The following is a 49858-nucleotide window of genomic DNA, read 5'->3' as shown; positions in this document are numbered from 1 at the left end:
ACGCCCGGTTACATTCCGAACCCGGAAGCTAAGCCTCACAGCGCCGATGGTACTGCAGGGGGGACCCTGTGGGAGAGTAGGACGCCGCCGAACAATCTTTGGAGGACCCCTGGTCCCAGCGTTCAGCTGGGACCAGGGGTCCTTTTGTTTTTACAATGCTTGCGGTACCGAAGACAGGAGTCACCCATGTCCACCAACTCGCCCGAGGACCGACCGGAGCGCGACCAGCGGCGACGGGACACTGGTGACCGTAACGACCGTGGCGGCTTCCGTCGCGACAACGACCGCGGTGGCTACGGCCGGCGCGATGACAACCGCGGTGGTGGCCACGGCGACCGCGGTGACCGCGGCGGTTTCCGTCGTGATGACCGCCGTGATGACAACCGTGGTGGTGGCTACGGCCGTCGGGACGACCGTCGTGAGGGCGACCGTGGTTCCCGTCCGGCGTTCCAGCGCGACGACCGTGACCGTGGGCCGCGCCGGGACGACCGCGGTGACCGTGGCTTCCGCCGTGACGACCGTGGCGGCGACCGCCCCACCTACCGCCGTGACGACCGCCGTGATGACCGTGGTGACCGCGGCGGCTTCCGTCGTGATGACCGCCGTGATGACAACCGTGGTGGTGGCTACGGCCGTCGGGACGACCGTCGTGAGGGCGACCGTGGTTCCCGTCCGGCGTTCCAGCGCGACGACCGTGACCGTGGGCCGCGCCGGGACGACCGCGGTGACCGTGGCTTCCGCCGTGACGACCGTGGCGGCGACCGCCCCACCTACCGGCGTGACGACCGCCGTGATGACCGCGGCGGCGACCGTCCCACCTACCGGCGTGACGACCGGCGTGATGACCGTCCCACCTACCGCCGCGATGACCGGCGTGACGACCGGCGTGATGACCGTGGTGGCGACCGTCCCACCTACCGCCGTGACGACCGGCGTGACGACCGGCGTGATGACCGTGGTGGCGACCGTCCCACCTACCGCCGTGACGACCGGCGTGACGACCGGCGTGATGACCGTGGCGGTGACCGTCCCACCTACCGGCGTGATGACCGGCGTGATGACCGCCGTGACGACCGGCGTGATGACCGTGGCGGTGACCGTCCCACCTACCGGCGTGATGACCGGCGTGATGACCGCCGTGACGACCGGCGAGGCGACGACCGTGGTGGTTTCCGCCGGGAGGACAGCCGTGGTGACCGCGGTGGATTCCGTGGCCGTGACGACCGTGGTGAGCGCGGCGATCGTGGCGGTTTCCGCGGCCGTGACGACCGGGGCCGTGGCCCGCGCCGCGACGACCGCCGTGATGACCGTGGCGGGCGCCCGGGCGGTGGCTTCCGTGGCCGCGATGACCGGCGTGGCGGTGGCGGTTTCCGGGACGAGCGTGACCGGGACCGAGACCGCGAGCCGATCAAGCGGCTGCCGATCCCGGAGGACGTCACAGGCGACGAGATCGACAAGGACGTCCGGCAGGAGCTGCAGAGCCTGCCCAAGACGCTCGCCGAGGACGTCGCCAAGAACCTGGTGATGGTCGCCCGGCTCATCGACGAGGACCCCGAGGGCGCGTACGGCTACTCCAGGGTGGCCCTGCGCCTGGCGTCCCGTGTGGCCGCCGTGCGCGAGGCTGCCGGGTTCGCCGCGTACGCCAACCAGAAGTATTCGGAGGCCCTCGCCGAGTTCCGTGCCGCGCGGCGCATGACCGGCACCGTGGATCTGTGGCCGATGATGGCCGACTGCGAGCGCGGTCTCGGACGGCCGGAGAAGGCGCTGGACATGGCCGGCACCCCCGAGGTGCACAAGCTGGACAAGGCCGGGCAGGTCGAGATGCGGCTCGTCGCGGCCGGGGCCCGACGGGACATGGGGCAGCTGGACGCGGCCATTGTGACCCTGCAGAGCCCCGAGCTGGCTTCCCACTCGGTCCAGCCCTGGACCGCGCGCCTGCGCTACGCCTACGCCGACGCCCTGCTGGCCGTAGGCCGGGAGAACGAGGCGCGCGAGTGGTTCGCCAAGGCCGTCGAGGCGGACCGGGACGGCAGCACGGACGCCTCCGACCGGCTCGCCGAGCTGGACGGCGTGGAGTTCGTCGACGCCCTCGACGAGGACGATGACGTGGCCCAGGCCGAGGCCGATGTCGAGGCCGTGGCCGACGCCGAGGACAAGGGCACCGTCGACGCCGACGCCGAGGACAAGGGCACCGCCGACGCCGACGCCGACGCCGAGGTCGTGGCCGAGGACGATGCTGCCGTCGCGCACGAAGCCGAAGCCGAAGCCGAAGCCGAAGCCGATGACGATGACGAGGCCGAGGCCGAGGCTGAGTCGGAGAGTGCGGGCGAGCGCGAGAAGAGCGGCGACTCGGACGGTATCCCCGCGCAGGACGGCAAGGCCTGAGGCGAGCCGGTGACCGGATGACGGTGACCCCTGGCAGGTAGGTCAGTTCTGTCAGTTCCGTCAGATCCGGCATGCCTGCCGGATCCGACGGAACTGGAAAAGGCGAAGGGCGGGACCTGACGGTCCCGCCCTTTCGCATGTCCGGGGCCTTTCGCGCGCCCGGGCGCGGGCTCAGAACTCCAGCGCCCGCAGCACCAGCCCCGACGCCGGCTTCGGGCCGAACGACGTCGACTTGCGGGGCATCGTCACGCCCTGACGGGCCAGATCGCGGACGACGTCCTCGCGCACGGGGTGCATCAGGACGGCCGTGCCGCCGTCGCGCTCCGCCTTCGCGACCGTGGCGGCCGTGTCGTGGATGTAGGCGATGTGGGCGGGGGAGTCCTCGGGGACGTTCCAGACGTGTTCGAGGAGCGTGGCGTGCAGGACGGTGGCGTCCAGGGAGCGCCAGGCGGCCGGACGGTCCTCGGGGATCGTCCGGGCCAGCAGGTCCGGGTCGGGGCGGTCGATCAGGTGGAAGGCGCCGTCACCGGCCAGCAGGAAGGCGTTGCCCGTGCACGTTGCGTCCGCCAGCGCCTCCAGGGCCTTGGGCAGCGGCGCCGCCAGGTGCTGGACCCGGAACCGGCCCTCCAGGGCCGCCAGCGCCTGAGCGACCGGCAGGCCGTGCAGCAGGCGGTGGATGGCGCGGACGCGCAGGGGGTAGCGCGCGGTGTCGACCAGGAGGACCAGGCCGTGGTCCCAGGGGCTGGGAGAGGGGTGCTCGGTACGCAGCTCCCGGTAGGTGGCCCAGCGGTGGTGGCCGTCGGCGATGAGGGCCTGCTGGTGGGCCAGGTCGGACTGGATGAGGGCCACGTCCGCGGGATCGGTGACCGCCCAGAGGCTGTGGTGGAAGCCGTCCTCGGTGGTGGTGGCCAGCAGCGGGGGCTGCTCGGCCGTGCGTTCGACCACCTCGGCCGCCGCGCCGTTGCCGTGGTAGGTCAGCAGAAGGGGTTCGAGATTGGCGCGCGTGGCGCGCATCAGGGCCGCGCGGTCGGCCACCACCGGGGGCATGACGTCCTCGTGCGGCAGCACTACGCCGTCCGAGGGGTCTGACACGCGTAGAGCGCCGATGACGCCGCGCTGGAGCATGCCGTCGCCGTCCCGCTGCTCGTACACGTACAGGGCGGGTTCCGGGTCGGTGGTCAGGATGCCCTCGGCGAGCCAGCGGCGCAGTGTGTCCGCGGCCTGTTCGTTGCGGGCGCTGGGCGTGTCGGCCTGGGGAAGGATCAGCCGGACGATGTTGTGCGGATCGGCCGATTGGAGGTGGTGCAGGCCGTCTGGGCGTACGACGACGTCGTAGGGAGGGGAGGTGACGGCGGCGAGGCTGCCGACCCGGTCGGGGTCGTACCGGAGGCCTCGGAACGGTGTGAGTTCCAGGCCTCGGCGCTCCGTTGCTTCCGAGTGACCTGCAGTGTTCATCCCGGCATCGTACGTGTGTCAGTGGTGTGCGGGATGATCGGGGGAAACACGGTCGACCGAGGAGCGATGCGGAATGAGCCAGGGCGTCAGGACGAGGCCCGAGGGCAGTGGACAGCCCCTGAGCGAGGCGTACGACACGGCGCTGCTCGACCTGGACGGGGTGGTGTACGCGGGCGGGAACGCGATCGCGTACGCCGTCGACTCGCTGGCCCGCGCCCGTGCGGGTGGGATGCATCTGGCCTACGTCACCAACAACGCGCTGCGGACGCCGGACGCGGTGGCGCAGCATCTGACAGAGCTGGGGATACCGACGGGGGCGGACGACGTCATCACGTCGGCGCAGGCGGTCGCGCGGCTGATCAGCGAGCAGGTACCGGCCGGTGCGCGGGTGCTGGTGATCGGTGGTGAGGGGCTGCGGGTGGCGCTGCGCGAGCGGGGTCTGACCCCGGTGGATTCGGCGGACGACGATCCGGCGGCGGTGGTCCAGGGGTACGGCGGGCCCGATCTGACGTGGGGCCGATTCGCCGAGGCGTCGTACGCGGTGGCGCGTGGGGTGCCGTGGTTCGCCTCCAACACCGACCTGACGATTCCCAGCGGCCGGGGCATCGCTCCGGGCAACGGCGCGGCCGTGGAGGTCGTACGGATCGCGACGGGCGCCGAGCCGCAGGTGGCGGGCAAGCCGCTGCCGCCGATGCACCGGGAGACGATCCTGCGCACGGGCGCGGAGCGGCCCCTGGTGGTCGGGGACCGGCTCGACACGGACATCGAGGGCGCGTTCAACGGCCGGGTGGACTCGCTGCTGGTGCTCACCGGTGTCACGGACGGCCGCCAGCTGCTCGCCGCGCCGCCGCAGCACCGGCCGACCTACGTGGATGCCGATCTGCGGGGGATGCTCACCGGCCAGCCGGAGATCACCCAGGAGGGTGACGGGTTCCGCTGCGGGGGCTGGACGGCGGCGGCCGGGGCCGACCGGCTGGAGCTGGAGGGCGACGGCGAGGCCCTCGACGGGCTGCGGGCGCTGTGCGCGGCGGCCTGGACGGCGGCCGGGGACGGTGCCTGCGGGCTGGAGGGAGGGAAGGCGCTGGCGCGGCTCGGGCTCTGAGCACAGGCGCCCGGGCTCGACTGCTCGGCGGCCAAGGGCCCGACCGTTCGGCGGCCTCCGGATCGTGTCCTCGGTTGCCTCCGGCTCGACTGCTCGGCGGCCTCGGGCTCGACTTTCCGGATGCCTCCGGCTCGGGTTCTCGGCGGCCTCCGGATCGAGTTCTCGGTGGACCCTGGGCCTTCGGCGAGTGCGCAGGCCGCTGCCGCTGCCGCTACGCCTGCGCCGGCTTTCCCGACTTCTCGATGGCCTCCGGATCGAGTTCACATGCGAGGGTAGGCTAACCTAACCTCGTGTTGGTCGACAGTCCTCCGGAACAGCGCGCGGAGACCGCCCCCGCGCCCCCAACCCGCCGGGCGGTGCGGGCACTTGGGCTCCTCCTCTCCCTCGCGATCCTGGTGCTCGTCGCCGTGACGAGCATCGCGATCGGAGCCAAAGCCCTGTCGCCGGACCAGGTCTGGCACGGTCTCTTCCACGACACGGGCACGTACGCCGACGTCGTCGTCGACGAGCGGCTCTCGCGCACGCTCCTCGGTCTGCTGGCCGGCGCCGCGCTCGGCCTGTCCGGGGCGCTGCTGCAGGCGCTCACCCGCAATCCGCTGGCCGACCCCGGGCTGCTCGGCATCAACGCGGGCGCCTCCGCCGCCGTCGTCACGGCCATCACCTATCTCGGCGTCACCAGCCTCACCGGCTACGTGTGGTTCGCCTTCGCGGGTGCGGCGGCGGTCGGCGCGCTGGTCTGGTTCCTCGGCGGCAGCCGGGGCGCCACACCGGTGCGGCTGGCGCTCGCCGGTACGGCGATCAGTGCCGCGCTCTACGGCTATCTGCAGGCCGTGATGATCACGGACGACGCGGCGCTGGGCAGGATGCGCTTCTGGACGGTGGGTTCGCTGGCCTCGGCCACGGACTCGACCATCATGCAGGTGCTGCCGTTCCTCGTCGCCGGCACGGTCCTCGCGCTCGCGCTGGCTCGGCCGCTGAACGCCGTCGCGATGGGTGACGACACCGCCCGCGCCCTCGGAGCGAACCTCAACCGCACCCGCGCCCTCGCCATGCTGGCCGCCACCGTGCTGTGCGGTGCCGCGACCGCCGCCTGCGGTCCGATCGTCTTCGTCGGCCTGATGGTCCCGCACGTCGTGCGCTCCTTCACCGGCCCCGACCTGCGCTGGATCCTGCCGTACGCGACCGTTCTGTCGCCCGTGCTGCTGCTCGGCGCCGATGTCGTCGGGCGGGTCGTCGCCCGCCCCTCGGAGCTGCAGGTCGGCATCGTCACCGCGATCATCGGCGGCCCGGTCTTCGTCCATCTCGTACGACGGCGCAGGACGGCCCAGCTGTGACGACACACTCCCGAAGCCGTGCCGTACGCGCCCCTGGCGGGCTCTCGCTGCGCCTGGACGTGCGCGCGCTGATCGTCGTCGTCCTGCTGCTGGCCGCCGCGCTCGCCGCCGGCGTGGCACTGATCGGCACCGGCGACGCGAAGATCCCGGCCCTCGACGTCGTCGACACACTGGCCGGAAACGGCACCGCCTACCAGGACTTCATCGTCAACGAGCTGCGGCTGCCGCGCGTCCTGGTCGGCCTGCTGGTCGGTGCCTCGCTGGGCCTGGGCGGCGCGCTGTTCCAGGCGGTCTCGCGCAATCCGCTGGGCAGCCCGGACGTGCTGGGCCTCTCGCAGGGCTCGACGGCAGGCGCACTGGTCGTGATCGTGCTGATGTCCGGCGGCGCCGCCCAGGTCACGGTCGGCGCGCTGATCGGCGGGCTGGTGACCGGCCTGGCGATCTATCTCCTCGCCTGGAAGCAGGGCGTGCACGGATACCGGCTGGTCCTCGTCGGCATCGGCGTCTCCGCGATCGTCACGGCGGTCAACGGCTACCTGCTCACCAAGGCGGACCTGGTCGACGCGGCCCGCGCGGTGGTGTGGATGACCGGCTCCCTCAACGGCCGCGACTGGGACCAGGTCTGGCCGCTGCTGTGGCTGTGCGCCGTCCTCGTCCCGCTGGTCCTCGTCCACGCACGCGGCCTGAGGATGATGGAGATGGGCGACGACGTCGCCGGCGCCCTGGGGGTGCGTGTGCAGCGCGTACGGCTGCTGCTGATGGTCTGCGCCGTCCTGCTCACCTCGGCCGCCACCGCCGCCGCGGGACCGGTCGGCTTCGTGGCGCTGACGGCGCCGCAGCTCGCCCGGCGCCTGACCCGCTCGCCCGGGCCGAACCTCGTGCCGTCCCTCTGCATGGGCGCCACCCTGCTGGTCGCCGCCGACTGGGCATCGCAGCGCGTGTTCGGCGCCGACCAGCTGCCCGTGGGCGTGGTCACCGGCGTCCTGGGCGGCGGCTATCTGCTGTGGCTGCTGGTCACCGAGCGCAGGGCGGGCCGGATATGAGCGGCGCGGGCGAGCCGGCCGCGAGCGGCTCGGCGACAGCGATCAAGAACACCCGAAGGAGCACTGTGAACCGCCTGTCCGCCGAGAACGTCACCCTCGCCTACGACCAGCGCGTCATCGCCGAACAGCTGTCGGTGCAGATCCCGGACAACTCCTTCACGGTGATCGTCGGCCCGAACGCGTGCGGCAAGTCGACGCTCCTGCGGGCCCTGTCCCGGATGCTCAGGCCCAGCCAGGGCCGGGTGTTGCTCGACGGGCAGGTCATCCAGTCGATGCCCGCGAAGAAGGTCGCCCGCACGCTGGGCCTGCTGCCGCAGTCGTCCATCGCGCCGGACGGCATCACGGTCGCCGACCTGGTGGGCCGAGGCCGCTATCCGCACCAGGGCGTCCTGCGGCAGTGGTCCGCCGAGGACGAGCGCATCGTGCAGGAGTCCATGGCGCAGACGGGCGTCGCCGAACTCGCCGACCGGTACGTGGACGAGCTGTCCGGCGGCCAGCGTCAGCGCGTGTGGATCGCCATGGCGCTCGCCCAGCAGACCCCGCTGCTGCTCCTGGACGAGCCGACCACCTACCTGGACATCCAGCACCAGATCGACGTCCTCGACCTGTGCGCCGAACTGCACGAGACCCAGGGCCGCACCCTGGTCGCCGTCCTGCACGACCTCAACCACGCCGCGCGGTACGCCACCCATCTCATCGCCCTGCGCGGCGGCCGCGTGATCGCCGAGGGCGCTCCCGACGACATCGTGACGGCCGAGCTGGTCGAGGAGGTCTTCGGGCTGCGCTGCCAGGTCATCGACGACCCCGAGACGGGCACGCCGCTGGTGGTCCCGGCCGCCAGGAAGGCTCGTACCGCCGCCCGGGAGGGCGCCGCTACAGCAGCTTCCTGAGCCGGAACAGGTCCAGCAGGCTCGCCTCCAGCTTCACCCGGCCCGAGCCCCAGGCGGTGGCGAAGTTCAGGTCGCCGCCCACCAGGGCCACCAGGTCGTCCCCGGCCATGGCGAGTCTGATCCGGGCCTTGTCGCGCGGAGGTCCGGGGAGGGTCTCCTCCACCTCGATCCGGCCGCCGGTCAGCCGGCCGGCGAAGGTGACGTCCAGGTCGGTGATGTGACAGCTCACCGAGCGGTCCAGGGCGGCGGCCGCGCGGACGTCGCCCTCGACGCCCTGCATGTTGTCCGAGAGCTTTCCCAGTGCGGCGCGGCACTCCTCGATCGTGGCCATCGCGCACGACGGTACCCCAGCGGTTCGGGGTAGCGTCTGGGCATGAGCGAGTCCGTGTCCCAGGCCGTGATCGTCACAGCGGCCGAGCCCGAGTCCGACCCCGCCGCCCCGGCGCCCCTGAACGTGCCGCGCACGCCCACCGGCAACGCCGAGGTGGACGCCCAGTTGCAGCGGTTGGCCGACACCGACCACCTCGCCACCGACGGGCACGTCGAGGTGTACGAGGATGTACACGGGGGGCTGCGCGACGCGCTCACCGCGCTCGACGCCCGCCCGGGACCTCCGGTTCCCGGCCGTCACCCGGCCGCCGCCCCTCGATGAGACCCTTTGGGTCACATCCTTCGGAATGTCGTATCAGAGCAGGAGCTGAACCGAACGTGGCAGGAGTCGCACGCCGCCGTCTGGATGCGGAGCTGGTCCGCCGGAAGCTCGCGCGCTCGCGCGAGCACGCCAGCCAGCTGATCGCCGCAGGGCGGGTCACCGTCGGCAGGACCGTGGCGACCAAGCCTGCCACGCAGGTGGACACCGCCGCCGCCATCGTCGTCCAGGGCGACGACAGCGACCCGGACTACGTCTCCCGGGGCGGCCACAAGCTCGCCGGCGCGCTGGAGGTGTTCGTGCCGCAGGGGCTCGTCGTCGAGGGTCGCCGCGCCCTGGACGCCGGCGCGTCCACCGGCGGCTTCACCGACGTCCTGCTGCGCGCGGGCGCCGCGCACGTCGTCGCCGTGGACGTCGGATACGGCCAACTCGCCTGGTCCCTGCAGAGCGATGAACGCGTCACCGTCAAGGACCGTACGAACGTACGCGAGTTGACGCTTGAGGCGATCGATGGGGAACCTGTGGATCTTGTCGTGGGCGATCTGTCCTTCATTCCGCTCGGGCTGGTGCTGCCCGCCCTGAAGCGGTGCGTGAAGCCGGACGCCGACCTGGTGATGATGGTCAAGCCGCAGTTCGAAGTGGGGAAGGAAAGGCTGGGCAGCGGGGGTGTCGTACGGAGTCCGCAGCTGCGGGCGGAAGCCGTGCGCGGGGTGGCCGAGAAGGCCTGGGAGCTGGGGCTCGGGGTGCGTTCCGTCACCGCCAGTCCGCTGCCGGGTCCCTCGGGCAATGTCGAGTATTTTCTCTGGTTGCGGGCCGGTGCCCCCGAACTGGACCCGGCAGACGTCGACCGAGCAGTGGCGGAGGGGCCGCGTTGACACAGAACCGAGCGCGTACTGTTTTCCTGCTCGCCCACACCGGGCGTCCCGCGGCGATCCGCAGTGCGGAACTCGTGGTCAAGGGATTGCTGGGGCACGGCATCGGGGTGCGGGTGCTGGAGGAGGAGGCGCGCGACCTGCCGGTGCCCGACGAGGTGCAACTCGTCAAGGAAGCGACACCGCAGTGCCTGGACGGCTGCGAGCTGCTGATCGTGCTCGGCGGCGACGGCACCCTGCTGCGTGGCGCCGAGTTCGCGCGGGCCTCCGGGGTGCCGATGCTCGGCGTCAACCTCGGGCGCGTCGGATTCCTCGCGGAGGCTGAACGGGACGACCTCGATCGGGTGGTCGACCGCGTGGTGGCGCGGTCGTACGAGGTCGAGGAGCGGATGACCGTCGATGTCGTCGTGCACCGCAACGGGGACATCGTGCACACCGACTGGGCCCTGAACGAGGCGGCCGTGCAGAAGGCCGGCGCCGAGAAGATGCTAGAGGTCGTGCTGGAGATCGACGGGCGGCCGGTCACCGCCTTCGGGTGCGACGGGATCGTGCTGTCGACGCCGACCGGGTCCACGGCGTACGCGTTCTCGGCCGGCGGGCCCGTGGTGTGGCCCGAGGTGGAGGCCCTGCTGATGGTGCCGATCAGCGCGCATGCGCTGTTCGCCAAGCCGTTGGTGACCTCGCCGGACTCCGTGCTCGCCGTGGAGGTTCTGCCGCACATTCCGCCGGGGGTTCTCTGGTGCGACGGGCGGCGGACCATCGAGCTGCCGCCCGGGGCGCGGGTGGAGGTCCGGCGGGGAGCCGTGCCGGTGCGGCTGGCCCGGCTGCATCATTCCTCCTTCACCGACCGGCTCGTGGCGAAGTTCGCGCTGCCCACGCACGGGTGGCGGGGGGCGCACTAGCGCTTCGTGGTGGCTTGTCCGCTTTCGTCGGCGGGTGTCGGGGGGCTCACGGCTTCTCGCGCCCGCGCGGCGGCGCCCACCGTCGATGCGGCGCCGGGCCCGTCGGCGGACCACCCGCCGGAGTGACATGGGCGGGCCGTGTGCACTCGCCCGCCCGGACCTCGTATGGTCTGTTCCGTGTTGGAGGAGATGCGGATACGGTCGCTCGGGGTCATCGACGATGCCGTCGTCGAGCTGTCGCCGGGGTTCACCGCCGTCACCGGCGAGACGGGTGCCGGCAAGACCATGGTGGTCACCAGCCTGGGACTGCTGCTCGGCGGGCGGGCTGACCCGGCGCTCGTGCGGATCGGGGCCGAGAAGGCGGTCGTGGAGGGGCGCATCGCCGTCCCCCGCGACACCGCCGCACTGGTGCGCGCCGAGGAAGCGGGGGCCGAGCTGGACGACGGGGCCCTGCTGATCAGCCGTACCGTGTCCGCCGAGGGCCGCTCACGGGCGCACCTGGGCGGACGCAGCGTGCCCGTGGGGCTGCTGGCCGAGCTGGCCGACGACCTGGTGGCCGTGCACGGGCAGACCGACCAGCAGGGGCTGCTGAAGCTGTCCCGGCAGCGGCAGGCGCTCGACCGGTACGCCGGGGACGCGGTCGCCGTGCCGCTCGCCAAGTACACCGGGGCCTACCGTCGGCTGCGGGCCGTCTCCGCCGAGGTGGAGGAGATCACCACGCGCGCGCGTGAGCGCGCCCAGGAAGCGGACATGCTCCGCTACGGGCTCGACGAGATCGCCGCCGTGGAGCCGCGGGCCGGGGAGGACGCGGAGCTGGCCGAGGAGGCGGAGCGGCTCGGGCACGCCGAGGCGCTGTCGTCCGCCGCCACCGCCGCCCACGCGGCTCTCGCGGGCAATCCCGAGGACCCCGAGAGCATCGACGCCTCGACCCTCGTCGCGGGCGCCCACCGGGCCCTGGAGGCCGTCCGCTCGCACGATCCGGCCCTCTCCGCCCTCGCCGACCGGATCGGCGAGATCGGGATCCTGCTCGGTGACGTGGCCGGCGAGCTGGCCGGGTACGCCGACGACCTGGACGCCGATCCGCTGCGGCTGGCCGCCGTGGAGGAGCGCAGGGCCGCGCTCACCACCCTCACGCGCAAGTACGGCGACGACATCAACGCCGTGCTCGCCTGGGCCGAGCAGAGCGCCGCGCGCCTGACCGAGCTGGACGGCGACGACGACCGGATCGAGGAGCTGACCGCCGAGCGGGACGCGCTGAGCACCGAACTGGGCGCACTGGCACAGGCGTTGACGGACGCGCGGACGGAGGCCGCCGAGCGGTTCGCCGCCGCGGTCACCGCCGAGCTGGCCTCGCTCGCGATGCCCCACGCGCGTGTGTCCTTCGACCTCCGCCAGACCGAGGACCCGGAGGGCGTCGAGGTCGGCGGACGCACCGTCGCCTACGGGCCCTCCGGCGTCGACGAGGTCGAGCTGCTGCTCGCACCGCACCCGGGCGCCCCGCCGCGGCCCATCGCCAAGGGCGCCTCCGGCGGCGAGCTCTCCCGAGTGATGCTGGCCGTGGAGGTCGTGTTCGCGGGGACGGACCCGGTGCCGACGTACCTCTTCGACGAGGTCGACGCCGGTGTCGGCGGCAAGGCCGCGGTGGAGATCGGACGGCGCCTGGCGAAGCTCGCCAGGACCGCGCAGGTCGTGGTCGTCACCCACCTTCCGCAGGTCGCCGCCTTCGCCGACCGGCAGCTGCTGGTCGAGAAGACCAACGACGGCTCGGTCACCCGCTCCGGCGTGAAGGTCCTGGAGGGCGAGGAGCGGGTGCGCGAGCTGTCCCGGATGCTCGCCGGCCAGGAGGACTCGGAGACGGCGCGCGCACACGCGGAGGAACTGCTGGCGACGGCCAGGGCCGACCTCTAGGCCCTTCTGGGCCCGGCAAGCGCGGCACCCCGCTGGAGTTCCGGCTCGGGCCCCTGCCCCGGGGCGAGGTTCGGCGTGCCGGAGTCGAGTGGTTGCGTGCCGGGGGCGCGCAGGACGGCTTGCGCGCTGTCGGGTCGGCGGCGGGCGCGGTGCGCGGGGACCGGGGAGCGCCCGGGAGCGGCCGCCACGGGCGTCTGACCTCGGGGTACGGGTGCGCCGGCCGTTCGGCCACGTTGCCATGGTTTTCACCCTTGTGGGTGACGTGCTCCGGCGCACTGCTCCGGCCCGCCGCGCTGTGCGCCTCCGCGGATTTCCCGGAACGGCCGTACGTCCTGGCATGCTTGGCAGAGAACGCGAGGCGGACGGCGGGTCGAGCGCAGTCCGTGTGGGAGGCGCGCGCTACTTCCTTCCGCCCTCCTCCGCCCGCTGCCTTCTGTACGTTTCTCCGTGACAGCCCGCGCCGAATCAGGAGCCCCGGCCCCCGTGAGCCCCGTGAGCAGCAACGCACCGCACGGCCAGTCGCCGCTGCGCACCGTGCAGGTGCTGGGTGGGGGCAACGCCGGCAGCAGCGCGCACGTCCGCTCCCTGGCCGAGGGGCTCGTCGCCCGGGGTGTGCGCGTCACGGTGTGCGCCCCCGTCGAGGCCGACCGCGCCTACGACTTCAGCGGGGCCGGCGCCGACCACGTGCACGTCCCGCGCAGCAGCGACCCGGCCTCCGTGGCCGCGCTCCGGGCCGCCTGTGCGGACGCCGACCTGGTGCACGCCCATGGGCTGCACGCCTCCTTCCGCGCCGTGCTCGCGCTCAGCGGGCGCAGCACCCCGCTGGTGGTCACCTGGCACAACCGCGCCCGGGCTCAGGGCGCCCGGGCGCATCTGCTGCGGCTGCTGGAGCGGCGCGTGGTGCGGACGGCCGCCGTGGTCCTCGGCACCACCTCCGACCTGGTCGACCGGGCCCGTCGCACGGGGGCACGGGACGCCCGGCTCGCGGCCGTCACCCTGCCCGGCCGACAGCAGCCCTCGCCCGCTCTCGACGCCGCCCGCGCGGCGGGCCCCCCGTCCCACGACGACCCCGACGCCCGGCCGCACAAGCTCCGCGCCGAACTCGGCGCCACCGGACGCCCGTTGCTCCTGGCCGTCGGATCCCTCGACCGGCAGCGCGGCTACGACGTCCTGCTGGACGCGGCCCGCGCCTGGCGGGACCTCGACCCCGTCCCGCTCGTCGCCGTCGCGGGGGAGGGGCCGCTGCGGCCCGAGCTGCAGCGCCGGATCGAGGACGAGGAGCTGCCGGTACGGCTCATCGGGCGGCGCGAGGACGTACCCGAGCTGCTCGCGGCCGCCGACCTGGCGCTGCTGACCAGCAGCTGGGAGTCGCGTTCCGTCCTCGCCCAGGAAGCGCTGTACGCGCGCGTGCCGCTCGTCGCGACCGCCGTCGGCGGCATCCCCGACCTGGTCGGCGACGCGGCCGAACTCGTCCCGTACGGCGACGCGGACCGGCTCGCGGACACCGTCGTACGGCTGCTCGCGGACCCGGTGCGGCGCGATGAGCTGCGCGAGCGGGGCGTGCGGCAGACCGCGACCTGGCCGACCGAGGACGAGACGGTCGCCCAGGTCCTCAGCGTCTACGACGAGTTGACCCAGCCGACCCCCCTGGCCTGACGCCGGTCCGGGAGCGTCCAGGAGCCCGCACGCGGTGCCTCACGAACGGCGTCCGGCCGTGCGGGCGCCCCCGGATCGCCGGCCCCCCGGGACAACACACCTAGGGCGCGTGCCGTCGTGCCCGCAGGGCGAGGCTCAACGCCAGGACCGTCTGCGGGTCGTCGAGGTCGGTGCCCAGCAACTCTCCGATCCGGGCGAGCCGGTTGTACAGGGTCTGGCGGTTGAGGTGCAGCTCGCGGGCGGTCTCCGCCTTGCGGCCCGCGTGCGCCAGGTAGGTCTCCAGGGTCGGCAGCAGCGGTGGCTTGGAGCGGTGGTCGTGGTCGCGCAGCGGGCCGATCGCACGGTCCACGAAGGCCGCCAGGTCCGGGTGGTCGCGCAGCCGCCACAGCAGGAGGTCGATGTCCAGACGGCGGGCGTCGTACCAGGGGCGGTCCGTCAGGCCCTGGGCCGCCGTCGCCGTCTCCGCCGCGTGCCTGAGCCCGGCCGACGCGGCCGCCCAGCCGCCGGCCACCCCGACGACCACGACTGGCGGCGGAGCCCCCGGACGCTGCATCCCGGCCCGCTCGACACCCGCCCGCAGCGCCGCCGCCACCCGGTCCGCGACCGCCGAGCGCTCCGACTCCGAACGCAGCCCGAGCAGCACCGGGACCCGGCCCTCGACCGGCCTGACGCCCAGCAGCACCGGCACCCCGACCGAGGCCAGCTCCTCGGCCACCGCGCGCGCCAGCACCGCCCAGCTGCCGCCGGGGGACAGTGAGTCCCCGACACGCATCACCACGGGAAGCAGCGGGCTGTTGCCGGGCTTGAAACCGAGGACCCGGGCCTGGGCCGGAGCGTCGTCCGCCGTGATCCGGCCCTCGGCGAGATCGGTGAGGAAGTCGCCGCGGCCGCGCGCCGCCAGCTCCTCCTCCTGCCGGGCCTGCATCAGCACCACGGCCAGTATGCCCGCGGCCCGCTCGGCGGCGATCCGGTGCACCGGAGCCAGCGGCGAACACACCGGCAGCAGCACCAGGCGGCCCCGTACCGCCCCCGCCCCGGGACCGCCGCCGGGCACGTCGACCAGCACCGAACCGGCCGGCGGCGGCGCGTCCTTGTGCGGACCGCGCAGCCCCTCCCACACCTGCAGCGGATCCGCGCCCTCGGGGCCGGAGCCGGCTGCGTACAGGAGCCGGCCGTCCGCCGTCTCCAGGAACACCGGGTTGGCGCTGAAGTCGGCCAGGATGCCCAGCACCTGCGGGACCCCGCCACCGCCGAGCAGCGCCTCGGTACACCGCCGGTGCACCTCCTCGGCCCGCTGGAGCAACGCGTAGTGGCCGTTGACGATCTCGGTGTGGATCTCCTCGGTGACGGTCACGAACGGCACCTCGCGGTGCAGCTGGACCAGCGGCAGCCCCGCGCTGCGGGCCGTGTCCACCAGGGCCGCGGGCAGCCGGGCGAAGCGCGGGCCCAGCTCCACCACCAGGGCCGCGATGCCGCGCTCGGCGAGCGTGCGCACGAACGCCCGCTGCTCGGCCGGGCGGGTGCCGAGGCCGTAGCCGGTGGTGAGCAGCAGCTCGCCGCCCTTGAGCAGCGAGGCGATGTTGGGCACCTCGCCCGCGTGCACCCAGCGCACCGTGCGTCCCAGCCGGTCGGCGCCCGCCACGATCTCCGGGAGTCCGCTGCGCAGCCCCGGCAGCTCCAGCGCCCGCTGAACGGTGATCCCCGCGCCCTGAGTGGCGAATCTGCTCTCCGTACCGCTGTCCATGCAGCGGACGCTACCTGCGCAAACCCGCCGACGACAGCCTGTGCCTCCGGCTACACGGGCCGGATGTTGTGGTTGAAGCGGAACACGTTGTCGGGGTCGTGGGCCCGCTTCACCTTCTCCAGCCGCAGCAGGTTCCCCGCGCCCAGTCCCGCGCGCACCCGCTCGGCGCCCTCCTCGCCGATGAAGTTCAGGTACACATCGCCGGTGCTCCACGGCCGGACGTCGGCGCGGACGTCCCGCACCCAGGCGACGGCGCGCTCGTCGTCGGCCGGATCCTCCCAGGCGGCGAAGGGATGCACCGCCCAGGCCGCGTCCCGGTACGGCACCGGGTACGCGTGCGGACCGGCCGCGACCGCCCCGCCCTGCGGGAGGAGGAGATGCTGGGTGGAGGTCGGCACCGGCATGTCCGCGGCGCGGGCGCAGAAGACGTCCACCAGCTCGTCGGGCAGAGCGCCCAGGTACTCCGCCGACGAGTGGTTCCGCAGCCCCGGCGGCTGGTCCAACATGCGCTGGAGGTCGACGTAGGGCAGCGCACCGACCAGCTCCGCCTCGTGCGGCAGCGCCAGCAGCGGCCGGGCCAGCTTGCGCAGATCCTCCTCGCCGCCCGTGTACGTCACCAGCGCCGCGCACAGCAGCGTGCCCACCAGGTGTCCCGGTACGAACTCCAGGGGCGGCCCGGTCAGATACAGCACCGCTCCGCCCACCTCGTCGGGGCCGCCGGTGATGACCTCGCGGAAGGCGCGGACCGCGTCCGGTCCCCGCTGCGGGCGGTACAGCAGGAACGCGGCCGAGAACTCCGGCAGCTCGTGCAGCTCCAGGGTGAGCGCGGTGGCGACGCCGAAGTTGCCGCCGCCCCCGTGCAGGGCCCAGAACAGCTCGGGGTTCTCGTCGGCGTTCGCGTGCACCCGCCCGGCGTCGGCGGTCACCAGCTCCACGCCGATGAGGTTGTCGACGGCGAGGCCGAAGGCACGGTCCAGCCAGCCGGTGCCGCCGCCCAGCACGAAACCGCCGACGCCGGTGGTCGAGGCCCGGCCGCCGGTGGTCGCGAGTCCGTACGGCTGGGTGGCCCGGTCCAGCCGGCTCATCGTGGCCCCGCCCTCGACCCGGACCGCCTCGGCGGCCGGATCCACGGTCACCCGGTGCATCCGGCGCAGATCCACCACGAGTGCGCCGTCGCCCAGGGCCGTGCCGGCCACGCCGTGCCCGCCGCCGCGCACCGCGATGTGCAGGTCCAGCTCCCGACCGAAGCGCACCGCCCTGACCACGTCGGACGCGTCCGCGCACTGTGCGATCACGGCCGGGCGCTTGTCGATCATCCCGTTGAAGACGGCACGCGCCGCGTCGTAGCCCGGATCCCCCGGGGCGAACACGTCACCGGCCAGATCCTCGCGCAGGGCGGCGAGGGCCGCGCCCGCCTTGGAGAGGGGAGCCACGACCGCCCCCTTCCGGAACAGGGGCTGCTGTCCACACCCAGCCTAGGAGCGCACGGCCGACCGGGCACGGCGCGGGCGTTGCTACCTCTCTTCCCGCGACCCCCTTCGCGAGTGCCGCCGCAGCCTGGGCGACCTGCGTTCAGGGAGAGGCCCGCGGCGAGGCGGGCGGAGCGTCCGCCCGCTCCGTGGGGAACGACGGTCGACTCACGCGGGGCCGTCCACCCGGCCGGGGTCGTTGGGGTGGGATTCGAGCGCGGTGACGGTGATGGTGGTCATCCACGGGTGCAGCGGCAGCGTGCCGAGCACCTTCTCGTGCAGCTCCACCTCGTCCGCGGCCCGCCAGATCCCGATGCTGCGCAGCTCCCCGACCGGCCGCCACAGCCGCGCCAGGTTGCCGGTGGCGGCCAGCTCCTTCGCGCGGACCGCCTCGGCGGCCCGCCGCCGGCCGACCTCGTCCTGGCTGGTGCCGTCGGGGATCGTGGTGGTGATCTCGACCAGGAACTCTCGCATGGTCCCTCTCCACTCGGTGAGATGGCCGGTGCCCTCCGCGGCTCGAAGAGGGGGAGCCGGGTGCCGCCGGCCCGTTCCGACCTCAGTGTCCACCGGTCGCCGCAGGCCCGCCACGACGAGCTTTCTGTCTCCGGTTCCGATCCGGTAGGCCCGGGAAACGCCCGGGGAATCGGTACGGGAAGCGTCAGGGGGCGACGGCATCAGAGCCGGGACCCCCAGCCCGCCCCCCAGCCCGACCCCGTAGCCCCTTCAGCCGCCGTAGGCCCCCGAAGCCGTCAGCCGCAGTGCGGTGTCGATCAGCGGGACGTGGCTGAAGGCCTGCGGGAAGTTGCCGACCTGGCGCTGCAGGCGCGGGTCCCACTCCTCGGCGAGCAGGCCGAGGTCGTTGCGCAGCGCGAGGAGCTTCTCGAACAGCTTGCGGGCCTCGTCCACCCGGCCGATCATCGCCAGGTCGTCCGCCATCCAGAACGAGCAGGCCAGGAAGGCGCCCTCGTCTCCGGGCAGGCCGTCGACGCCCTCGTCCTGGCCCTCCGTCGGGTAGCGCAGGATGAACCCGTCCGAGGTGGACAGCTCGCGCTGGATCGCCTCGATGGTGCCGATCACCCGCTTGTCGTCCGGCGGCAGGAAGCCCATCTGCGGAATCAGCAGCAGCGAGGCGTCCAGCTCCTTGGAGCCGTAGGACTGGGTGAAGGTGTTGCGCTCCTGGTCGTAGCCCTTCTCGCAGACGTCCCGGTGGATGTCGTCGCGCAGCTCCTTCCAGCGCTCCAGCGGGCCGTCCGCGTCCCCGGACTCGATCAGCTTGATGGTGCGGTCCACCGCCACCCAGGCCATCACCTTCGAGTGCACGAAGTGCCGGCGCGGGCCGCGCACCTCCCAGATGCCCTCGTCCGGCTCCTGCCAGTGGTCCTCCAGATAGCGGATCAGCTTCAGCTGGAGGAGGGAGGCGTAGTCGTTGCGGGCCAGGCCCGTCATGTGCGCCAGGTGCAGGGCCTCGGTGACCTCGCCGTACACGTCCAGCTGGAGCTGGTGCGCCGCGCCGTTTCCGACCCGGACCGGGGCCGAGGCCTCGTAGCCGGGCAGCCAGTCCAGCTCGGCCTCGCCCAGCTCGCGCTCGCCGGCGATGCCGTACATGATCTGCAGGTTCTCCGGGTCGCCGGCGACCGCGCGCAGCAGCCACTCGCGCCAGGCACGGGCCTCCTCGCGGTAGCCGGTGCGCAGGAGGGAGGACAGGGTGATCGCCGCGTCCCGCAGCCAGGTGTAGCGGTAGTCCCAGTTGCGGACGCCGCCGATGTCCTCCGGGAGGGAGGTGGTGGGCGCGGCGACGATGCCGCCGGTCGGCGCGTACGTCAGCGCCTTGAGGGTGATCAGGGAGCGGACCACCGCCTCACGGTAGGGACCGTGGTACGTACAGTGCTCGACCCAGTCGCGCCAGAACTCCTCCGTCGCCTGCAGGGACTGCTCAGGCTCGGGCAGCGCGGGCGGCTCCTTGTGCGAGGGCTCCCAGGAGATGGTGAACGCCATCCGGTCACCCGGGGCGACCGTGAAGTCGGCGTACGTGGTCAGCGACTTTCCGTAGGTCTCGGCCTGCGTGTCGAACCACACGGAGTCGGGGCCCGCCACCGCCACGGTGCGTCCCTCGTGCTTGTGCACCCAGGGCACCACCCGGCCGTAGGAGAACCGCATCCTGAGCGCCGAGCGCATCGGCACCCGGCCGGTGACGCCCTCCACGATCCGGATCAGCTGCGGCGCGCCGTCACGCGGGGGCATGAAATCGGTCACTCGCACGGTGCCGCGCGGGGTGTCCCACTCCGACTCCAGGATCAGCGAGTCGCCGCGGTAGGTCCGCCGGGCGGCCCGGGGCGGCGGGGAGTCGGCCGCGTGTGCCGGGCCGAGCCGCCAGAAGCCGTGCTCCTCGGTGCCCAGCAGGCCGGCGAAGATGGCATGCGAGTCGAAGCGGGGCAGGCACAGCCAGTCCACTGTGCCGTCCCGGCAGACCAGTGCCGCGGTCTGCATGTCTCCGATGAGTGCGTAGTCTTCGATGCGCCCGGCCACGTGCAACTCCAGTCGAACGGCCACGTCACCCCCGCACAGGGGGGCTGTCGCTAGTGCGGTCAAGGGGTCGTTGTTGTGCGTCGTTGAGCGGTGAAGCAAAGCAGTCCGCCGAGCCCGGAGGCAAAACGACAGTCTTTGCTCAACGAACTGCCGCGCTCTCGTTGTTCCGGGTGATGCAGGCGGGGGTGTTGCCGTCGTTTCCGGCCCGGCTCGGCAGTGAGTGTCCGAGCAGGATACGACGCACGTAGATGATCTGCGTGCCGCTCCCGGCAACCCGTGTGGGCCGAACGAGTGACCGCTGGATGAAACCCGTGTGTCCGGTGCGCATCTGTGTCGCTGCATGTGACGGGCGTGAGGGACGTGCGAGGAGGTGTTCCGTGTCGGTGCGAGCGCGGAGCGTGGCCGGGAGCCATCCCGCCGAGGCGCTGTTACGCTGGTAGCCCGTGGACCGGTGGGCGACAAACCCCCGAACCGCAGCGACGACACCTCCCCGAAAGACCACCGAGTCCTTTGGGCGGGGAGCCGCAACGCATCACAGACAGCGACCACGGGAGCCCCCTCTTGGCCATGACGCCCAAATCCACGACGACCAAGCACATCTTCGTCACCGGGGGTGTCGCCTCCTCGCTCGGCAAGGGCCTCACCGCCTCCAGCCTGGGCATGCTGCTCAAGGCCCGCGGTCTGCGCGTCGTGATGCAGAAGCTCGACCCGTACCTGAACGTCGACCCGGGCACGATGAACCCCTTCCAGCACGGTGAGGTGTTCGTCACCAACGACGGCGCCGAGACCGACCTGGACATCGGCCACTACGAGCGCTTCCTCGACCGCGACCTGGACGGCTCCGCCAACGTCACCACCGGTCAGGTCTACTCGACGGTGATCGCCAAGGAGCGGCGCGGCGAGTACCTGGGCGACACGGTCCAGGTCATCCCGCACATCACCAACGAGATCAAGCACCGCATCCGGCGCATGGCCACCGACGAGGTGGACGTCGTCATCACGGAGGTCGGCGGCACCGTCGGCGACATCGAGTCGCTGCCGTTCCTGGAGACCGTCCGCCAGGTCCGCCACGAGGTCGGCCGGGACAACGTCTTCGTCGTCCACATCTCGCTCCTTCCGTACATCGGCCCGTCCGGTGAGCTGAAGACCAAGCCGACCCAGCACTCCGTCGCCGCGCTGCGCAACATCGGTATCCAGCCCGACGCGATCGTGCTGCGCTGCGACCGCGAGGTGCCGACCGCCATCAAGCGGAAGATCTCGCTGATGTGCGACGTCGACGAGGCCGCCGTCGTCGCCTGCCCCGACGCCCGCTCGATCTACGACATCCCGAAGGTCGTGCACACCGAGGGTCTGGACGCCTACGTCGTCCGCAAGCTCGACCTGCCCTTCCGGGACGTGGACTGGACGACCTGGGACGACCTGCTCGACCGCGTCCACAACCCCGACCACGAGATCACCCTCGCCCTGGTCGGCAAGTACATCGACCTGCCCGACGCCTACCTGTCGGTCACCGAGGCGCTGCGCGCGGGCGGCTTCGCCAACAAGGCCCGTGTGAAGATCAAGTGGGTCACCTCGGACGACTGCAAGACCCCGGCCGGCGCCAAGGCGCAGCTCGGCGACGTCGACGGCATCTGCATCCCGGGCGGCTTCGGCGACCGCGGTGTGCTCGGCAAGGTCGGCGCCATCCGCTTCGCCCGCGAGAACAAGATCCCGCTGCTCGGCCTCTGCCTGGGCCTGCAGTGCATCGTGGTCGAGGCCGCGCGCAACCTGGCCGACATCCCGGACGCCAACTCCACCGAGTTCGACCCGGCCACCGCCCACCCGGTCATCTCCACCATGGCCGAGCAGATGGACATCGTCGCCGGCGAGGGCGACATGGGCGGCACCATGCGGCTGGGCATGTACCCGGCGAAGCTCGCCGAGGGCTCCATCGTGCGCGAGGTCTACGACGGCAAGGAGTACGTCGAGGAGCGGCACCGTCACCGCTATGAGGTGAACAACGCCTACCGCGCGGAGCTGGAGAAGAAGGCGGGCATCCTCTTCTCGGGCACCTCGCCGGACGGCAAGCTCGTCGAGTACGTCGAGTACCCGCGCGACGCCCACCCCTACCTGGTCGCCACGCAGGCCCACCCCGAGCTGCGCTCGCGGCCGACCCGTCCGCACCCGCTGTTCGCCGGCCTGGTGAAGGCCTCCGTCGAGCGGAAGAATTCCAAGTAACGCACCAGTTGTACGGTGGCCGGGGTGCATACCTTCAGAAGGTGGGCACCCCGGTTTCATCCGGCCGGTCTTCTGGAAAGCGTGGGGAAGGGCAGGGCATGACGATCAAGGACACCCCCGAGGAGTGGGAGATCCGCTCGACGGAGACCCCCTTCGTGGGCAACAAGACCTCGGTGCGCACGGACGAGGTGGTCATGCCCGACGGCTCGGTGGTCCGCCGCGACTACCAGGTGCACCCCGGCTCGGTCGCCGTCCTCGCCCTGGACGAGGAGGACCGGGTCCTGCTCATCCGCCAGTACCGCCACCCGGTGCGGCACAAGCTGTGGGAGATCCCGGCCGGCCTGCTCGACGTGCCGGGCGAGAACCCGCTGCACGCCGCCCAGCGCGAGCTGTACGAGGAGGCGCACGCCAAGGCCGGGGACTGGCGGGTGCTGACCGATGTGTACACCACCCCCGGCGGGTGCGACGAGGCCGTGCGGATCTTCCTCGCCCGCGATCTCTCCGAGGCGGAGGGGGAGCGCTTCGTGACGGAGCACGAGGAGACCGACATGGAGTACGCGCGCGTGCCGGTCGACGAGCTGGTGCGCCGGGTGCTCGCCGGCGACGTGCACAACAACTGCCTCGCCGTGGGTGTCCTCTCCCTGGTCGCCGCGCGCGCCGGGGATGGCCTGGACGCCCTGCGCCCGGCCGACGCACCCTGGCCCGCGCGTCCGTTCACGTCCTGAACCCATCCGGGCCCACATTGGTGTGACGATCGCCTGATCCGATCGGGGGACGTGTCCGCCGCGCTCCTCCCGGAACGTCGCAGAGCGTCAACTAGGCTCTGAAACGCCCGTATGGGAAGGACCCGGTGGGCTTGCGCGTGCGGTGGGACGGGAGTGTGGCCCGTGACGGATCAGGCGGTGGACACGGACGACCTGCGGCTGTCGGCATCTTCAGCCGTGAAGGATGATTTCCTGGGCCGCGCACGGGAGTTGAAGGAACTGCGCGCCGACATCGAGCGCGCGGGCCTGGACACCCTCTCCGGCCGCAAGGCACCCCGCGCGCGCGTGCTCCTCGTCGCGGGCCGCCCCGGCTCCGGACGGAGCGCCCTCGCCGCGGAACTCGTACGGCAGATCGCGGACCGTTACCCCGACGGAGTACTGCGGACCCGGCTCAGCGAACCCGACGGCACCCCGGTACCGGTCGAGCGCGCCGCCCGCGAGCTGCTCGCCGCGCTGGAGGTGCAGGCACCGGCGGGGGCCGGCGAGGACGACCTGACCGCGTCGCTGCGCGCGCGTCTCGCCGAGCGGCGCGTCCTGCTCCTGCTGGACGACGCCGCCGGCGCCGAGCAGGTGGACGCGCTGCTGCCGGACGCCCCGGACTGCCTGGCGGTCGCCGTCTCGGGCGGCCCGCTCACCGGCATCGCCGACGTCCGTCCCTGCACCCTGGGGGGCCTGGACACCAAGTCGGCGGTGGAACTGCTCACCCGCTACACCGGCTCCGTGCGCATCACCGTGGACCCGCGCGCCGCCGAGAGCCTGGCCGAGGCCTGCCAGGGCCACCCGGCCGCGCTCACCCTGGCCGGCGGCTGGCTCGCCTCCCGGCCCCAGGCGGCCGTCTCCGACCTGGCCAAACGGATGCGTTCGGACACCGACGAGGGCGACGCCGGCCCCCTCGCCCGCGTCTTCCGGCTCGTCCACGACGAGCTGCCCGCCCCGGCCGCCCGGATACTGCGACTTCTCGCTCTCGCCCCGGCCGGCCTGATCGATCCGCACACCGCCTCGGCCCTGGCCGGCTGCTCGGTGAACGCCGCCCGCTCCGCCCTGGACGGCTTCGTCGATCTCGGCCTGCTGCGCGCCGTGGACTCCCCGCTGCCCGAGTACGACGTCCCCGGCTGTCTGCACCCGCTGCTGCGCTCCCGGGCCGAGAGCCACGAACGCCCCGGTGAGCTGCAGCTCGCCCGCGCCCGCATGCTGGAGCGGACCGTACGGCTGCTGCAGTCGTGCCGCGCGATCACCGAGACGGACAGCCCGCAGGCCCGGGAGAAGCTGCAGGAGACGCCGCCGGCGCTGCGCTTCCCGACGCCGCGCGCGGCCGCCGAGTGGCTGAGCGTGCGCAGACCCGCCCTGCTGGCCGCCGTCCGCCTGGCCGTGGCCGACGGGGAGCTGGACACCCTCGCCCGCCGGCTGATGTCCCAGCTGGTCAGGGCGATGGCGGCGCACTTCGGCACCCAGGCGGCCGCCTGTGACCTGTACGGCGTCCACGGCCTGGTCCTCGATGTCGCCGAACGCCGCGGGCTGCACCGGGAGAAGGCCGCGGCCCTGCTGAACCTGGGCGATCTGGACGCCCAGACCGGCCGCACCCAGGCCGCGCTCGCCCGCTACCGGGCCGCCCTGGACGCCGCACGCGAGGCGAACGACCCGTACGCGACCGGCCGCGCGATGGAATCCGTAGGCGGCGCCCATCAGGAGCTGGGGGACTACGACCGGGCCGCCGACTGGTTCGGACGGGCCCTGGCCGAGCGGCTGGCGCGGGGCGAGCGCGCGGAGGCCGCCCGGCTGTACGGCCGGATCGCCACCGCGCACACCTACGCGGGCCGCTACGGCGAGGCGCTCAGGAACTGGCGGGCGGCCGCCGCCGGATACCGCAAGAACGGCGATGTGGCCGCCCATGCGCGGGCGTTGAGCGAAGTGGCCCGGGTCCAGGAGTACGCGGGCCGGCCCGAGGAGTCGCTGCGCACCTGCCAGGAGGCGGTGGAGTGGGCGCGGCGTGCCGAGGAGGTCCGGTTGCAGGCCGCGCTGCAGCTCCGGCTCGCCGACACCCTGGACCGGCTCGGCGACCCCACGGCCGCCCACCTGCACCGCGCGGTGGCCGAGCGCATGCTGCGTGAGGAGGAGCCGGAGGACGACTCCCACCAGGAAGAAGACCTGAATGCCTGCGAAATCCGTAGCGCATCGAGTGAAGATTGATGCAATGAAAGGCTAGACACGCGGAACACCTTCATTAAACTGGCTCTGCCGCACGTTCTCCTGCGGTGTCTCCCGGTATGCCCCTGCATGCCTGGGTATGTCTTGTAATGCACCCCCCCATACCCTCTGAGCCAAGGACCGTGATCGACGTGAAGGTCGGCATCCCCCGCGAGGTCAAGAACAACGAGTTCCGGGTGGCCATCACCCCCGCCGGTGTGCACGAGCTGGTGCGCAACGGCCACCAGGTCGTCATCGAGCGGGGCGCCGGCGTCGGCTCCTCGATCACGGACACCGAGTTCGTGTCTGCCGGTGCCCAGATCCTGGAGACGGCCGACGAGGTCTGGGCCGCCGCGGACCTGCTGCTGAAGGTCAAGGAGCCCATCGCGGAGGAGTACCACCGCCTCCGCAAGGACCAGATCCTCTTCACCTACCTGCACCTGGCCGCGTCCAAGGAGTGCACGGACGCGCTCATCGAGTCCGGTACCACGGCCATCGCCTACGAGACGGTCGAGCTGCCGAACCGCGCGCTGCCGCTGCTCGCCCCGATGTCCGAGGTCGCGGGCCGTCTGGCCCCGCAGGTCGGCGCCTACCACCTGATGGCTCCGGTCGGCGGCCGCGGTGTGCTGCCGGGCGGCGTCCCGGGCGTGACCCCGGCCAAGGTCGTCGTCATCGGCGGCGGTGTCTCCGGCTGGAACGCCACGCAGATCGCCGTCGGCATGGGCTTCGACGTGACCCTGCTCGACCGTGACATCAACAAGCTGCGTGAGGCCGACAAGGTCTTCGGCAGCAAGGTCAAGGCCATCATGTCCAACACCTTCGAGCTGGAGAAGGCCGTCCTCGACGCCGACCTCGTCATCGGCGCCGTCCTCATCCCGGGCGCCAAGGCCCCCAAGCTGGTCACCAACGAGCTGGTGTCCCGCATGAAGCCCGGAAGTGTTCTTGTCGACATCGCGATCGACCAGGGCGGCTGCTTCGAGGACTCGCGTGCCACCACGCACGCCGAGCCGACCTTCCCGGTCCACAACTCGGTCTTCTACTGCGTCGCCAACATGCCGGGCGCGGTGCCGAACACCTCCACCAACGCCCTCACCAACGCGACGCTGCCGTACATCGTCTCGCTGGCCAACAACGGCTGGGTCGAGGCGCTGCGCCGCGACGCCGCGCTCGCCAAGGGTCTCAACACCCACGACGGCAAGGTCGTTTACCGCGAGGTCGCCGAGGCGCACGGCCTGGAGCACGTCGAGCTGGAGACCCTGCTCGGCTGACCCCCGCAACCCGGTGAGTCGCCAAGTCACCGACGCGCAAAAGGCGATACGTCAACATACGTCGTCAACAGCACGCACTCGGCCGGACCTTGCCCGACAAGGTCCGGCCGGATGTGTGTATGGTCACTTGGCGACTCTTGGTCAACTCGCCTCGAACGTAACCCTTCGACCGATTCGCACACCGGTGAAACCTGCTGTGCGACGGCCGTACGCCCTTGACAGCGGGATGTTTCATTGCCGACACATCCTGCCGGGTCCGGCGGATTGTGTTGCTGCGGACCGCCGACACGCCATAGAGTCGCCAACCGTCGGCATGGTGCCACGCTGACCTTGTCTAGAAGTTCCCTGGTCACCAAGGAGGTAAGACGACTTGTGAATGAGTCGACATTTTCTCCCGGGGGGGGTCAACCAGGAATGCCTGTACGGGGCCAGGGCCCCGCGGGATTCGAGGCTGTCGGCTCCGTTGCTGTGCGCACCTTCGCAGCCCACCAGAGTCCGGGTCCGCAGACCGCCCGGACAGCACACCAGAGCATGGATGGCCATCACGTGAACGCCATGGCCGGCGACGGAAGTGGCGCGCCCCACAACCACTTCGCCGACTACGACGAACTGCCCGAGGGGCACTTCTACGACCCCGACGCCGAATACGAGCCGGACCCGGAGTACGCGGCCACGCTCGCGCCCGACGCTGCCCGTCAGCGCCGCGAGCGCGTCGGCCCGACCGGGCGCCCGCTGCCGTACTTCCCGATCCCGGGACCGCTGACCAGTCACGGTCCCGCGACGATCATCGCGATGTGCAACCAGAAGGGCGGCGTCGGCAAGACGACGTCGACCATCAACCTGGGTGCCGCGCTCGCGGAGTACGGCCGGCGCGTACTGCTCGTGGACTTCGACCCGCAGGGCGCGCTGTCGGTGGGTCTCGGCGTCAACCCCATGGAGCTCGACCTCACCGTCTACAACCTGCTCATGGAGCGGGGCATGTCCGCGGACGAGGTCCTGCTCAAGACGGCGGTCCCCAACATGGACCTGCTGCCCTCCAACATCGACCTGTCGGCCGCCGAGGTCCAGCTGGTCTCCGAGGTCGCGCGCGAGTCGACCCTCCAGCGGGCGCTCAAGCCGCTGCTGCCCGACTACGACTACATCGTGATCGACTGTCAGCCCTCGCTCGGCCTGCTCACCGTCAACGCGCTGACGGCCGCGCACAAGGTCATCGTGCCGCTGGAGTGCGAGTTCTTCGCCCTGCGCGGTGTGGCCCTGCTGACCGAGACCATCGAGAAGGTCCAGGAGCGGCTCAACCCCGAGCTGGAACTGGACGGCATCCTCGCCACGATGTACGACTCGCGCACCGTGCACAGCCGTGAGGTGCTCGCGCGTGTCGTCGAGGCGTTCGACGACCACGTCTACCACACGGTCATCGGGCGCACGGTCCGCTTCCCGGAGACCACGGTCGCCGGTGAGCCCATCACCACGTACGCCTCCAACTCCGTCGGTGCCGCCGCCTATCGCCAGCTCGCCAGGGAGGTGCTCGCCCGGTGTCACGCCGAGTGAGTCTGCCCGGGGCCGACGAACTGTTCCGTACGACAGGGGGGATGGCGCTCCAGCCGTCCACGCCCCGGCGCGGGGCCAACGGCGAGGCCCGGGTGCCGGCTCCCGCGGGAGAGAGCGATCCGGCGGCCACGACCGCCGCGGCGGAGGACGCGCCGCAGTCGGTGCCCGCGCAGGGCGGGGACGGCGAGGGCGCGGAGCATGTGGCGGCGGTCGAGACGGAGACGGCCGAGGCCGGCACCCGCCCGGCACGTCGGCAGACCGAGCAGGAAGGTTCTGCCGCCTCCGCGGCGGCCGCGCAGCCCCGCAAGCGCGGGCGGGCGGCGTCCCGGCGGCCCAGCGGGCGCGAGCGGCACGACGAGAAGATCACGGTGTACGTGTCCGCCGAGGAGCTCATGGACCTCGAGCACGCGCGGCTGGTCCTCAGAGGCGAGCACGGGCTCGCCGTCGACCGCGGCCGGATCGTCCGCGAGGCGGTCGCCGTGGTCCTGGCCGACCTGGAGTCCCGAGGGGACGCGAGCATCCTGGTACGGCGCCTGCGCGGGCGGTAGCGGTAGCCTGCGGGGGCCATGACCTCGAACGACGTTCCCGCACCCACGCCCGGCGCAGCCGCCGGCCGTCGGCGTGTGCTGGGGCGGGGGCCGGGAGCCGCGAAGGCCGCACCGGTCCAGGTGGCCGCGGAGAGCCCCGAGCCGGACGTCCAGGAGCCGCGGATTCCCGGGCCGGAAACTGCCCGGCCGGAGATTCCGGAGCAGGACCTTCCGGAGCATGACCTTCCCGAGCGGGCGATTCCTGCCCCGGCGCCGACGACATCCGTACCGGAGCCGGCCCCTGCGCCCGTGCCGTGGCCGCCAGTGCGCGTGCCTGAGCAGGAGCAGGAGCAGGAGCAGGAGCAGGAGCAGGAGCAGGACCCGGACCCTGAGTCCGTGCGTTTGCCCGAGCCGGAGCCCCAGTCGGCCCCGGCCCCTGGCCCCGTGCCCTCGGGGGACCCGGAGTCCGCGGCGCCCTTGGACGGTGTCTTCAAGGTGCGCCTCTCGAACTTCGAGGGCCCCTTCGACCTCCTCCTCCAGCTCATCTCCAAGCACAAGCTGGACGTCACCGAGGTCGCCCTCTCCAAGGTCACCGACGAGTTCATGGCGCACATCCGGGCCATGGGACCGGACTGGGACCTGGACCAGACGACCGAGTTCCTGGTCGTCGCCGCGACCCTGCTCGACCTGAAGGCGGCCCGGCTGCTGCCCACCGCAGAGGTCGAGGACGAGGCCGACCTGGCGCTGCTGGAGGCCCGTGACCTGCTGTTCGCGCGGCTGCTCCAGTACCGCGCCTACAAGCAGATCGCCGACATCTTCACCCGGCGCCTGGACGACGAGGCCCGCCGCTATCCCCGTACCGTGGGCCTCGAACCCCACCATGCCGAGCTGCTGCCCGAGGTCGTCATCAGCATCGGCCCCGAGGGGTTCGCCCGGCTCGCCGTCAAGGCGATGCAGCCCAGGCCCAGACCGGCCGTGTACATCGACCACATCCACGCCCCGCTGGTCAGCGTCCAGGAGCAGGCGCGGATCGTCGTCGCGCGGCTCAGGGAACTCGGCGAGGCCAGCTTCCGCGCACTCGTCGAGGACACCGACGACACCCTCACCGTCGTGGCCCGCTTCCTCGCTCTGCTGGAGCTGTACCGCGAGAAGGCCGTCGCCCTGGAGCAGGAGGACGCGCTCGGGGACCTGCTCGTGCGCTGGACCGGCGGGGAGGAGGACGCGGCGCCCCTGGTCACCGACGAGTTCGACCGGCCGCCCGAGGAGCCCGGGGACGCCAAGGAGCCCAAGGCGGCGGGGAAGTCCCGGGACGCCAAGGAGTCCAGGGACGGCGAGGAGTCCAAGGCGGCCGGGGAGCCCAGGGGTGCCAAGGAGTCCCGAGTGGCGGAGGAGACGACAGAGACGAAGGAGAAGGAGGAGGAGACGGCGTGAGCGAGGAGACCGCTCAGGTCCCGGCGGGGCTCCGTACCGTCGCCGGCCTGGACCTCAAGCCCGCCCTGGAGGCGGTCCTCATGGTCGTGGACGAGCCCGCGACCGAGGAGCACCTGGCCAGGATCCTGGAGCGGCCCAGAAGGCAGATCGCGGACGCGCTGCGCGAACTGGCCGACGAGTACACCGTGCAGGGCCGCGGCTTCGAGCTGCGCTTCGTCGCGGGCGGCTGGCGCTTCTACACCCGCGCCGAGTACGCGCCCGCCGTCGAGCGGCTCGTGCTGGACGGCCAGACCGCCCGTCTGACCCAGGCCGCGCTGGAGACCCTCGCGGTCGTCGCCTACCGCCAGCCGGTCAGCCGCAGCCGCGTCTCCGCCGTGCGCGGAGTCAACTGCGACGGTGTGATGCGCACCCTGCTGCAGCGCGGTCTGGTCGAGGAGGCGGGCGCGGAACCCGAAACAGGTGCGATCCTGTACAGGACGACGAACTACTTCCTGGAGCGGATGGGCCTGCGGGGCCTGGACGAGCTCCCGGAGCTCGCGCCCTTCCTCCCCGAGGCGGCGGCGATCGAGGCCGAGACGCAGGAGGGCGTGCCGTCGTTCGATCCGGACGCTCCGGATTCCGAGGACGCAGACGACAAGACGGAACTTTGATGCGAAGCAGCAGCGGCAGGAACAGCAGCGGAAACAACGGCGGGAGCCGTGGTGGCAACAGCGGCGGCCGCAGCGGGAGCAGCGGTGGCCGCGGTAACTACCGCGGCGCCGGCAATTCCCGTGACGACAATCAGGGCGGCCGGCCGAAGAAGCCCCGCCCGGAGGAGCGGCGCTACGACGTAGGCCCGGGCGCCACCCAGTCCGGCCCGAAGTCGGGGCGCGGCGCCTCGGCGCGCGGAGGCGCCAAGGGCGGGCCCCGGCAGGGCCAGGGCACCGGGCGCGGCCGTACGGCCCCGGGAACCTCGCGCGAGTACGAGGCACGGGCCGAGGAGCGCAACCGCGAGCGCTACGCGGGCAAGCCGGACGTCAAGCTGCCCAAGACCTTCCCGGGTGCCGAGCAGGAGGGCGAGCGCCTCCAGAAGGTCCTCGCGCGCGCGGGCTACGGCTCCCGGCGGGCCTGCGAGGAGCTGATCGAGCAGGCGCGGGTCGAGGTCAACGGCGAGATCGTCCTGGAGCAGGGCAAGCGCGTCGACACGGAGAAGGACGAGGTCAAGGTCGACGGGCTGACCGTCGCGACGCAGTCGTACCAGTTCTTCTCGCTGAACAAGCCGGCCGGTGTCGTCTCGACCATGGAGGACCCCGAGGGGCGCCAGTGCCTCGGCGACTACGTCACCAACCGTGAGACCCGGCTCTTCCACGTGGGGCGGCTCGACACCGAGACCGAGGGCGTCATCCTGCTCACCAACCACGGTGAGCTGGCGCACCGCCTCACGCACCCCAAGTACGGCGTGAAGAAGACCTACCTCGCCGCCATCGTGGGCCCGATCCCGCGCGACCTGGGCAAGCGTCTGAAGGACGGCATCCAGCTGGAGGACGGCTACGCGCGCGCGGACCACTTCCGCGTCGTCGAGCAGACCGGCAAGAACTACCTGGTCGAGGTGACCCTGCACGAGGGCCGCAAGCACATCGTGCGCCGCATGCTCGCCGAGGCCGGCTTCCCGGTCGAGAAGCTGGTGCGCACCTCCTTCGGCCCGATCACCCTGGGCGACCAGAAGTCGGGCTGGCTGCGCCGCCTGTCCAACACCGAGGTCGGCATGCTGATGAAGGAGGTCGACCTCTAGGAGGCGCCTGCACGGCGTTGTGACGGCCGGTCCCGGGATACCCGGGTCCGGCCGTCGCCGTATGCCCGAACGGGGCTCCTGGAGGCGCTGACGGGGTTGCGGATCACCGTAGGCCTCTTTATTGTCGAGACGACTATTAGTCATCCTGACCATAAAGAGCGACCGGAGACGACCCACGGAGAGGAGGGGCGGGCATGCAGGGCTACGACAAGTACGCCTACGAACCTTTCGCCGTCACCGTCGACCTCGCCGTCCTCACGCTTCGCGCCGGAGGCCTGCACGTGCTGCTGGTCGAACGCGGGCAGGAGCCGTACGCCGGCCACTGGGCGCTGCCCGGCGGCTTCCTGCTGCCCGACGAGTCCGCGGAGGCGGCCGCCCGGCGCGAACTCGCCGAGGAGACCGGCCTGGCCGACGTCTCCGGGCTCAGCCTGGAACAGCTGCGCACCTACAGCGACCCGGGCCGCGACCCGCGGATGCGGGTCGTGTCCGTCGCCTTCACCGCGCTGCTCCCCGAGGCTCCCGAGCCGCGCGGCGGCGGTGACGCGGCCCAGGCCTGCTGGCTGCCGTACGGCTCCGCCGGTCCGCTCGCCTTCGACCACGACCGGATCCTCGCCGACGCCCACGAGCGGATCGGCGCCCGGCTGGAGAACGGCTGCGTCGCGACCGCCTTCTGCCCGCCCGAGTTCACCCTCGGCGAGCTCCAGCAGGTCTACGAGGCCGTGTGGGGCACGGTGCTGGACCGCCCCAACTTCCGCCGCAAGGTGCTCGCCACGCCCGGTTTCGTGGAACCCGTCCCCGGCGCCGCCCGGCTCACCGGCGGTCGCGGCAAGCCGGCCGCGCTCTACCGTGCGGGCACCGCCACCGCCCTGCACCCGCCCCTGCTCCGACCGTCCCCGGAAGGACCCGCATCATGACCACCACCCGGACGAGCAAGCGCGCCGCCACCGGTTCCCTCGTCGGCCTCGCCCTGGGGGACGCCCTCGGCTTTCCGACCGAGTTCAACGACGTGCCCGCGATCCTCGCCAAGTGCGGACCCTGGCGGGAGATGGAGCTGCCCGCGCGCCCCTTCGTCTCCGACGACACGCAGATGACCCTCGCCGTCGGCCGCGCGCTCAGGACCGCCATGGACCGGGGTGTGCTCGCGCCGATGCGGCTGGCGCGTCCGCTGCGCGAGGAGTTCGTGGACTGGTACCAGTCGCCCGAGAACAACCGCGCGCCCGGCCGCACCTGCCTGACCGCGTGCAACCTGCTGAAGGAGGAGGGCCGGATCTGGCAGGACGCCAGCCGGATCGGCTCCAAGGGCTGCGGCGCCAACATGCGCGTCGCCCCGGTCGGTCTCGCCCCCGGCCTGAGCGACGAACAGCGCGCCGGTGCCGCCCAGCTGCAGTCGGCGCTCACCCACGGACACCCCACCGCGCTGGCCGCCTCCGACCTCACCGCCCATGCCGTGCACCTGCTCGCCCGGGGCGCCGATCCGGCCGGACTCGTCGGGCGGCTGCGCTCGTACGCCCACGACAACCGCACCCGCTACCACCACACGTGGCTCGGCGACCTGTGGATGCGGTCCCAGGACCCGGACCCCGAGCACTTCATCGCGCGCGGCTGGGACGAGTGCCTGGACATCCTCGGCCGCCTCCAGGAGGCCGTGCGCACCGTCTCCCCGGAGACCGACCCGTGCCTGGCCACGGGTGCGGGCTGGATCGCCGAAGAGGCCCTCGCCACCGGGCTGCTGTGCTTCCTGCTCTTCCCCGAGGAGCCCGTCACCGCCCTGCGCCGGGCCGCCTGCTCCTCGGGCGACTCCGACTCGATCGCCTGCCTCACCGGGGCCTTCGCGGGCGCCTGGCTCGGCGCGGACGCCTGGCCGGCCGAGTGGGCCGACCGGATCGAGTACCGGGGGGACCTTTTGACACTGGGAGCTCTCTGGGACGCTTAGGTCCATGATCGACGACCTCGACCTGGACCTGACAAGCGTGATCGCCGAGCAGCCCCACCCGCTGCTGTTCGCCACCGTCTCCGGAGCCCACCTGTACGGCTTTCCCTCCGAGGACTCCGACCTGGACCTGCGCGGCGTCCACCTGCTGCCCGCCGCCGACCTGGTCGGGCTGCACGAGCCGGAGGAGACGCGGTCGCGGGCCTGGGTGCGGTTCGGCGTCGAGATGGACCTCGTCACCCACGACCTGCGCAAGTTCGTACGGCTGATGCTCCGGCGCAACGGCTATGTGCTGGAGCAGCTGCTCTCCCCGCTGGTCGCGCACACCACCGACGCACACCGCGAGCTGGCGGCGCTCGTGCCGGGCGTCCTCACCAGCCATCACGCCCACCACTACCGCGGCTTCGCGGTTACCCAGTGGCGGCTGTTCGAGAAGACCGACGAGCTCAAGCCGCTGCTCTACACCTTCCGCGTGCTGCTCACCGGCATCCACCTCATGCGCACCGGCGAGGTCCAGGCCCATCTGCCCACGCTCCTGGACCAGGTGGCCGCGCCCGGCTACCTGCCCGAGCTGATAGCCGCCAAGGCGGAGCGCGAACACGGCACCGCCGACGTCGGGCACGCGCGCGTGGAGGCCGACGTGGAGCGGCTGCACGCCGCGCTCGACGAGGCCCAGGCCGCCTCAGCCCTGCCCGAGGCGGCCACCGCCCACGAGGCCCTGCACGACCTGGTGGTCCGGCTCCGCCTGGAGGGCTGAGGCGCGCCGCGTGCGGAAGACGAAGTCGGCCACGCGCGCGTGGTCCGGCTCCGGCGGCAGCGGGGTGCGGCCCAGCGCCTGTTCGGTCTCGGCCGCGAGACGGGCCATCCACGCCTCGGTCCGTGCCCAGGGGACCTCACCCCGCTTCACCGCCAGCAGCGGCTCCCGCTGGTCGCCGACATCGATCCGCAGCCGGCCGGTGCGCAGCAGATCCCGGGCGCTCATCAGCAGCCGCAGCAGGTGCATCGCGTGCTTCCAGCGCGGTGCGCCCGTCGTGCGGATGTCGGCGTCGAGCTTGCGGCGCTGCCCGAGGGCGTAGCGGGTGAAGGTGTCGTAGACGTGCCGGGAGAGGAACGCGCCGCGCAGGGACAGCAGCTCGCGCCCGGTGTCGTCCACCTGCTCCACCAGCGGGGAGTGCAGGCACTCCAGGATGTTCGGGTTGCTGCGCAGCGCCAGCTCGCAGAACCGCTCCAGCTCCCAGGAGAACTGCTCCTCGCCCGGCCCCTCCACATGCGTCGGCGGCTTCTCGAACCCCCAGAACAGGGGAGTGGGGGCGAGGAAGACGCCCCGCCGGTCGGTGTCGCTGCCCTCGGTGGCCAGGCCGAAGGCCCGCGAACCCATGACACAGGCGTAGATCGTGTGGTCGCGTACGAGAGGCACGGGGTTCTCGGGCTGCATGCCCGGAGCGTACGCGGGCCGCTCACACCAGGCGGATCGAATTTCCCTCCACCTTGATCGTCTTGGGAGGCAGCGGTCTGGGCGCCGGGCCGTGCACGACCGAGCCGTCGGTGATGCGGTACTTGCTGCCGTGGCAGGGACAGTCGATGGTGCCGTCCGCCACCCGGTTCACCGTGCACCCCATGTGCGTGCAGATCGCCGAGAAGGCCTTGAAGTGACCCTTCTGCGGCTGGGTGACCACGACCTTCTGCGCCGCGAAGACCTTGCCGCCGCCCTCCGGGACGTCGTTCGTGCTCGTGAGCACCTTCCCGGTCAGGGACGAGGGGGGCTCCTTCTTTTCGGTGCCGCCGCACCCCACGCACCCGACGGCGAGCGCGGACGCGCCCGTCGCGAGAACCGTGCGGCGGGCCGGGTGTTCGGTCATGCCATCACTCCCATGTCATCGCCTGCCATCGCTGTCATCGTCTGCTGTCGCTCCGGACACTCATGGTGACCAGATATGAAATACCGGATTTCTCGTACTGTCTCAGTGATCGGGCGCGGCGCGCCCGGGCGGCGCGGGCTGACTACCCTGGACGGACCAAGAGCCGATACGCACCCGACAAGGAGCAGCGACGTGGCGGTACGAGCGGTCCGGGGGGCCGTCCAGCTGGAGCGGGACGAGGCCGGCCACATGAACGAGCAGGTGGGCGCCCTGCTCACCGCCATCCTGCAGCGGAACGGACTTGCCGTCGACGACCTGATCAGCATCTGGTTCACGGCTACTCCCGACCTGCACTGCGACTTCCCGGCGGCTGCCGTCCGCAAGCTCGGCATCGTCGACGTGCCCCTGATCTGCGCCCAGGAGCTGGACATCGAGGGCGCCATGCCCCGGGTCGTCCGGGTCCTCGCCCACGTCGAGTCGGAGCGGCCCCGCACCGAGATCGCCCATGTCTACCTCGGTGCCGCCGCCGCCCTGCGCAAGGACATCGCCCAGTGAGGACCGCACTCGTCATCGGCACCGGGCTCATCGGCACCTCCGCCGCACTCGCCCTGACCCAGCGCGGCGTCACCGTGCACCTCACCGACCACGACCCGGCACAGGCCCGTACGGCCGCCGCGCTCGGCGCCGGCACCGACGAGGCCCCCGAAGGCCCCGTGGACCTCGCGATCGTCGCCGCCCCGCCCGCACACGTGGCCGCGCTCCTCGCGGACGCCATGGCCCGGGGCGTGGCCCGCGGCTACGTCGACGTGGCCAGCGTCAAGGGCGGCCCGCGCCGTGAGCTGGAGGCCCGCGGCCTGGACCTGGCCCGCTACATCGGCACCCACCCCATGTCCGGCCGGGAGAAGTCCGGCCCGCTGGCCGCCACCGGCGACCTCTTCGAGGGCCGCCCCTGGGTGCTCACCCCGACCCGGGACACCGACACCGAGGTGCTCAACCTCGCCCTGGAACTGGTCTCGCACTGCCGGGCCGTGCCGGTCGTCATGGACGCCGACGCCCACGACCGTGCCGTGGCCCTCGTCTCGCACATGCCCCACCTGATCTCCAGCATGGTCGCCGCCCGCCTCGAACACGCCGAGGAGGCGGCCGTACGGCTGTGCGGGCAGGGCATCCGGGACGTGACCCGGATCGCCGCCTCCGACCCGGGCATGTGGATCGACATCCTCTCCGCCAACCCCGGCCCGGTCGCCGACCTCCTCACCGAGGTCTCCTCCGACCTGGACGAGACCGTGCGCGCCCTGCGGGCCCTGCAGTCCGCCGACGAGGACAAGCGGCGCGAGGGCGGCACCGGCATCGAGGACGTGCTGCGCCGCGGGAACGCGGGCCAGGTGAGGGTGCCCGGCAAGCACGGGTCCGCCCCGCGGGTCTACGAGGTCGTGGCGGTCCTGATCGACGACCAGCCGGGACAGCTGGCCCGGATCTTCGCGGACGCGGGACAGGCCGGGGTCAACATCGAGGACGTGCGCATCGAGCATGCGACGGGGCAGCAGGCCGGTCTGGTGCAGTTGATGGTGGAGCCGAAGGCGGTTTCCGTGCTGAGTGCTGCGCTGCGGGAGCGGGGGTGGGCTCTGCGGCAGTAGGGCGAGGCGGCCGGCGCCGGGGTGGCCGTTGCCGGGGGCTGCCGCCCCCGGACCCTCGCATCGGCTCTACGGGCCTCGTCCTCGAACGCCGGACGGGCTGGATTTGCCGGGGCTCCTGCTCGTGCGCCGGGCGGTTGGATGCCCAGGCCGGACGGGTCGGCGGCCGAGCCGGGGACCGGTGCCGGTCCGGGGCGTCCGGACGAGTGAGCCGCACCCAGTAACCTTGTGCGGGGCGCCCTCGCGTCCCGCACCCCGCCCACCACGCTTCATGCAGGAAGGTGCCCTCCCGTGGAAAACGGCGCCGCCCCGACCGTCAAGCCCGTGATCGTCGCGATCGACGGCCCCTCCGGCACGGGCAAGTCGAGCACGTCGAAGGCCGTGGCCGCGAAGCTCGGCCTGAGCTACCTGGACACCGGTGCCCAGTACCGGGCGATCACCTGGTGGATGGTCGCCAACGGCATCGACCTGGAGGACCCGACCGCCATCGCGGCCGTCGCCGGGAAGCCGGAGATCGTCTCCGGCACCGACCCGTCCGCCCCGACCATCGTGGTCGACGGCACCGACGTGGCCGGCCCGATCCGCACCCAGGAGGTCACCTCCAGGGTCAGCGCGGTCAGCGCAGTGCCCGAGGTGCGCACCCGGATCACCGAGCTGCAGCGCTCGCTCGCCGCCGGCGCGGAGCAGGGCATAGTGGTCGAGGGCCGGGACATCGGTACGACCGTGCTCCCGGACGCCGACCTGAAGATCTTCCTCACCGCCTCCCCGGAGGCCCGCGCGGCCCGCCGCAGCGCCGAGCTCAAGGGCGCGGACCTCGCCACCACCCGGGAGGCGCTGATCAAGCGGGACGCGGCGGACTCCAGCCGCAAGACCTCTCCGCTCGCCAAGGCGGGCGACGCGGTCGAGGTGGACACCAGTGACCTCACTCTCGCCCAGGTCATCGAGTGCGTCGTCACCCTGGTCGAGGAGAAGCGGGCCGGGAAGTGAGCCTTCCGTCCGAGCGGGGCGCCGAGGTCGGGCGGCGCATCGGCGTCGGCCTGATGCACGGGCTGTGGAGGCCGCGTGTGCTCGGCGCCTGGAGGCTGCCCGCGACCGGCCCGGCGATCCTCGCCGTGAACCACTCCCACAACATCGACGGCCCGATGGTCATGGGCGTGTCCCCCAGGCCGACGCACTTCCTGATCAAGAAGGAGGCGTTCGTCGGCCCGCTGGGCTCGTTCCTGACCGGCATCGGCCAGCTGAAGGTGGACCGCACGTCCGCCGACCGCGCGGCGATCACCGAGGCGCTCGGCGTGCTGGACAACGGGGGAGTGCTCGGGATCTTCCCGGAGGGCACCCGGGGCGAGGGCGACTTCGCCTCCCTGCGGGCCGGGCTCGCCTACTTCGCGGTCCGCAGCGGCGCGCCGATCGTGCCCGTGGCCGTGCTGGGAAGCGCCGAGAGGCCGGGACGGTTGATAAAGACGCTGCCCCCGCTGCGCTCGCGGGTGGATGTCGTCTTCGGCGACCCGTTCGACGCGGGCGACGGCAGCGGGCGGCGCACGCGCAGGGCGCTGGACGAGGCGACCGAGCGCATCCAGAAGCAGCTCGCCAGCCACCTGGAAAACGCCAGGCGCCTGACCGGGCGCTAGGCGACACTTGAGTAGTGGATCAGCCCGTCGCGGGCCGCTCCACCGATCACCACGATGAACGACGAGGTACGGACTTCATGAACGACCACATCCAGCCCGACGGCTCGGCCGAGCACGAGTACGAGCACGGGGCGCTCGGCGACGCCGAGTACGCGGAGTTCATGGAGCTCGCCGCCGAAGAGGGCTTCGACATCGAGGACGTCGAGGGTGCCATCGAGGCGGCGGGCCACGGCCCGCTGCCCGTGCTCGCCGTCGTCGGCCGCCCCAATGTCGGCAAGTCGACCCTGGTGAACCGCATCATCGGCCGTCGTGAGGCGGTCGTGGAGGACAAGCCGGGCGTCACCCGCGACCGCGTCACCTACGAGGCCGAGTGGGCGGGCCGGCGCTTCAAGGTCGTCGACACCGGCGGCTGGGAGCAGGACGTCCTCGGAATCGACGCCTCCGTCGCCGCCCAGGCCGAGTACGCGATCGAGGCGGCCGACGCGGTCGTCTTCGTCGTGGACGCCAAGGTCGGCGCGACCGACACCGACGAGGCGGTCGTACGGCTGCTGCGCAAGGCCGGCAAGCCGGTCGTGCTGTGCGCCAACAAGGTCGACGGCCAGAGCGGCGAGGCGGACGCCGCCTACCTGTGGTCCCTGGGGCTCGGCGAGCCCCACCCGGTCTCGGCCCTGCACGGCCGTGGCACCGGCGACATGCTCGACGCCGTCCTGGAGGTGCTGCCGAGCGCGCCGCAGCAGACCTTCGGCGGCGCCGGGGTCGGCGGCCCCCGCCGTATCGCCCTGATCGGTCGCCCGAACGTCGGCAAGTCCTCGCTGCTGAACAAGGTGGCCGGCGAGGAGCGCGTCGTCGTCAACGAGATGGCGGGCACCACCCGCGACCCGGTCGACGAGCTGATCGAACTGGGCGGCGTGACGTGGAAGTTCGTCGACACCGCCGGTATCCGCAAGCGTGTCCACCTCCAGCAGGGCGCCGACTACTACGCCTCCCTGCGCACCGCGGCGGCCGTGGAGAAGGCCGAGGTCGCCGTCGTCCTGATCGACTCCTCCGAGAACATCTCCGTCCAGGACCAGCGGATCATCAGCATGGCCGTCGAGGCCGGCCGCGCGATGGTCATCGCCTACAACAAGTGGGACAACCTCGACGAGGAGCGCCGCTACTACCTGGAGCGGGAGATCGAGACCGAGCTGGGCCAGGTCGCCTGGGCGCCCCGGGTCAACGTCTCGGCCCGCACCGGACGGCACATGGAGAAGCTGGTGCCGGCCATCGAGACGGCGCTGGCCGGCTGGGAGACGCGCGTCCCCACGGGCCGCCTGAACGCCTTCCTCGGCGAGCTGGTCTCCGCGCACCCGCACCCGGTCCGGGGCGGCAAGCAGCCGCGCATCCTCTTCGGCACCCAGGCGGGCACCAAGCCCCCGCGGTTCGTCCTCTTCGCCTCCGGCTTCATCGAGGCGGGCTACCGGCGCTTCATCGAGCGCCGCCTGCGCGAGGAGTTCGGCTTCGAGGGCACCCCGATCCACATCTCGGTGCGGGTGCGCGAGAAGCGCGGCGCGAAGAAGAAGTAGCCGACTCGCCGCACCGGCGGCGACTCACCGCTGCACGGCGAAGGGCGGCCCCGGAGTGCGGGGCCGCCCTTCGCCGTACGTCACACACCCCGGCGGGGCCCGGGCGGCAGCGCCGCCGGGACGTAGTGCATCCCGGTGTCCTGGTGCCGCCCGAGGGTGCCGATCCGCTGCCACTGCGACTGCTGCCGGGCGCTGTAGGCCCCGGCGCTGTAGGCGCTGTACGAACTGCTGAACGACCCGGGCCGGTGGCCGCCGTACGAGCCCGTGCCGTCCGAGAGGCTCCCGAAGGCGACGAAGCCCATGTCCTCCTCGCCGCTGCGGTCACCCGGCAGCGTACGGAAGCTCCTGACCCACTCCGCGTACAGAGAGTCGTAGATCGGCGTGGCCGATGGCCCACCAGCCCCTTCCTGTCCCGACCGCGCGGACGGTACGGAGGAGAAGGCGGACCGACGGGCGGGAGTGTCGTATGCGTGCACGTATGTCCAAACGACCGGAACTTTAAAGAGATGCGGTCGGACAAATGGGGCGCGGGAGTGCGTCGTAGGGACGGCTACGCCGTGTGGGCGCGAAAAACACGACCATCGCCGACCGCGCTCCGGGCGCGCCGCTCCATCTGCCGGGCGTCCTCGCCCACAAGGTCGCACCCGCGCGCGCGGTTCCAGTCCCCCGGATGCCTCAGGTGCCCGCGAGGGGAAGGGCGGCGGCGACCAGCTTCCCGCCTGCCGCGGCCTTGTCCAGCGCCTCCCGCAGCAGGTCCTCCCGGGGCTGGCGCCCGATGGACCCCACCGGAGCCGCGAACATCAGCACCTGCTGGTGCTTGTTGACCGCCGACCGCCAGCTGTCGGTCACCTGGAGCGGCTGGTGCGCCTGCCACCAGGCCACCGGCTGTCCGCCGCCCGCCCCGGGCTGGAGCACCGCGTGCAACTGGCCCACGGCCACCAGGACCGACCAGCCGTGCAGCACCGGCGGAACGGAGGCCAGCTCGGTCACCGGCATGAAGCCCTGCTCGATGAGCAGCGGAAGGAAGTCGTCGCCCGCCCCGGTGGAGCCCGGGCGCACGATCGGAGCGGTGGGCTCGACGACCAGCGCGGGGTGCAGCTCGCCCTCGATCAGGACGAGTCCGCTGGTCACGCCGAGCACGGCCTGCTCGGGCACCGCCCGGTGCGGTGCACCGCCGGCGGCCATGTCGGTGCCGGTGCCGCCGATGGACCGGACGGCGCCCTGCAACTGCTCCTCGGTGACCTGGACGACCTGCGAGGGCAGGCAGCCGGCGTGGGCGAAGGCGAGCACGGCGGTCTCGTCGCCGACGAACAGGACGGTGCTGGTGCGCTCCTGCTCGGAGTCGCCCGGGGTGCGGCAGGAGGTGCAGTCGTAACTGCCCGGGGCGTTCTCTCCGGCGAGCAGCCGGTCGGCTTCTTCGTCGCCGATCTCGGCGCGTACGGCGTCACTGACGTCGAGCATGCGCGGCACGGTGGCTCCCTCGGGATGCGGTGCTGGGTCGGCCGGGTGGCTCCCGGCCCCTGAGCCCCGGGGTTCCGGGCTCATGAAGAAGACAACGGACGTCCTGTGGTGGGAGTCACGCCCCGGGAGGAACGGAATCGAACCATCCACCGCACAGGGTCACCTCGGGTACGGAATCGGACACTCACCGTCAACTCGTCGCGCTGTCAAGGAACTTGAAAGGGTGAAGTGGCTCACAGATCACTCTGGCAGGTGGTCGATAAATCAGGAAATCGAGGTATGAAAGGGCTGGCCGAAAATCGTCGATACCGGAGGTAACGGCGAACTGGCCTGGCACAACGGCCAGTTGGTTGATTCCGGCCGCCCGATCTCCCTACATTCCTCCGCCGTGTGCATCGAGCACCGCTCGGGTACGTCCGTCGGCCGGCATCAGGCAGAGCACCATCGCCGCACCGGTCGCCGCGGACGGGACGGGCGCGAGGAGCCGCGGTCATCCGCGGCTCGACGCGCCTCGTTTGGGGGAGCCCGGGTTCGTGGAGAGGGAATTACATGTCCGAGTGTGCCGATACGAGCCGCACCACCGATCGTCACGACGGCGCCCGCAGGGGCCGTACGACGGCCGCCCTCGCCGGGGCGGCGCTGCTGGCCCCGCTGGGGCTGCTGGCCGTGAGCGGCAACGCCGCCGCGGCGGACAACGGCGTGTGGGACCGCATCGCCCAGTGCGAGAGCGGCGGCAACTGGCACATCAACACCGGCAACGGCTACTACGGCGGGCTCCAGTTCTCCGCCGGCACCTGGCGCGCGTACGGCGGCACCGCCTACGCCCCGACGGCCGCCCAGGCCTCCAGGAGCGCCCAGATAGCCGTCGCCGCAAAGGTCCAGCGCGCCCAGGGCTGGGGCGCCTGGCCGGTCTGCTCGGCCCGCGCCGGAGCCTTCGGCGCCGCACCGGGGGCCGCACCGTCCGGCACGAGCGCGGACAAGGGCAGTGTGACGACGAAGTCCGCTCCCGTGAAGTCCGCACCCGCGAAGTCCGCTCCGGCGAAGTCCGTTCCCGCGAGGACACCGGAACGCTCGGCCGGCCACACCGACCGCAGTGCCGCCCGCGGTGCCTACACCGTGCGCGAGGGCGACACCCTGAGCGCCATCGCCGCCCGGCACGGGACCACTTGGCAGCGGGTCTACGCCGCCAACAAGAAGGCCATCGGGGACGACCCGAACCTGATCGTGCCCGGCCAGCGCCTCGCGCTCTGAGCAGGGCCCGGGTGCCGGCCGCCTGACGCGCCGGTCACCCGACGCGCACAGCCGCTGTCCATGACACGCACAGTCGGTGTCCATGACGCGCACAGCCGCTGTCCAAGACGAGGACAGCGGCTGTCCGCATCGGCTGGCAGACTCGGCCCCATGTTGGAGACCTCGGCACGTCTGCTGCGCCTGCTCTCGCTGCTCCAGGCCCACCGCGAGTGGTCCGGCGCCGAGCTCGCCGAGCGGCTCGGCGTCACCCCGCGCACGGTCCGCCGGGACGTGGACCGGCTGCGCGAGCTGGGATACCCGGTCAACGCCAGCCCCGGCACCGGGGGCGGCTACCAGCTGGGCGCGGGCGCCGAACTGCCCCCGCTGCTGCTGGACGACGACGAGGCCGTCGCGGTCGCCGTCGGCCTGCGCACCGCCGCCGGACAGGGCATCGAGGGCATCGGCGAGACGTCCGTACGCGCCCTCGCGAAGCTGGAGCAGGTGCTGCCCGACCGGCTGCGCCGCCGGGTGGGCGCCCTCAACGCCTTCACCGTGCCGATGCTGCGCGGCGGTCCGCCGTCGTCCCCCGTCGACCCGGCGGTGCTCACCGAACTCGCCCATCTGTGCCGGGACGCCGAGCGGCTGCGCTTCGCGTATCTGAGCCATGACGGCACGAGCAGCCGCCGTACCGTCGAGCCGCACCGGCTGGTGTGCACCGAGCGGCGCTGGTACCTGGTCGCCTGGGACGTGGACCGGGAGGACTGGCGGACCTTCCGCGTCGACCGCCTCACCCCGAAGCCGCCGCACGGCCCGCGGTTCACCCCGCGCGAACCGCCCGCCGAGGACCTCGCCGCCTACGTCTCGAAGGGGGTCTCCACGCGCGCGTACGCCATGCACTCCGCCGTGCGGCTGCTGGTGCCGCTGCACGAGGCCGCAGAGCGGATCTCACCGTCCGCGGGGACGCTGGAGGCCGACGGCGAGGACGCGTGCATCCTGCACAGCGGTGCGCCGAACCTGGAGGTGATGGTCATTCACATCATGATGATGGGTGTCCCCTTCGAGGTGCTGGAGCCCGCCGAGCTGAGCGAGGTCATCAAGGCGGTGCGCGACCGGCTCGATGCCGCTCTGGCCAGGGCTGCGGGGCCCGCGGCCGACGGACCCGCGCGCTGACGTCATGAGCCGGCCGGGTGAGTGCTGCGGCCGGGGGCCCACGGCGGCCGTGTGCCGAATCCGTGAATTTCCTATGCGGCGTCAGCGCGTGCGGCAGTCCTCCGGATTCCTTGGAGAATCGCTCTCATGGCCCGGTCCCATCGCCACTTCGGCGCTTTCGGCCAGGCAATTCGGAGAAGTGCTCAGACACGCGGGAATGCTGTTCGATTACCTCGGTGAGCGGTACGGAAACCCCCGTACGTGTGATGGAGTTCGCCGGAAACGGGTGTCGGGAACCTGTGACAGAAGTGTGACCGGGGAGGGCTCGGAGAGGGCTCGCGGAGGGGCCGGCGGCGGCTGCCGCCGGTGACGGCTTCCGTCACCGGGCGAAGCGGCCTAGCGTGGCCGCATGGCACCGATTCCCACTCCGCCAGCGGAGCCCCAGGACAGCCCGGACGGGTACGTCGGCCTCGATGCGCCGAGCGCCGAGCGGCTCGCCCGGGAGCGGGGGTGGTCGACCGTGCGGTCGCTGCCGCCGGGCGCGATCATCACCATGGAGTACCGCGTGGGGCGGCTCAACTTCGAGGTGCGCGAGGGCCGGGTGGCCCGCGCCTGGAAGGGCTGAGCCCCTCCGCAGCCGGAACGGCCGACCCGCTCCGCCCGTACACCCCGGCCCGACGACGAAGGCCCCGCTCTCCCGGAGGAGGGAGGCGGGGCCTTCGTCGTGGCGGCGGGGGTGGGTGTGCGTACCGGACCCCGCAGCCCTGGCGGAACGTCAGCCGCCCGTGAGGGGACGGGCCTGCTGGGAGGCGGTGCGGGGCAGCCGGTCGGCGTGCGGCAGCCGGTCGGCGTGCGGCGGGCGGCGGCTGCCCGCCGGGGTGACCGGGGTGCGCTCGGAGCGGGCCGTGTGCGGGCCCGGGGCCAGATGGATCGGGGGCCGGGAGGAGCGCACCGTCGACACCGGCTCGCGTGCCGCGGCGGATCGCTCGGCGGGCACGGGGCGCGGCTTGAGCAGCACCGGTGCAGGCGTGACCGGGGCGGCGGGTACGGGCACCGTACGGCCGCGACGGGCGCGCCAGCGGTCGCGCAGGTCGAAGAGCGCGGTCTCGGTCCTGGCGATCAGCGGCTCGAACCAGGGCAGGGCGAGCAGGATCAGCAGCCCCGCGGCCCAGCCCAGCAGCACGTCGCTCAGCCAGTGCGTACCGAGGTAGACGGTGGTGAGGCCGACGCCGAGCGAGGTGACCGCGGAGAGCGCCGACAGCCAGCGGCGCGCTCTCGGAGTGGAGGCCAGGTACGCCAGGATTCCCCAGGTCACCACTGCGTTGGCGGTGTGGCCGCTGGGAAATATATCGCCGCCCAGGGCCATCTCGTTCGAGCCGATCACGGTCGCGTAGTGCGGACCGAGCCGCCCCATGCCGAGCTTGGCGGCGCCGACCGTGATGTTCAGCAGGAGCAGGGAGGTGGCCAGGGTCAGCAGGGGGCGGAGCGTGTGCTGGCGCCAGGAGCGCCAGCCCAGCCAGGCCGCGACCATCACGGCGGTGGGGCCGCGCTGGCCGAGCACCACGTAGTAGTCGAGGAAGGCATGGATCTGCGGCCACTGCTGGTACGGCCGGAAGAACATGACCTGCCAGTCGAGCCGGACCAGCCAGGAGGTGATCACCACGGCCCAGACGATCGCCAGGTAAAAGGCGAGGGTCGCGGTGAAGAGCACGACCCGGTGCCGGCTCATGCGCGGCACATCGATGTGAGCCGGTCGTTCCGGCTCACGGTCCAGCCTGGCGAACACCCGGTCCAGACTCCGGGTGAGGTTTCGTTCGGTACGCACCCAATCGACGTTACAGCGAGTGAGCTCTGTTCCCGGTCGATACAGCGGGTTTGTGATGACGATGTGATGTGGGAAACCTCTCAGGCGCGGTCTGAATTCCTGGGATTCCGCAATCCTGTGAGCCTGCTTCCTGCAATTCCTTTGATCATGTTGTGAGGGCAGTTTAATGGCACTTATGAATTCGTTCACCGAATCCTGGGGTGGAATTCAGGGAGTGCTCACGGGTGGCGGCCGGAGTTGATCATGGGGGACCGGAGCCGTTCAGCCAGAAGGCTCCGTACACCGCCGTCGCCACCGCCACCCCCGCTGTGACCAGCACCGCCCGGGACGTCCGCAGCCGGGCGAGGGCCCGCGCGAGGGGGAAGAGCACCGGGAAGGCGGGCATCAGCAGCCGTGGCTTGGACCCGAAGTAGCTCGACGCGCACAGGGCGAGCGCGAGCACGACCCCCGTGTACACCAGCAGCGCGACGGGCTGGCGCTGGCGTACGCCGGTCACGTAGAGCCAGATCAGCAGGGCGACGCCGACGGTCAGGCCCGCTCCGGCCAGGGCCGACGGAAACGACGAGAACTTGTCGGCCACGAAGCGGGCGAAGGCGTATCCGCCGTCGAACCCGTTGCGCCAGCCGGCCTGGACGTCGAGATACCCGAGCAGACCCCCGCCGGTGCGGTGGCCGACCCAGAGCACATAGCCGGCGGTGCCCAGGGGGGCGAGAAGCATGCCGAGGGCGCGCCGCCAGGCCGGTGCGCCGGCGGCGAGGACGGGGGCGTGCGTCTCTTCACGTGCGCCTCCCGTGGAAGAAGAGGCGCGTGGTGCCTCCTGCGCGCCACCCGTGGCAGTCACACGCTCGGCGTGCGCGCCCCGCGTGCTTCTGTCCCGCACGAACGAGGTCACGCCCGCGACCCACACCGCCGCCACCACCGCGAGTCCCACGGGCCGGGTCAGCCCGGCCAGCGCCGCCAGGACGCCCGCACTCACCCACCGGCCGGTCAGCACCGCGTACAGCGACCACGCGGCCAGCGCCGTGAACAAGGACTCGCTGTACGCCATCGACTGCACGATCCCGACCGGCAGCACCGCCCACAGCAGCACCGCGCACACGCCCACCCGTCGCCCACCACCACCCCTCATGGGCCGCGCTCCGCGCCCTTCCGCCCCGCGCCCGTGGACGAGGTCGGCGACCGCGAAGATCCCCCAGGCCGCCGCGAGCGAGGCGATCAGGCTGACGACGAAGCCGGCGTCCGCGTACGACAGCGGAGAGATCGCGTGCAGCAGCCGCTCCAGCCAGGGCAGCAGCGGGAAGAAGGCCAGGTCGGAGTGGACGTCGCCGTTCGGCAGCCGCACCTCGTAGCCGTAGCCCGGTCCGGCGACCCGGGAGTACCACAGGGAGTCCCACCGGGCGGTCAGCAGCGTGTACGCGCTCTTGCCGCGCGCGGCGCTCCACGCGGCCAGCACGGCCAGGCCCAGGACGCGGACGGCCGCGTACCCGAGCAGGGCCGGCGCCGCCCGGCGCAGCAGCTGGGCGCGGGGCGGGTCCGCGCGCACATCAAGATCGGTCACGGGCTCGATTATCGACCGACCCGGGAACCGGACCGGTCGCCGGGGCGTGGTCAAGGGCAGGTGAAGTGGCGTACGCCACACGGGTTCGGTCCTGCGTGTGAGAGGTCCGCCACGCGTCCGCGCGGCGAACTCGCGTACGCTGACGAGTCACTCACGTGGCTTGCGCGGGCCGGGGACACCGCTCCTCTCCGGCCGTACGACGAGGGAGTCCCCACCCCCGTCCGTCCGCTGCACGCGAGGGATCATCTGGGAGGTACGTACATGTCCGGGACGACCACGGCTGCCGTTCGGCCGCGCAGCCGGGCGGCCGGGGCCCGTGCCGACCGCTGGGTCGTCCTCGTCGTCCTCTGCGTGAGCCTGCTGCTCGTCGCCGTCGACGCGACCGTCCTGCACGTGGCGGTCCCCGCCGTCACCGAGGACCTCAGGCCCGGCGCCATGCAGCTGCTCTGGATCGTCGACGTCTACCCGCTGGTCTGCGCCTCGCTGCTGATCCTCTTCGGCACACTGGGCGACCGGGTCGGCCGCCGCCGCATCCTGCTGCTCGGCTACGCCCTCTTCGGCGTCGCCTCCGCCGTGGCCGCCTTCGCACAGTCCGCCGAGACGCTGATCCTCGCCCGCGCGCTGCTCGGCGTCGGCGGCGCGATGATCATGCCCGCGACCCTGTCGATCCTCCGTCAGGTCTTCCCCGACCGGCGCGAGCGCGCCCTGGCCATCGGTGTCTGGAGCGCGGTCGCCGCCGTCGGCGCGGCGGTCGGGCCGCTGCTCGGCGGCTTCCTTCTGGAGCACTTCTGGTGGGGCGCGGTCTTCCTGGTCAACATCCCGCTGATGCTGGTCAGCCTGCCGGTCGGGCGGATGCTGCTGCCCGAGTCGCGCGGCGACAGCAACGGCCCGTGGGACGTGGTCGGCGCGCTGATGGCGGCGCTTGGCCTGTTCGGCGTCGTGCTGGGGGTGAAGCGGCTCGGCGGCAGCGAGCCGGTGGCCGCTCCCTCCACCCTGGTGCCCCTGCTGGCGGGCGCGGCACTGCTCCTGCTGTTCGTACGGCGCCAGGGGCGGCGCCCGCATCCGCTGGTGGACCTGCGGATGTTCCGGCGGCCGGCGTTCAGCACGTCGGTGGGCTGCATCGTGCTGGCGATGCTCGCGCTGGTGGGCCTGGAGCTGATCGCGGCGCAGTACCTGCAGCTGGTGCTCGGTCTGTCGCCGCTGGCGACGGGTCTGAGACTGCTGCCCCTGACCATCGCGGCGATGGCGGCCGGCCTCGCCGGCGCGCGGATGCTGCGCCGTTTCGGACCGCGCCGCATGGTGTGCTTCGGCTTCTGCCTCACCGCCGCGGCGGTCGTGACGCTGACCGCGATGGGCGGCACCGACAACGCCCGCCTGCTGCTGTGCGGCTTCGTCCTGCTCGGCTTCGGCCTGGAGACCACGCTCTTCGGGGCGTACGAGTCGATGCTGAGCGAGGCGCCGGCCGAGCAGGCCGGCGGGGCGGCGGCGATCGGCGAGACGTCGTACCAGCTGGGCGCCGGCATCGGGATCGCGCTGCTCGGCAGCGTGATGAACGCGGCCTACACGCCCGGTCTCGCCACGGTGCCCGGCGTGCCCTCGCGCGCGTCGGACGCGGCGGGCCATTCACTGGGCGAGGCCTACGAGGTCGCCGGGCGGCTCGGCGGACCCGCGGGGGATGCCCTGCGCCGGGCGGCGCGGGACTCCTTCGTGCACGGGCTCCACGTCACGCTGCTGGTGAGCGCGGGACTGCTGCTGCTCGGCGCCCTGATCGCGCTGCGGCTGCCCCGGGTGATGCAGTGCGGTGAGGAGAATGTGCAGCGCAGCGCCGAGGTGGAGCTGCCGTCCCCGCGCGAGGCCGCGAAGCCGACAGTGTCGGCCTGACCTCCGCTCCGGCGTGCGTGATCTCCGCTCCGGACGTGCGTGACCTCCATGCCGGACATACGTGACCTCCGCTCCGGGCGTACGCGACACGGCCCGGGACGTACAGGACACTGCTCTGGACGTGGGAGGCACCGCGCCGTAACGTCGGCTGCAGAGTCGTAACTAGCGCTGCTAGTTTTCACTGTGCCTCAGTGCGCCGGAGGGTGTTCCATGTCCGCGTCCGCGAAGTTGCCCCCGTTCGATCCCGCCGACCCGCTCGGGATCGACGACCTGCTGGACCCGGAGGACCTCGCCGTCCGGGACACCGTCCGCAGCTGGGCGGCCGACCGCGTCCTGCCGTACGTCGCCGACTGGTACGAGAAGGGCGAGCTGCCCGGCATCAGGGAGCTGGCGCGCGAACTCGGCCGTATCGGCGCGCTCGGCATGTCCCTCACCGGGTACGGCTGTGCCGGCGCCACGGCCGTGCAGTACGGCCTCGCCTGTCTGGAGCTGGAGG

At 72.3% G+C, this 49858-nt stretch carries 45 protein-coding genes, 1 rRNA gene and 1 pseudogene (1 of these 47 only partly in view); 34 read left to right on the top strand and 13 right to left on the bottom strand.

Annotated elements, in window-relative coordinates; all coding sequences use genetic code 11:
* Both rrf and ACFZCP_RS38140 read left to right on the top strand, forming a co-directional pair.
* Nucleotides 1–93: ribosomal RNA gene (gene rrf / locus ACFZCP_RS38145) — 5S ribosomal RNA — on the top strand; the annotation flags it as partial.
* Between the two features lie 1314 nt (nt 94–1407).
* On the top strand, nt 1408–2385 hold the full coding sequence (locus ACFZCP_RS38140) for a hypothetical protein (RefSeq protein WP_391438379.1): 978 nt from the start codon (nt 1408–1410) through the stop codon (nt 2383–2385).
* A 171-nt stretch (nt 2386–2556) separates the two neighbouring features.
* Here ACFZCP_RS38140 and ACFZCP_RS38135 read toward each other — a convergent pair whose 3' ends face one another.
* The gene (locus tag ACFZCP_RS38135; protein WP_391438349.1) at nt 2557–3840 is read right to left on the bottom strand and encodes a DUF1015 family protein; all 1284 of its coding nucleotides are present in this window, start codon (nt 3838–3840) and stop codon (nt 2557–2559) included.
* A gap of 73 nt (nt 3841–3913) precedes the next feature.
* Here ACFZCP_RS38135 and ACFZCP_RS38130 point away from each other — a divergent pair, with 73 nt between their 5' ends.
* The 4 genes from ACFZCP_RS38130 to ACFZCP_RS38115 all read left to right on the top strand — a co-directional run bounded on the left by ACFZCP_RS38130 (nt 3914) and on the right by ACFZCP_RS38115 (nt 8209).
* On the top strand, nt 3914–4942 hold the full coding sequence (locus ACFZCP_RS38130) for an HAD-IIA family hydrolase (RefSeq protein WP_391438347.1): 1029 nt from the start codon (nt 3914–3916) through the stop codon (nt 4940–4942).
* Between the two features lie 290 nt (nt 4943–5232).
* Nucleotides 5233–6276: an iron chelate uptake ABC transporter family permease subunit gene (locus ACFZCP_RS38125; protein WP_391438343.1), complete on the top strand. Its 1044-nt coding sequence runs from the start codon at nt 5233–5235 to the stop codon at nt 6274–6276.
* The gene (locus ACFZCP_RS38120; protein WP_391438339.1) at nt 6273–7319 is read left to right on the top strand and encodes an iron chelate uptake ABC transporter family permease subunit; all 1047 of its coding nucleotides are present in this window, start codon (nt 6273–6275) and stop codon (nt 7317–7319) included. The genes ACFZCP_RS38125 and ACFZCP_RS38120 overlap by 4 nt, the downstream gene beginning before the upstream one ends.
* On the top strand, nt 7316–8209 hold the full coding sequence (locus ACFZCP_RS38115; RefSeq protein ID WP_391438337.1) for an ATP-binding cassette domain-containing protein: 894 nt from the start codon (nt 7316–7318) through the stop codon (nt 8207–8209). The genes ACFZCP_RS38120 and ACFZCP_RS38115 overlap by 4 nt, the downstream gene beginning before the upstream one ends.
* On the opposite strand, the gene ACFZCP_RS38110 is transcribed toward ACFZCP_RS38115, so the two are convergent.
* A complete protein-coding gene (locus ACFZCP_RS38110; RefSeq protein WP_391438334.1) occupies nt 8193–8540 on the bottom strand; it encodes a sterol-binding protein in 348 nt (115 codons plus the stop codon). The genes ACFZCP_RS38115 and ACFZCP_RS38110 overlap by 17 nt on opposite strands.
* Before the next feature lie 42 nt (nt 8541–8582).
* Between ACFZCP_RS38110 and ACFZCP_RS38105 the strand changes: the two genes are divergently transcribed.
* The 5 genes from ACFZCP_RS38105 (at nt 8583) to ACFZCP_RS38085 (ending at nt 14196) form a co-directional block, all read left to right on the top strand.
* Nucleotides 8583–8861 carry a hypothetical protein gene (locus ACFZCP_RS38105; RefSeq protein ID WP_391438331.1) on the top strand — a complete coding sequence of 93 codons (279 nt, stop codon included), beginning with the start codon at nt 8583–8585 and terminating at the stop codon, nt 8859–8861.
* Between the two features lie 56 nt (nt 8862–8917).
* Complete coding sequence (locus ACFZCP_RS38100; protein ID WP_362696112.1) at nt 8918–9733, top strand: TlyA family RNA methyltransferase; 816 nt, start codon at nt 8918–8920, stop codon at nt 9731–9733.
* On the top strand, nt 9730–10632 hold the full coding sequence (locus ACFZCP_RS38095) for an NAD kinase (protein WP_391438326.1): 903 nt from the start codon (nt 9730–9732) through the stop codon (nt 10630–10632). The genes ACFZCP_RS38100 and ACFZCP_RS38095 overlap by 4 nt, the downstream gene beginning before the upstream one ends.
* Nucleotides 10633–10797: 165 nt before the next feature.
* Nucleotides 10798–12540 carry a DNA repair protein RecN gene (gene recN, locus ACFZCP_RS38090; protein ID WP_391438321.1) on the top strand — a complete coding sequence of 581 codons (1743 nt, stop codon included), beginning with the start codon at nt 10798–10800 and terminating at the stop codon, nt 12538–12540.
* A 483-nt stretch (nt 12541–13023) separates the two neighbouring features.
* Entirely contained in the window at nt 13024–14196 is a 1173-nt protein-coding gene (locus tag ACFZCP_RS38085; protein ID WP_391438318.1) for a glycosyltransferase, read from the top strand.
* A 100-nt stretch (nt 14197–14296) separates the two neighbouring features.
* Here the strand turns inward: ACFZCP_RS38085 and ACFZCP_RS38080 are convergent, their stop codons facing one another.
* From ACFZCP_RS38080 to ACFZCP_RS38065, 4 genes are all read right to left on the bottom strand, one after another.
* Nucleotides 14297–15940, bottom strand: a complete 1644-nt coding sequence (locus tag ACFZCP_RS38080) for a PucR family transcriptional regulator ligand-binding domain-containing protein (RefSeq protein WP_391438315.1) — start codon at nt 15938–15940, stop codon at nt 14297–14299.
* Nucleotides 15941–15990: 50 nt separating this feature from the next.
* Nucleotides 15991–17373, bottom strand: coding sequence for an FAD-binding protein (locus tag ACFZCP_RS38075; protein ID WP_391438312.1), 1383 nt, complete (start codon nt 17371–17373; stop codon nt 15991–15993).
* A 204-nt stretch (nt 17374–17577) separates the two neighbouring features.
* A complete protein-coding gene (locus ACFZCP_RS38070) occupies nt 17578–17883 on the bottom strand; it encodes a muconolactone Delta-isomerase family protein (RefSeq protein ID WP_391438309.1) in 306 nt (101 codons plus the stop codon).
* A 249-nt stretch (nt 17884–18132) separates the two neighbouring features.
* On the bottom strand, nt 18133–19935 hold the full coding sequence (locus tag ACFZCP_RS38065) for a glycoside hydrolase family 15 protein (RefSeq protein WP_391438377.1): 1803 nt from the start codon (nt 19933–19935) through the stop codon (nt 18133–18135).
* 567 nt (nt 19936–20502) lie between these two features.
* On the opposite strand from ACFZCP_RS38065, the gene ACFZCP_RS38060 reads away from it, so the two are divergent.
* From ACFZCP_RS38060 to ACFZCP_RS38005, 12 genes are all read left to right on the top strand, one after another.
* On the top strand, nt 20503–22152 hold the full coding sequence (locus ACFZCP_RS38060; protein ID WP_362696098.1) for a CTP synthase: 1650 nt from the start codon (nt 20503–20505) through the stop codon (nt 22150–22152).
* 98 nt (nt 22153–22250) lie between these two features.
* Nucleotides 22251–22877: an NUDIX domain-containing protein gene (locus tag ACFZCP_RS38055; RefSeq protein ID WP_391438303.1), complete on the top strand. Its 627-nt coding sequence runs from the start codon at nt 22251–22253 to the stop codon at nt 22875–22877.
* Nucleotides 22878–23039: 162 nt separating this feature from the next.
* A complete protein-coding gene (locus ACFZCP_RS38050; RefSeq protein ID WP_391438300.1) occupies nt 23040–25103 on the top strand; it encodes a tetratricopeptide repeat protein in 2064 nt (687 codons plus the stop codon).
* A 149-nt stretch (nt 25104–25252) separates the two neighbouring features.
* Nucleotides 25253–26368, top strand: coding sequence for an alanine dehydrogenase (gene ald, locus ACFZCP_RS38045; protein WP_391438374.1), 1116 nt, complete (start codon nt 25253–25255; stop codon nt 26366–26368).
* Between the two features lie 414 nt (nt 26369–26782).
* Nucleotides 26783–27916, top strand: a complete 1134-nt coding sequence (locus tag ACFZCP_RS38040; RefSeq protein WP_362696092.1) for a ParA family protein — start codon at nt 26783–26785, stop codon at nt 27914–27916.
* Nucleotides 27901–28464, top strand: coding sequence for a hypothetical protein (locus tag ACFZCP_RS38035; RefSeq protein ID WP_391438293.1), 564 nt, complete (start codon nt 27901–27903; stop codon nt 28462–28464). The genes ACFZCP_RS38040 and ACFZCP_RS38035 overlap by 16 nt, the downstream gene beginning before the upstream one ends.
* A 309-nt stretch (nt 28465–28773) precedes the next feature.
* Nucleotides 28774–29874 (top strand): segregation/condensation protein A, encoded by a 1101-nt coding sequence (locus tag ACFZCP_RS38030; RefSeq protein WP_391438290.1) that lies wholly within the window; start codon nt 28774–28776, stop codon nt 29872–29874.
* Nucleotides 29871–30524: an SMC-Scp complex subunit ScpB gene (gene scpB, locus ACFZCP_RS38025; RefSeq protein ID WP_391438285.1), complete on the top strand. Its 654-nt coding sequence runs from the start codon at nt 29871–29873 to the stop codon at nt 30522–30524. Before ACFZCP_RS38030 ends, scpB begins: the two co-directional genes overlap by 4 nt.
* Nucleotides 30524–31645, top strand: coding sequence for a pseudouridine synthase (locus ACFZCP_RS38020; protein ID WP_391438281.1), 1122 nt, complete (start codon nt 30524–30526; stop codon nt 31643–31645). The genes scpB and ACFZCP_RS38020 overlap by 1 nt, the downstream gene beginning before the upstream one ends.
* Nucleotides 31646–31839: 194 nt before the next feature.
* Nucleotides 31840–32559, top strand: coding sequence for an NUDIX domain-containing protein (locus ACFZCP_RS38015; RefSeq protein ID WP_391438277.1), 720 nt, complete (start codon nt 31840–31842; stop codon nt 32557–32559).
* Entirely contained in the window at nt 32556–33578 is a 1023-nt protein-coding gene (locus tag ACFZCP_RS38010; RefSeq protein ID WP_391438275.1) for an ADP-ribosylglycohydrolase family protein, read from the top strand. Before ACFZCP_RS38015 ends, ACFZCP_RS38010 begins: the two co-directional genes overlap by 4 nt.
* Before the next feature lie 4 nt (nt 33579–33582).
* Nucleotides 33583–34332: a DNA polymerase beta superfamily protein gene (locus tag ACFZCP_RS38005; protein WP_391438273.1), complete on the top strand. Its 750-nt coding sequence runs from the start codon at nt 33583–33585 to the stop codon at nt 34330–34332.
* Here the strand turns inward: ACFZCP_RS38005 and ACFZCP_RS38000 are convergent.
* Nucleotides 34258–35010 (bottom strand): DNA polymerase beta superfamily protein, encoded by a 753-nt coding sequence (locus ACFZCP_RS38000; protein WP_391438270.1) that lies wholly within the window; start codon nt 35008–35010, stop codon nt 34258–34260. The two genes, ACFZCP_RS38005 and ACFZCP_RS38000, sit on opposite strands and share 75 nt — an antisense overlap.
* A gap of 22 nt (nt 35011–35032) precedes the next feature.
* Nucleotides 35033–35434, bottom strand: coding sequence for a Rieske (2Fe-2S) protein (locus ACFZCP_RS37995; protein ID WP_362696076.1), 402 nt, complete (start codon nt 35432–35434; stop codon nt 35033–35035).
* A 192-nt stretch (nt 35435–35626) separates the two neighbouring features.
* Here ACFZCP_RS37995 and aroH point away from each other — a divergent pair, with 192 nt between their 5' ends.
* The 5 genes from aroH to der all read left to right on the top strand — a co-directional run bounded on the left by aroH (nt 35627) and on the right by der (nt 40258).
* Nucleotides 35627–35989, top strand: coding sequence for a chorismate mutase (aroH, locus tag ACFZCP_RS37990; RefSeq protein ID WP_362696075.1), 363 nt, complete (start codon nt 35627–35629; stop codon nt 35987–35989).
* Nucleotides 35986–37071, top strand: a complete 1086-nt coding sequence (locus ACFZCP_RS37985; protein ID WP_391438264.1) for a prephenate dehydrogenase — start codon at nt 35986–35988, stop codon at nt 37069–37071. Before aroH ends, ACFZCP_RS37985 begins: the two co-directional genes overlap by 4 nt.
* A 288-nt stretch (nt 37072–37359) precedes the next feature.
* Nucleotides 37360–38055 (top strand): (d)CMP kinase, encoded by a 696-nt coding sequence (gene cmk / locus ACFZCP_RS37980; protein ID WP_362696072.1) that lies wholly within the window; start codon nt 37360–37362, stop codon nt 38053–38055.
* Nucleotides 38056–38108: 53 nt separating this feature from the next.
* On the top strand, nt 38109–38696 hold the full coding sequence (locus tag ACFZCP_RS37975; protein ID WP_391438371.1) for a 1-acyl-sn-glycerol-3-phosphate acyltransferase: 588 nt from the start codon (nt 38109–38111) through the stop codon (nt 38694–38696).
* Nucleotides 38697–38773: 77 nt separating this feature from the next.
* Nucleotides 38774–40258 (top strand): ribosome biogenesis GTPase Der, encoded by a 1485-nt coding sequence (gene der, locus ACFZCP_RS37970; protein WP_391438257.1) that lies wholly within the window; start codon nt 38774–38776, stop codon nt 40256–40258.
* Between the two features lie 80 nt (nt 40259–40338).
* Here the strand turns inward: der and ACFZCP_RS37965 are convergent, their stop codons facing one another.
* A complete protein-coding gene (locus ACFZCP_RS37965) occupies nt 40339–40734 on the bottom strand; it encodes a hypothetical protein (protein ID WP_391438256.1) in 396 nt (131 codons plus the stop codon).
* Nucleotides 40735–40933: 199 nt separating this feature from the next.
* On the bottom strand, nt 40934–41728 hold the full coding sequence (locus ACFZCP_RS37960) for a hypothetical protein (protein WP_391438255.1): 795 nt from the start codon (nt 41726–41728) through the stop codon (nt 40934–40936).
* Nucleotides 41729–42268: 540 nt separating this feature from the next.
* On the opposite strand from ACFZCP_RS37960, the pseudogene ACFZCP_RS37955 reads away from it, so the two are divergent.
* A pseudogene (locus ACFZCP_RS37955) lies at nt 42269–42574 on the top strand (transglycosylase family protein); the annotation flags it as partial.
* Here ACFZCP_RS37955 and ACFZCP_RS37950 read toward each other — a convergent pair.
* Entirely contained in the window at nt 42538–42804 is a 267-nt protein-coding gene (locus ACFZCP_RS37950) for a pentapeptide repeat-containing protein (RefSeq protein ID WP_391438369.1), read from the bottom strand. The pseudogene ACFZCP_RS37955 and the gene ACFZCP_RS37950 overlap by 37 nt on opposite strands.
* On the opposite strand from ACFZCP_RS37950, the gene ACFZCP_RS37945 reads away from it, so the two are divergent.
* The 3 genes from ACFZCP_RS37945 to ACFZCP_RS37935 all read left to right on the top strand — a co-directional run bounded on the left by ACFZCP_RS37945 (nt 42707) and on the right by ACFZCP_RS37935 (nt 44723).
* Nucleotides 42707–42970 carry a LysM peptidoglycan-binding domain-containing protein gene (locus ACFZCP_RS37945; RefSeq protein ID WP_391438366.1) on the top strand — a complete coding sequence of 88 codons (264 nt, stop codon included), beginning with the start codon at nt 42707–42709 and terminating at the stop codon, nt 42968–42970. The genes ACFZCP_RS37950 and ACFZCP_RS37945 overlap by 98 nt on opposite strands.
* Nucleotides 42971–43120: 150 nt before the next feature.
* Nucleotides 43121–44119: a WYL domain-containing protein gene (locus ACFZCP_RS37940; RefSeq protein WP_391438254.1), complete on the top strand. Its 999-nt coding sequence runs from the start codon at nt 43121–43123 to the stop codon at nt 44117–44119.
* A 388-nt stretch (nt 44120–44507) separates the two neighbouring features.
* Complete coding sequence (locus ACFZCP_RS37935; RefSeq protein WP_391438253.1) at nt 44508–44723, top strand: I78 family peptidase inhibitor; 216 nt, start codon at nt 44508–44510, stop codon at nt 44721–44723.
* A 150-nt stretch (nt 44724–44873) separates the two neighbouring features.
* Here ACFZCP_RS37935 and ACFZCP_RS37930 read toward each other — a convergent pair whose 3' ends face one another.
* Together ACFZCP_RS37930 and ACFZCP_RS37925 are read right to left on the bottom strand one after the other, a co-directional pair.
* A complete protein-coding gene (locus tag ACFZCP_RS37930) occupies nt 44874–45923 on the bottom strand; it encodes a phosphatase PAP2 family protein (RefSeq protein WP_391438252.1) in 1050 nt (349 codons plus the stop codon).
* Between the two features lie 241 nt (nt 45924–46164).
* Nucleotides 46165–47481 (bottom strand): hypothetical protein, encoded by a 1317-nt coding sequence (locus ACFZCP_RS37925; protein ID WP_391438251.1) that lies wholly within the window; start codon nt 47479–47481, stop codon nt 46165–46167.
* A gap of 261 nt (nt 47482–47742) precedes the next feature.
* On the opposite strand from ACFZCP_RS37925, the gene ACFZCP_RS37920 reads away from it, so the two are divergent.
* A complete protein-coding gene (locus ACFZCP_RS37920) occupies nt 47743–49362 on the top strand; it encodes an MFS transporter (protein WP_391438250.1) in 1620 nt (539 codons plus the stop codon).
* A gap of 210 nt (nt 49363–49572) precedes the next feature.
* Nucleotides 49573–49858, top strand: partial view of an acyl-CoA dehydrogenase family protein gene (locus tag ACFZCP_RS37915; RefSeq protein ID WP_391438249.1) — the 5' portion only. It continues 905 nt past the right edge of the window; 286 of the gene's 1191 nt are visible here — the first part of the coding sequence; the start codon lies at nt 49573–49575; the stop codon falls past the right edge of the window.

It is taken from the genome of Streptomyces sp. NPDC007971, from assembly GCF_042958635.1.
Classification (GTDB): Bacteria; Actinomycetota; Actinomycetes; order Streptomycetales; family Streptomycetaceae; genus Streptomyces.
The sequence above is the reverse complement of the archived record's forward strand: the minus strand, read 5'-3'. Positions and strand labels throughout refer to the sequence as shown.

What these genes read in the sequence shown, in the direction of transcription:
- ACFZCP_RS38060 (WP_362696098.1), top strand. Translation starts at nt 20,503, where the DNA reads ATGACGCCCAAATCCACGACGACCAAGCACATCTTCGTCACCGGGGGT.
- ACFZCP_RS37975 (WP_391438371.1), top strand. Translation starts at nt 38,109, where the DNA reads ATGCACGGGCTGTGGAGGCCGCGTGTGCTCGGCGCCTGGAGGCTGCCC.
- ACFZCP_RS37920 (WP_391438250.1), top strand. Translation starts at nt 47,743, where the DNA reads ATGTCCGGGACGACCACGGCTGCCGTTCGGCCGCGCAGCCGGGCGGCC.
- ACFZCP_RS38110 (WP_391438334.1), bottom strand. Translation starts at nt 8,540, where the DNA reads ATGGCCACGATCGAGGAGTGCCGCGCCGCACTGGGAAAGCTCTCGGAC.
- ACFZCP_RS38010 (WP_391438275.1), top strand. Translation starts at nt 32,556, where the DNA reads ATGACCACCACCCGGACGAGCAAGCGCGCCGCCACCGGTTCCCTCGTC.
- ACFZCP_RS38070 (WP_391438309.1), bottom strand. Translation starts at nt 17,883, where the DNA reads ATGCGAGAGTTCCTGGTCGAGATCACCACCACGATCCCCGACGGCACC.
- ACFZCP_RS38055 (WP_391438303.1), top strand. Translation starts at nt 22,251, where the DNA reads ATGACGATCAAGGACACCCCCGAGGAGTGGGAGATCCGCTCGACGGAG.
- ACFZCP_RS38135 (WP_391438349.1), bottom strand. Translation starts at nt 3,840, where the DNA reads ATGAACACTGCAGGTCACTCGGAAGCAACGGAGCGCCGAGGCCTGGAA.
- ACFZCP_RS38130 (WP_391438347.1), top strand. Translation starts at nt 3,914, where the DNA reads ATGAGCCAGGGCGTCAGGACGAGGCCCGAGGGCAGTGGACAGCCCCTG.
- der (WP_391438257.1), top strand. Translation starts at nt 38,774, where the DNA reads ATGAACGACCACATCCAGCCCGACGGCTCGGCCGAGCACGAGTACGAG.
- ACFZCP_RS38115 (WP_391438337.1), top strand. Translation starts at nt 7,316, where the DNA reads ATGAGCGGCGCGGGCGAGCCGGCCGCGAGCGGCTCGGCGACAGCGATC.
- ACFZCP_RS37940 (WP_391438254.1), top strand. Translation starts at nt 43,121, where the DNA reads ATGTTGGAGACCTCGGCACGTCTGCTGCGCCTGCTCTCGCTGCTCCAG.
- ACFZCP_RS38015 (WP_391438277.1), top strand. Translation starts at nt 31,840, where the DNA reads ATGCAGGGCTACGACAAGTACGCCTACGAACCTTTCGCCGTCACCGTC.
- ACFZCP_RS38105 (WP_391438331.1), top strand. Translation starts at nt 8,583, where the DNA reads ATGAGCGAGTCCGTGTCCCAGGCCGTGATCGTCACAGCGGCCGAGCCC.
- ACFZCP_RS38000 (WP_391438270.1), bottom strand. Translation starts at nt 35,010, where the DNA reads ATGCAGCCCGAGAACCCCGTGCCTCTCGTACGCGACCACACGATCTAC.
- ACFZCP_RS38005 (WP_391438273.1), top strand. Translation starts at nt 33,583, where the DNA reads ATGATCGACGACCTCGACCTGGACCTGACAAGCGTGATCGCCGAGCAG.
- ACFZCP_RS37935 (WP_391438253.1), top strand. Translation starts at nt 44,508, where the DNA reads ATGGCACCGATTCCCACTCCGCCAGCGGAGCCCCAGGACAGCCCGGAC.
- recN (WP_391438321.1), top strand. Translation starts at nt 10,798, where the DNA reads ATGGTCTGTTCCGTGTTGGAGGAGATGCGGATACGGTCGCTCGGGGTC.
- ACFZCP_RS38020 (WP_391438281.1), top strand. Translation starts at nt 30,524, where the DNA reads ATGCGAAGCAGCAGCGGCAGGAACAGCAGCGGAAACAACGGCGGGAGC.
- ACFZCP_RS38040 (WP_362696092.1), top strand. Translation starts at nt 26,783, where the DNA reads ATGCCTGTACGGGGCCAGGGCCCCGCGGGATTCGAGGCTGTCGGCTCC.
- ACFZCP_RS38080 (WP_391438315.1), bottom strand. Translation starts at nt 15,940, where the DNA reads ATGGACAGCGGTACGGAGAGCAGATTCGCCACTCAGGGCGCGGGGATC.
- ACFZCP_RS37995 (WP_362696076.1), bottom strand. Translation starts at nt 35,434, where the DNA reads ATGACCGAACACCCGGCCCGCCGCACGGTTCTCGCGACGGGCGCGTCC.